The following is a 57671-nucleotide window of genomic DNA, read 5'->3' on the forward strand; positions in this document are numbered from 1 at the left end:
GGGCAAGGATCGGTACGCAGGGTTACCAATACTATATTGGGCCAGATGCAAACTACCAGCACGTGCCCTACCTGTAACGGCGAAGGCTCAACCATTACCTCGAAATGTAACGTATGCCACGGTGACGGTGTTGTTCGCGGTGAAGAAACCATAACTATCAATGTTCCTGCCGGTGTAAGTGAAGGCATGCAGCTTAGCATGAGCGGTAAAGGTAATGCGGCCCCACGCGGAGGCGTTCCCGGGGATTTGATCATCCTGATTGAAGAGATTCCTCACGAAACCTTAAAACGCGACGGCAACAATGTAATTTACGATTTGCATGTAAACTTTGTTGATGCCGCGTTGGGTACCAGCGTTGAAGTTCCTACCATTGATGGCAAGGCCAAAATCAAGATCGAGCCTGGCACACAGGGGGGTAAAATACTTCGCCTGAAAGGCAAAGGCGTACCGGAGGTAAATTCATACCACCGCGGCGACCAGCTTATTCACGTAAACATCTGGACACCAAAAGCCCTGAGCCGTGAAGAGCGCGAGATATTAGAGAAACTGCAAAGCTCTCCAAACTTTAAACCTAACCCCGGCAAAAACGAAAAAAGCTTTTTCGAACGGATGAAGGAGTATTTCGAGTAGTCTTGAGCTGAAAGCAGAAAGACTAAAGCTGAAAGCTAAACAACAAAGCCCTGGATTTTATAATCTGGGGCTTTGTTGTTTACTTCTTGATAGATCCTGTAACAAATAAACCGCTGCACCATCTAAACACCACAAAACCAACCTAACATGCTAAGTATTCGCAATATTGTGAAACAGTACGCCGGGCACAAGGCGTTGAGCGATGTAAGTTTAGAAGTTGAGCGCGGACAGGTTTATGGCCTGCTTGGGCCTAATGGTGCCGGCAAAACTTCCCTTATCCGCATTATCAATCAAATTACAGCACCCGATAGCGGCGAAGTTTACTTTGACGGGCAAAAGCTAAACCAAAGCCACATCGAACGTATTGGCTACCTGCCCGAAGAGCGCGGCCTTTACAAGAAAATGGAAATAGGCGAGCAAATGATTTACCTGGCCCGGCTTAAAGGCCTTAGCCGCGCAGATGCTACAGCCCGCCTCAAACACTGGTTTGCCAAACTTGAAATGGAAACCTGGTGGAAAAAAAAGATTGAGGAACTATCAAAAGGCATGCAGCAAAAGGCACAATTTGTGGCTACGGTGTTGCACGAGCCCGACCTGATCATTTTAGATGAGCCCTTTAGCGGTTTCGATCCGGTTAATGCGGAGATCATTAAGAACGAAATTCTAGAGCTAAATGAAAAAGGTGCCACCATCCTGTTCTCCACCCACCGCATGGAATCGGTTGAGGAATTGTGTGATGCTATTGCACTCATCAACAAATCCCATAAAATATTAGATGGTAAGGTTAAGGCTATTCGCCATTCATATACAAGTGAAACCTACCTGGTTGAATACACAGGCGCCAAGATCCACTTTTCAGATACCGCACCATTCAGCGTTTTAAGTGAAACCGAGGGCGACGACAACAGCCACAATATCAAACTTAAACTTCATCAGGGCAACTCGGCTAATGATGTTCTGCACTACCTGCTGCCGCAAACACGCATCAACATGTTGCAGGAAGTTATACCAAGCATGCACGAAATTTTCATTCAAAAAGTAAAGCAAACCGGCCATGAATAAAGTATTACTTATTATACAGCGCGAATACATTACCCGTGTACGCAAAAAGGCTTTCATCGTAATGATATTTGTAGTGCCTTTGCTGATATTGGGCATGGGAGCCGTTATAAAAATGGTAGCCAGCAATGCCGAGGAACCCGATAGCGCATCTGTTATTAAGGTAAAGGATGAAAGTGGCCTGTTTGCCGGTAAGCTTCATAACGGTAAAAAGATTCAGTTTTTGCCCACAACCCAATCATTGCCAGAGATAAAGAAAGAACTCATCAACGACGAGAATCTGCTGGCGCTTGTCATTCCTAAAAACTTCAATAGCAAAGATTCGATACAGATACTATCGAAGAAAAAGCCAGGTTTTGCCCTTACGGCCGGTATAGAAAAGCAAATGAATGCCATAGTTGTAAACGACGGTATGATTAAAAACCACATTGATACCGCAGTTCTCCACAGTATAAAAAGCGACATTTCGCTTAACGCAATTGAGGTAACCGAAAAGGGCGACAACAAATCTAACATCGGCGCCAACATTGCGGTTAGTATCGCATGCGCTATACTTATTTATCTTTCGCTGTTTATATATGGCGCCCAGGTAATGCGTGGCGTTATCGAAGAAAAAACAAGCCGCATTATAGAGGTCATCATTTCATCTGTGAAACCGTTTCAACTGATGCTTGGCAAAATCATTGGCGTAGGTTTAGTAGGCTTAACCCAGTTTGGTGCCTGGATAATCCTGTCAATCATATCCACCAAAATAGCCGGGCAAACCGTTGGCTCAACGCCTGGCGGTATGATGAACGCTCTTGCCGTTTTACAAACCATCCATTTCGGTAAGATACTGGTTTGCTTCCTGTTTTACTTCCTGACGGGCTACCTGCTTTACAGCGCCATATTTGCAGCCGTAGGCTCGGCGGTTGATAGCGAGACAGAAACCCAACAATTTATGTTTCCAATAACACTGCCACTGCTATTTACCTACATATTGTCGGTATCGGTGCTTTTCCAGGCGCCAAACAGCGCTTTAGCAGTATGGCTATCTATTATTCCCTTTACTGCACCGGTAGCCATGATGGTGCGTTTGCCATTTGATCCGCCTGTGTGGCAACTGGCGCTTTCTATGGTTTTAATGGTTGCCGGCTTTTTGTTCACCACTTATGTGGCAGCACGAATTTATCGTGTTGGCGTACTGATGTATGGCAAAAAGGCAAGCTTTAAAGAGCTGAGCAAATGGTTTTTCTATAAAGAGTAAGTTTAATAAAGTGTGTTGAAAATCCCTGCAAGCGTAAAGTTTACAGGGATTTTTTATTTTTACGGCAGATGCCTGATATACAAACAACGCAAACCGGCGGCCGCGTGGCCGTAATGGATCTTGGTACAAACACCTTCCACCTGCTTATTGCAGAGAACATTGCCGATACTTTTAACGAAATATTTAAACTAACTGAACCTGTTAAGCTTGGCGAGGGCGGTATTAACAAAGGCATGATACAGCCTGCCCCGTTTGGCCGTGGTATGGCGGCTATGCAAAAGTTTGAAGCGCTGATTGATGAATATGGAGTAACGAACGTAAAAGCAATAGCCACTTCGGCCATACGCAGCGCAAAGAACGGGCAGGACTTTATAGCCCGCGTAAAGCAGGCAACCGGTATCGAAATAACCACTATAAACGGCGCACAGGAAGCAACTTACATTTACCACGGCATAGCGGCAAGCGGCTGCCTAAGTGGCACCAACGCTTTGATTATGGATATTGGGGGCGGCAGTGTGGAGTTCATCATATGTAACGATGATGAGATACTCTGGAAGCAAAGCTTCGAAATGGGTGCGGCAAGGTTGATGGATAGGTTTCACCAGACCGACCCAATCCCTTTAGCTTCCATAAAAGCAATGACGGCGTACCTGAACGGGAAACTGGCCGATCTCTTTAAAGCTGCAATAAAGCATCGCCCGAAAGTATTAATTGGTTCATCGGGTGCATTTGAGAGTTTTGCTGAGGTGATTGAGTTAAGTAAAGGCCGAAATTTTGACCTGAAAACAACCAAATCATACGAGTTTGACACAGACGAATTGCTCGATCTGATTGAGATGCTTGCCAAATCAACTCATACCAAAAGGGAAGCCACAAAGGGCATAATACCGGTACGTGTTGATATGATTGTTACAGCCAGTTTGCTTACCATTTACATAATGCAAAAACTCGGCATAGCCGATGTGCTGATGTCAACCTATTCGTTAAAGGAAGGTGTGATGGCCGAAATGCTGGGTATATAAATATCCTGCTTAAGGGTGTGCAAGCAACTGGATGTTGATTATCGCAATCGCCTTTGCTCCAACTCGGCCCGGTAAACTTCATTAAGTTTAGGCGATGGGTTTACCAAAAGATATATCCTTACGCCACGTTCGCGCGCAAGCGGCGTAGTAATTTCGCCGACTTGTTTGTAGCTTTCTACTATCTTACTTAATCTGCGCTCAACGTTATCATCATCGTCTACATAAATAATGTAACGGCCGTTTAGGTCTGACGGTGCCCACAGGGCAAAGCTGCTGTTTAAAGAAATAATCTCGGGCAGGTTATACTTTCTGCGGAAATGGTTAACAGCCCCTGCTTCGCCATAGCTGTCTGTAAAAATTTGGGTTTGCTTCTTTTGCTCGGGTGTTAATTGGTGGTAAGCCGCGGCTACCTTCTGTGCCATTTCTTCCCATCCCAGCATGTCGGCATAATCTTGCGTAAGCGGGTGTTGCTTTTGGTCTTCCCAGCGTGTTAAAAAACTGATGAAAGGCATCCGGGTTTCCGCATTTTTTATAAACGTTACGGTGCGTTGTAAAGGCAGTATCGGCAGTACCAGGGGAAGCAGCAGTATGTTGGGCAGTACCAACAGTACAATTACAGCTACCCTTAATGCATACACCTTACGCTTAAAAAACTGCTCAAAAGCAAAACCACCGGCGGCAAACAGCATTGGGTATGCGCCAAAAAGGTAATAGCTTTTGCCACTCATTTTAAGAAGAAATAAAAAGATGAGGATATAGGCAATGGCAATAAACCTAAACCTTCGCAATTTGAAAGATATAAACAGGAATATAAAGCCGGTAAGCCAGATAACCAGCGCTGTACCGTTCACCATAATTTGCTGCATCACAAAATCGGCAGGCGATAAGTTATCGAGCTGCTGCTCCCGCAGTTCCTTCATATGGGTTAGCACAGGCAGGTGGTGCGCAAACTGCCATATAAGGTTCGGCAAGAATATAACGAAAGCCAGCAGAGCCGAGAACAAAATATGCTTATTAAACAATAACTTACGTTCGCGGCTTATCAATATGCCGATGATGAGCGAGCCGGTAAAAAACGCCATCGTATATTTGGTAAGCATCCCCAACCCTACTGCAGCACCCAGCCAGTACAGATATTTTACGTTTGCCGTATTTAAATATCTGCAAAACAACCAAACGGTAACTACCCACCACAATTGATCGAACACAACGGGTTGAAACAGGTATCCAGATGCTGCAAATGCCGGCGAAAATATCAGCGCCAGGCAGGCCAATGTGATGGCAAAGCGCTTGCCACCAAGCTCCACCACAATTTGGCCGGTAAGCCAAATAATAATACCGCTTGCAAGGGTAGTAAAAATACGGGAAGCAAATACCGAGTCGCCGAATACCGACAAGGAGATCTTAGCTAATAAAGATATAAAGGGTGGTACTTCCTTATACCCCCAATCCAGGTGATCGGCAAGTACAAGATGCAAAAACTCATCACGATGGAAACCAAAGTTACCTATGGCAAATAAGTTGATCAGGATTTTTAATGCAACAAATATCAATACAAAGGTTGAGTAGATTGACCTCCGGTTTTTATAAGACATCAGTTGTATTTATTGATTACAAGGTTTTTGAGCAGACAGCTTGGGTATAAAGCTATAAAAAAAAGCGAAAAGCCGAAAGTTTACACTCCCGGCTTTTCATAATGATAATCAAGCTGTTATTAAACGCGGGTAATATCTGCACCCAAAGCCTTAAGGCGGGCATCGATATTTTGGTAACCACGTTCAATTTGCTCGATGTTGTAAATAGTTGATTTGCCCTGTGCCGACAATGCAGCAATAAGCAGGGACACACCTGCGCGTATATCCGGCGATGTCATAGAGATACCACGTAGCTGCACTTGTTTGTCCAGACCGATAACAGTAGCGCGGTGCGGGTCGCACAGAATAATGTTTGCGCCCATATCCAAAAGCTTGTCAACAAAGAATAAGCGGCTCTCAAACATTTTTTGATGTATCAGCACAGATCCTTTTGCCTGTGTGGCAACAACCAGCACAATGCTCAGCAAATCCGGCGTAAAGCCAGGCCAAGGCGAATCGGCAACGGTAAGTAACGAGCCATCGATGAAGGTATCAATCTCGTAATGGTCTTGCGAAGGGATATAAATATCATCTCCCCTCAATTCGAGCTTTATACCCAAACGTTTAAATACGTCGGGTATCATACCAAGCTCCTTGTACTGCACATCCTTAATGGTGATTTCGGAACCGGTCATGGCAGCAAGGCCAATAAATGATCCTATCTCGATCATATCCGGCAACATGCGGTGCTCCGTACCATGCAGTTCATCAACCCCTTCGATAGTTAACAGGTTAGATGCAATACCGCTTATTTTAGCACCCATACGATTCAGCATTTTGCAAAGCTGCTGCAAATAAGGTTCGCAGGCTGCGTTGTAAATGGTAGTAGTACCTTTGGCTAATACCGCCGCCATTACAATATTTGCTGTACCGGTTACCGATGCTTCATCTAACAAGATGTAGGTACCCTGCAGGTTTGATGCATCCACATTGTAAAAACCGTTATCGGGATTGTAATCAAAGCGTGCGCCCAACTTTTCAAAACCCAGGAAGTGAGTATCCAAACGGCGGCGGCCAATTTTGTCGCCACCCGGTTTTGGGATAGATGCCTTGCCAAAGCGGGCCAACAATGGGCCCAATATCATAATAGAGCCGCGTAAACCGCCGCCCTTGGTTTTAAAAGCTTCAGAGTTAAAGAAATCCTGGTCGATATCTTTTGCCTCAAATGTGCAGGTATCACGCGATATACGGTTCACCTCAACACCCATATCGCCCAAAAGCTCAATCAGCTTATTAACATCCTGTATATCAGGAATGTTATTGATGGTCATTTTTTCGCCGGTAAGCAACACGGCTGATATAATTTGCAGAGCCTCATTTTTTGCCCCTTGCGGAATAATCTCGCCTTTAAGCTTTTTACCGCCCTGTATCTCGAATGCGTTTTTCATTGGTTAGTGTTTTTGTAATCCTTACACAATGGTCCATTGTCTATGGTTTTCCAAAAGTATAAATTCTCCTGTTAATTCAGCTTCAACTATTGCCTGTGGGCTGCCAGCTTAATACTTTTTAGCCCCGCCGTTGTTGCGGTTACGGTTATTTTGGTTGTTGTTATTACGGGCGTTGTTATTGTTGTTTTGCCTGCCACCGCCGCCGCCACGGTTGTTTTGATTGTTTTGCCTGCCGCGGTTATTGTTGTTATTATTTGGCGCAGGGCGAAACTCAACCCGGTTTAAATTGATGTTTTCCTCAAGCTTTAATTCGCCGCCCGACAGGTGTTGAAGGTCCGACAGGATGATCTCGTCGGCAACCGAATCTTTGTTCCATTGCACGTAAGCCATTTTCATGAAGTTCGCAATGGCCTGCACCATGTGGCGCTTGCGCTCGGGCTCTTCTATACTTTTCGCCTTTTGAATCATCATTTCGATGGTTTTACCATAATGCTTGTATCGAATGCGCTGGTTGGGGTACTTTAAAGGCTCCGGTTTAATGTGTATAGCGTCTTCTGAAGGTTTCGGGTAAGGCGAGTCGACATCAAGTTGGAAACCCGAGATGATGTGCAAGTGATCCCAAAGTTTATGCTTAAAGTCGGCTACATCACGCAGGTGTGGGTTCAGAAAACCCATCAGGTCTATCACTACCTGTGCATAGCGGTTACGCTCTTCTTTGGTTGGCAGTGCAACAATGTATTTAACCATGTTTTGCACATTGCGGCCATATTCTGTAAGTAAAAGTTTGCTCCTGGTAGAGTTATAATCGAAACCACCAGGCAAGTTGGTTAATGCCATGTATATTTTGGATAATAAAATTTGAAAAAAGTTATCCGGCACATGATCAGTCAGCTGGGCGCTAACCGGAGTGCTAGATTGAATGTTGCAGAACTACAAATATAATGTAAATGTATTATTGTACAAATGGTTAACCCATCGTTATTTTATTTGTTTTATTTTAGGCAAAGCTCATTTTATGAAAAACAAACCTATATTGATTACTTCTGTAGATATCTATCGCTTTAGCATCCCCATGGAGCCTTTTACAATTGCAACCGGCACCCTGGACCATGCACAGAATGTTTTTATAAGGGTACATACCAATGCGGGGCTTTACGGTGTGGGCGAATGCTCTGCCTTTCCGATGATTGTGGGCGAAACGCAGGATACCTGCCTGGCAATGGCCCGCGAGTTTGCCCGGTTGTGGAAAGGACAGAATGCCCTTGATATCCCGGCCCGGATGCAGCAACTACACAGTTTTACCGCAGGCAACACCACTATTAAAAGCGCCTTTGATATGGCTTTATATGACATTGCTGCGAAACATGCAGACCAGCCACTGTACAAATTTTTAGGAGGTGAACCACGCGAAGTTGAAAGTGATATCACCATTGGTATTGGCAAGCCCGCAGATATGGCCGCCAAGGCAGTTGAATTTAAAAATAATGGCGCCAATATCCTTAAAGTAAAGCTGGGTAAAGATGCACCCGAAGATGTGGAGCGAATTAAACAAATACGCGACGCCGTTGGGCCTGGCTTGAAAATACGTGTTGATGCTAACCAGGGCTGGACTTTTGACGATGCTGTTTTTGCATTGCAAGCTATTGGCCAATATGATATTGAATTTTGCGAGCAACCTATGCGCACTTGGTATGATGATAAACTGCCGGAACTAATGACACTATCTCCCGTTAAAATAATGGCCGACGAAAGCGTTTATAATCATCACGATGCTCGAAAGCAAATCGTGAGCAAATCGTGCCATTACATCAATATTAAAATGGCCAAATCCGGTGGTATATTAGAGGCAAAGCAAATTCATGATACGGCTGCCGCATATGACATACCTTGCATGATGGGTGGTATGCTGGAAAGCCGAATTGCGCTGAGTGCTAAACTACATTTTGTTTACGCCAGCCCGAACGTTAAGTTTTATGATATGGATACCTGCATGCTGGGCCACCTTGCCGACCCATGCATTGGCGGAGTAACTTATGACGGCTACAAATTAAACATCAGTGATAAAATCGGTATAGGTGCCGACGCAGATGAAGAATTTTTGGCAGGGTGTGAAAGGTGGGTGGTGTAGCCACTAACGTAAAAAGCGTCATTGCGAGGAAGCAATCTTCGACAAGCATTTAGCAAACTGTTCTATCGAAGATTGCTTCGCTGTTGCTCGCAATGACGCGTGGAGAGTAATATTTATTTACTTACTCAGCTCAGCAAAATACTTATGAAACAACGGTATAGTCTCGATGCCTTTGTAATAATTAAAGATATCGTATTTCTCGTTTGGCGAGTGCAGCGCATCGCTGTCAAGCCCAAAGCCCATCAATACGGTTTTAAGGCCAAGTTCAGCTTCAAAAAGGGCCACAATAGGGATACTACCTCCTCCGCGAGTTGGGATAGGATCTTTACCGAAAGCTTCGGCAATGGCCTTTTGTGCTGCTCTATAGGCAACACTGTCTGTTGGTGTCACCGCTGGCTCGCCGCCGTGGTGTGGGGTCACTTTTACCTTTACAGATGCCGGCGCAATTTTTAGAAAATGATCGGTAAACAATTTCGTAATTTCTTCTGATGTTTGGTTCGGCACCAAACGCATCGAAATTTTTGCATTGGCCTTTGACGGCAGTACTGTTTTTGCACCTTCGCCGATGTAACCTCCCCATATACCGTTAACCTCAAGCGTTGGGCGGGTGCCGGTACGCTCAAAAGTGCTGTATCCTTTTTCGCCCCAAAGCTCGGCTATGTCAAGGTCCTGCTTGTATTGGGTTTCATCATAAGGGGCAGAGTTTAAAGCGTCCTTTTCAGCTTGCGTCAACTCTACAACATCATCATAAAAGCCGGGAATAGTGATATGATTATTTTCATCATGCAGGGAAGCAATCATTTTTGCCAATATGGTAGCAGGGTTAGCTACTGCGCCACCATATACACCCGAGTGCAAATCACGGTTAGGGCCTGTAACCTCAACCTCCAGGTATGACAAGCCACGCAAACCCGTTTCTAACGACGGGTGCTCCATGCTGATCATCGATGTATCAGATATCAGTATCACATCGGCCTTCAGGCGTTCCTTATTTTCTTTTACGAAGGTGGCCAGGTTGGCAGAGCCTACTTCCTCCTCACCCTCAATCATAAACTTAATGTTGCATGGCAGGATATCGGTCTGCATCATCAGTTCAAAGGCCTTTACGTGCATGTAAAACTGGCCTTTATCGTCGCAAGCACCGCGGGCATATATCTTGCCATCACGTACTGTTGGCTCAAACGGCGGGGTTTTCCAAAGTTCCAATGGATCCGGTGGTTGCACATCATAGTGGCCGTATACAAGCACGGTAGGCTTGGAAGGGTCAATTATCTTTTCGCCGTAAACAATGGGGTAACCTGCTGTTTTGCAAACTTCAACGTTATCGGCTCCTGCTTCTGTTAACTTGCCGGCTACATAATCGGCCGTTTTTAAAACATCAGGGGCATATTTAGGGTCGGCACTTACTGATGGAAAGCGCAGCAGTTCAAATAACTCGTCGAGCAGGCGCTGCTTATTATCTTCTATATATTGCTTAATAAATTGCATAGGTTAAATAGTTTTAAGGCAAATATAAGGTTGTTGAAATGAAGCGTGCATTATTCAGCGTTTTTCTCGACTATTACCGCAGTGCCATAAGCTAAAACCTCGGTAATGCCCTGCATAATCTCGTTGGCATCGTAACGCATATTGATAATAGCATTGGCGCCCATAACGCGTGCATGTTGCACCAACAGCTGATAAGCTTCTTCGCGGGCGTTTTCGCATAGCTCAACATAAACAGAAAGCCTGCCGCCAAAAAGCGACTGGAAGCCACCTGCCATATTACCCAAAACACTGCGGCTGCGCACGGTAATACCCCGTACCACGCCAAGGTATTTAGTAACTTTGTAACCTTCTAAAGTATTGCTTGTAGTAATTAATGAAGTATCCATAGTGATGTGTTCTTATTGGTTTTGTTATAAAAGTAGGGTTTTATTTAATTTAGCCCCGTTAAGATTTTACAAATATGCGTATCACACTCATCGGATCGGGCAATGTGGCAACACATCTTGGGGCGGCTTTAAAAAACGCAGGCCACCGCATTGCACAGGTTTACAGCCCAACCATGCAAAATGCCGCCTTACTGGCTTACCATTTGGGTGCAGATGCTATAGATAATTTGCAGCAGATTGATACGGATACAGATATTTTCATCATTTCTGTTAAAGATGATGCCATCGCCAATGTGGCCGAGCAACTCGCAAAACACGATATATTGATGGCCCACACATCGGGCGCGGCAGTTTTACAACAGCTCACCGCTTTTACCGACAAGGCCGGCGTATTTTACCCGCTGCAAACTTTCAGCAAAACCAAAGAGGTAAACTTTTGGGATGTGCCTATGTGTATTGAAGGCGCAGACGAGTCCATTACCCAAAGCCTTGAGGCCCTTGCACGCGATGTTAGCAATAACATATACCGCGTAAGCTCGACTCAGCGCAAGGTGTTGCACCTGGCCGCTGTATTTGCCTGTAACTTTCCCAACTATCTATACGGAATAGCGCAACACCTATTGGCAGGTAGTGATATGAGTTTTGATATGCTGCGACCGCTTATAATTGAAACTGCCGATAAGATTAAAACAAACTTACCCGGCTCCGTACAAACCGGGCCGGCTGTGCGAAATGACGAGCAAACCATGGCTGCACATTTACAGATGCTTAGCGGGCAAAATAATTTGCAGGAGATATATGAGCTGCTAAGTCAGGGCATTATCAAAAACAAGGCAGCAGGTAACGCGGGATAAGTAATTTTGTTACTTTTGCCAAAATGAATATTTTTAATTTAAAGATCAACTTTGAAGAGGCCGACCATGAATCTGTGGTGCTGCCTATTGCCGAGGGAGAATCTGTGTTGGATGTTTGCCTTGAAAACGGCATTGAGTTGCAGCATAACTGCGGCGGCGTTTGCGGTTGCAGCACCTGCCACATTTATGTGAACAAGGGGATGGATAACATCCAGGAAATATCTGATAAGGAAGAAGACTTTATTGACAGGGCCATAAACCCGCGCATCACGTCACGCCTGGGTTGCCAGTGTGTAGTTATTGATGGCGACATTGAAGTTACCCTGCCGGATCAGTCGTCCTTTATGGGCCACTAATTTTTATTTGCACGTATTTTACGCTATCATATAACATGACAGACAACAAATTTGCTCTTCCGATACATTGGAACGATTACGAAGATATAGCTATGGAACTTTATGAAAAGTTTGGCGACGACTTCGACGAATCAAAAATATACCGCATACGCTTTACCGATTTATTGGAATGGGTGCTTACCCTGCCAAACTTTGCCGGCACCCGTGAGGAATCAAACGAAGGCCACCTGGAGCAAATACAATCGGCCTGGGTTTACGAATGGCGCGATAATCAATAGTTTTTGTTGTGCAAATTTCAAATGTGCGGATGTGCAGATGATTTACAGCCACTAATGACTAATTAACCGATCAAACCAATCAAATGGAAAGCTTCTTCAGCAAGTTAAAAGATATAACCACGTTTATTTTTGATGTTGACGGCGTACTTACCGATGGGTCGGTATTTGTTACCGAAGCCGGTGTGCAAAGCCGCGCCTTTAACATTAAAGATGGCTATGCTTTGCAGCTTGCGGTTAAAAGCGGTTACAATGTTGCAGCTATATCCGGCAGCCGCTCAAAAAGCGCTTTATTCCGCTTAAATAGCTTGGGCATTTACGACGTTTACCTGGGTACCAATACCAAGGTTGACAGACTTAAGCTATTTATGGAGGAGAAAAGCATCCATCCGTCAACTATACTCTACATGGCCGATGACATCCCTGATCTGGCTGCCATGCAAATGATTGGCCTGCCGGTTTGCCCCGCAGATGCCGCCGAAGAAATTAAAGCTATTTGCACTTATGTATCGCCAATACCCGGCGGTAGAGGTTGCGCGAGAGAGATCATTGAAAAAGTGATGAAGGTGCAGGGCACATGGCTTAACGAACAGGCTTACAGCTGGTAGCTCTTTAAGTTAAAAGTAGAAAGCCAAAAGTCAAAAATTGCAGAGCTGTTTATAGTTTTCGACAATGATCTATGAACCATCAACTATATACGATGAGTAATTTCCCAAAGATTATACTTGCATCCAAATCGCCGCGCAGGCAGGAACTTTTAAAGCTGATGGATATTGATTTCCGTGTGGTTTTAAAAGAGGTGGACGAATCGTACCCCGAGGGCTTAACTCCTGCGGAGATAGCAGTACATATCGCAGCAAAAAAAGCAGAAGCTTTCGACGAGGATGTTACAGATGAAGTTGTTTTAACGGCCGACACCATTGTAGCCGTTGACGGCTTAATATTAGGCAAGCCGGAATCTGCCGAACATGCTGTCGAAATGCTTAAGCGTCTTTCCGGCAAGGTTCATGAGGTTTACACCGGTGTTTGCCTGCTTTATAAAGGCAATTACAATAAATTTTATGACCGCTCCGAGGTTTTTTTCCGCCAGTTGACTGACGAAGAAATAACAAGATACGTTGAAGAGTATAAGCCATTTGATAAAGCGGGCTCATACGGCATACAGCAGCGCATTGGCCTTATCGGCATCGAGCGTATTAATGGCTCATACACCAATGTGGTAGGCCTGCCGACGGAGAAGGTATATCAGCAATTAAAGGCTTTAAAAGCATAGTCTCTTAAAGAATTTTTATAACAAAAAGAGGCGCGATAAATCGCGCCTCTTTTTGTTTAGTTTATATTTCAAACTTACGCAGATATCGCATTGATAATGTCATACTGGGTAATAATTTCTATCTGCCCACGCTCATCTTCAACAAGTACGGCTATATTGTCTTTGTTGATCATGGTCGAGATCTTGTCGATAGATGTATTCAAATCAACAAACGGGAATGGGGCTGTCGAAATACTTTTAACCGGCTGCGATTTAATGCCGGGATTTTCCATCAGCGAATTCAGGATATCGCTCTCCGTGATTTTACCGATAACCATGCCGTGCTGCGTAACCGGTATCTGTGATATGTTAAGCGATTTGATAGTGTTAATAGCCTCCAAAACAGTTTTCTCGCAATCGATAGTAATAATCTCCTGGTTCTCCTTTTTGCTGATGATATGACGTGCTGTAAGCTTCTCCTCTTTCAGGAAACCGCGATCGCGCAACCAGTCATCATTATACATTTTACCAAGGTAACGTGTACCGTGGTCAGGGAAAATAATAACCACTACATCACCCTCTTTAAACTTATCCTTCAACTGTAGAGTACCAGCCACGGCAGATCCTGTTGAGTTACCTGCAAATATGCCTTCCTTACGCGCAATCTCGCGAGTCATCAGGGCAGCGTCTTTGTCAGTTACTTTCTCAAAATGATCTATCAGGTCAAAGTTTACGTTTTGTGGTAAAAAGTCTTCGCCAATACCCTCAGTTATATATGGGTAAATCTCGTTCTTGTCAAACTCGCCGGTCTCTTTGTATTTTTTAAATACCGAACCATAAGTATCAATGCCTAATACCTGTATGTTTGGGTTTTTCTCTTTTAAATACTTTGCAGTACCCGATATGGTACCACCGGTACCCACCCCTACTACCAGGTGTGTTATTTTGCCTTCGGTCTGCTCCCAAATTTCCGGACCGGTTTGCTCATAATGTGCCTGCGAGTTGCTCAGGTTATCATACTGGTTGGGTTTCCATGAATTTGGCACTTCAGCCTCTAACCTTGATGATACTGAATAGTAAGAGCGCGGATCTTCCGGCTCCACGTTAGTCGGGCAAACTATAACCTCGGCACCAAAGGCACGCAGCGCATCAAATTTTTCTTTTGATTGCTTATCGGTGCTGGTAAAAATACATTTGTAACCTTTTATAACGGCTGCAATAGCAAGCCCCATGCCTGTGTTACCAGATGTACCCTCAATGATGGTACCACCTGGCTTAAGTTTGCCGCTCTTTTCGGCATCCTCAATCATCTTAAGGGCCATGCGGTCCTTAATAGAGTTACCGGGGTTAGTGGTCTCTATTTTAGCCAGCACGGTTGCCGGGATATCTTTTACAACTTTGTTAAGCTTTACCAATGGTGTATGGCCAATGGTTTCCAATATGTTATTATGCCACATAATCTAATTGTCTACTAAGCCTGTATACAAACAGGGATGAGGCAAAATTACTAAATATTTCGGCAGCAGCCTGCATGGGCTGTTAAAGATTTGCAAGAGCTATCTCATAATAAGCCTTTGCAATAATCGCATCGGTAAAAACAGCGTGCGAGAGGACAATAAAGCAATGGAATAACATCCTGCCATTTTTTTGAACCAAACGCAGGGACGAGAAAGCATAGAAATTTTGTTGGCGTCAAAGAAAGAAATCTTTGACAACCAATCTCTAAGTATAATTTTAAAACTTAAGGTGCTTAACGGTTAAGCTGCCGTTTATGAGTTGCTTTAACGAGTCGATACCTACCCGCAGATGGGTTTCAACAAACTTTTCGGTAACTGATGAGTCGCTCTCTGCCGTTTTAACACCTTCCGGAATCATTGGCTGATCAGATACCAGCAACAATGCACCTGTAGGAATTTTATTGGCAAAGCCTGTTGTAAAAATGGTTGCCGTCTCCATGTCAACAGCCATTGCACGCAGGCTTTTCAGGTATTTTTTAAATTCCTTATCGTGCTCCCAAACGCGGCGGTTGGTTGTGTAGCATGTGCCTGTCCAATAATCGCGGGAGTTGTCGCGGATAGTTGTCGAGATGGCCTTCTGAAGAGCAAACGAAGGCAGTGCGGGCACTTCTGGTGGCAGGTAATCATTTGATGTACCTTCACCGCGAATAGCCGCTATGGGCAGGATAAGGTCGCCTACGTTGTTCTTTTTTTTAAGGCCACCGCACTTACCTAAAAATATAACTGCTTTAGGGTGTATGGCAGTAAGCAGATCCATTACGGTTGCAGCAACCGAGCTACCCATACCGAAGTTAATAATGGTAATGCCATTTGCGGTTACACTTTGCATAGGTTTTTCAAGACCCATAATAGGTGCATTATCGTTCCACTCCGAAAATAGCTGCAGGTATTTCGAAAAGTTGGTTAAGATAATATAATCACCAAACTGATCGAGCGGGCGGCCCGTGTAACGTGGCAGCCAATTGGCAACAATTGCCTCTTTTGTTTTTAAACCCGATTTTATTGGCGATTGAACTTCTCTTGGTTTTTTTCCGGTTGTCTCCGGGGCGTCTTTCTTTATATCTAATTCTTCGTTCATACTAATTTATGTTTTGGCCCGGGCGGGCACTGGTTTACAAAACCTTTTTATACAGCAAACCCCGGCGTTGCACCAGGGTTAGTGTTTTGTTATTGAGAATGTTACAAAGATAGCAAAAAGCTATGTCTTTGTCATTAAGCTACCTTTAATTTTTTAAGGTCGGATTTTTCAAACTTCTCCATAGCATAATCAAGCGTAACATTTAAGCGCTTAACATCCTTTTTTGATGGAAACTCAAACATGGCATCAATCATGATTGCCTCGCAAATTGAGCGTAAGCCACGCGCGCCAAGTTTAAACTCTACAGCTTTATCTACAATAAAATCTAACACATCGGTATCAAATTCTAACTTTACCCCTTCGTACTCAAACAGTTTTTTGTACTGCTTCAATAATGAGTTTTTTGGCTCAGTTAAAATATTGTGAAGGGCCTCCCTATCCAACGGGTTTAAATACGTTAATATAGGCAAACGGCCAATCAGTTCAGGAATTAAACCAAATGATTTAAGATCCTGCGGTGTGATGTATTTATAAAGGTTTTTCAGATCAATATCATCTGCATCGCCTTTCATTTTATAACCTACAGTTTGCGTACGCAGCCTGCCCGCAATTTTACGGTCGATACCATCAAAGGCGCCGCCGCATATAAACAGGATATTGCTGGTGTTAACCGTAATCATTTTTTGATCCGGGTGTTTACGGCCACCCTGAGGCGGTACGTTTACCATAGTACCCTCTAAAATCTTCAGTAGGGCTTGTTGTACACCTTCACCGCTAACATCGCGGGTAATGGATGCATTGTCGCTTTTACGGGCAATCTTATCAACCTCATCAATATATACAATGCCACGCTCGGCAGTGTTCACATCGTAGTCTGCAGATTGCAGCAAGCGGGTAAGTATGCTTTCAACATCCTCGCCTACATAACCTGCCTCAGTTAGTACTGTAGCATCGCAAATGCAGAAAGGCACATTTAATACCTTGGCAAGTGTTTTTGCAAGCAGTGTTTTACCGGTACCTGTTTCGCCCACCATAATGATGTTTGATTTTTCAATCTCAACCTCATCTTTATCAACACGCTGATTAAGGCGTTTGTAATGGTTGTAAACAGAAACTGCCAATACTTTTTTTGCATCATCCTGACCAATAATATATTGATCGAGATGTGCTTTTATTTCTGAAGGTTTAAGCACGGCCGGTGTTGCCGGAGATGCCTTCACCTTACGCACTTTCAACTCCTCGGCCAGTATCTCGTTTGCCTGGTTTACACATTTATCACAAATGTGCGCATCAAGACCGGCTATAAGCATCAGGGAATCCTGCTTACCTGCACCGCAAAACGAGCATCTGATCTCCTTGCTGTTCTTGTTCATCCTACCTATTGGTTAAAAGTGTAATTTAATTATTTGCTAATATAAAAACAATGCGCTGCAACTGTTTTACGTTACAACGCATTGCTATAACAAAATAATTGCTTATTGTTTGTTGCCTCTTAAAATTTCGTCAACCATACCAAACTCTTTTGCTTCTTCAGCAATCATCCAGTGGTCACGGTCTGATGCATCCCAAACCTTCTGGAAATCGGCACCGCTATGGTCTGCAATGATCTGGTATAACTCTTTTTTAAGTTTTGTGATCTCGTGATAAGTGATCTCGATATCAGATTGCTGGCCCTGAGCACCGCCTGATGGCTGGTGTATCATTACCCTTGAGTGTGGCAAAGCGGCACGTTTACCTGCTGTACCTGCGCAAAGCAATACAGCACCCATTGATGCAGCCATACCTGTACAAATAGTTGCCACATCATTTGATATAAACTGCATGGTATCATAAATACCTAAGCCGGCATATACCGAGCCACCCGGAGAGTTGATGTAGATCTGGATATCACGCTTCGCATCGGCCGATTGCAAAAACAGCAACTGAGCCTGTATAATGTTTGCGTTTTGATCATAGATGGCATCGCCAAGGAAAATAATACGGTCCATCATTAAACGTGAAAATACGTCCATGGCCTGTACATTTAACTGGCGCTCTTCAAGTATGTACGGTGTCATAGCCGTTGGCATTTTAACCCTATCTACACCGGCAATAAATTTATCTACATATAAGCTGTTGATGCGGTGATGCTTTACAGCGTATTTACGGAATTCATTTTTATCAATATTACTACTCATGATATTTGTTTGTTTTGAATCTTTTGTTTTTAGGTAATTGCGATAAATATAGTTTTAAGTTTGAATAAACATTAAAACTATAAAGTTTTTAAAAAGTAAAATAATGACCCTCAAATAGTCATTTTAAGTTGCCCTTTCTTTTAAATAATAAATAACAATTATTGGCATAAAACACAAAAGCACCTGCCTTTTGGGCAAATGCTTTTGGTAAAAGTGTATTAAGAAATACGGTATTAGTCTTGCAGTTTGTTAAAGTCTGTAAACAATATCTCTTTCTTATCAAGTGTGATAACGCTTTTGATGTAGTCAAACACCTTAACGGCTTTAACTTCTTCAAATATTTTGTTCGCGTTTTCTTTGTCTTGCAGGTATTGTACTGTATACTGGCCCAATTGCTCGTCAGATAATGACTGCTGGCTGTATAACCTGAATTGCTGATCTAAACTCATTTTTGCGTAAGCAAAAACCTCGTCGTATTTAATTTCGATTTTGTTATCAGTAATTATTTTGTTAGCAATCAGCGTCCATTTCAGGTTTTTCGCAAAATCAGCATAACCGCCTTCTAATTCTTCGTCGCTAAGTTTTTCGTTTGTAACTTTCAACCAGCGCTTCAAGAACTCGTCAGGCAATTCAAAGTTCACTTTTTCAAGGCTGTAGTTATAGATGTCGCTTTGCAGTTTACGCTCGCTATCCTGCTTCATCATACCTTCCAGCTCTTCGGTGATCTTCTCGCGGAAACCTTCTTCAGTAGTAACCACACCTTCGCCAAATATTTTATCAAAGAACTCCTGGTTCAAGTCCGACTCATCTAAACGGTTAACGTTCTTTACAGTCAGTTTGAAGTTTGATTGCAAATCGGCAGCTGCATCTTCTTCGATTTTTAATAAACCGGCAATTTTAGCAGCATCATTACCGTATGCTTTTTGCAAATCAATTGTTAACTCATCGCCCTTTTTTAAACCAATCAAAGATGCTTTGATAGCCTCGTCCTGGATCAGGTCTAAACGTACAGACGCTGTGTTGGTAATGCCACCCTCAAAAACAGAACCATCAGGAGAAAGCTGCACTAATTCTGACCAAAGTACATCCCCATCTGCCGATACGTCAGGATTTGTCATTTTGCCATAGCTGCGACGGATATTTTTGATACGTGATGCAAGCGTTTCGTCATCAACTTTTATTTCGTATTGGGTAAGTTTATCTTTTGAATCGAAATCGATTGTAAACTCAGGAGCCAAACCAATTTCGTAAGCAAATTCAAAATTGTCGTTAAAATCCCAGTTATAATCTTTCTCATCTTCGCCACGTTTTGGAAGCGGCTGGCCTAAAACTTCTAATTTCTCGTCTTCAAGATATTTACCTAAAGTATCGTTAAGCAGGTTATTGATCTCATCAACCAAAATGCTTTTACCGTACATTTTTTTAATGTGCGATGCAGGTACCATACCCTTACGGAAACCGGGAATGTTGGCCTTTTTAGCCTGGTCTTTAATGGCTTTTTCAACCCTTGGCTGGTAATCAGCCGGATCAATATTAATTTTTACAACCGCGTTCAGGTTGTCAATTTTTTCCTGTGCTATATTCATTTCTTTAACGGATATTTAAAAATCACTTGCAGCCATAAGTTACCCTATCGCAGCTTTTTAGAGGCGCAAAAGTACGAATAATTTTGAATATACACACTTGCAACTCGCTGAAATTTTAGCCGATAAAGCTTGCCTTTAGCTCATACCCTAACCCCAATAATAAAGGCCGGTAAACCGGCCTTTATAGAAGTACTTGCTTGCAGCCAGCACTTAATCAATTTTCTTAATTGTTGATGCACCTGTTTTTTTAGTGCTAACGTCTGATGGGGTGCCACGGTATTCAATTTCTGACGCACCGGTAGTGTTAACCGCAAGGCTGCTAAGTACATTAATACGGCAGTTGCTTGCACCTGTTGTTTCTATCTGGTACTTGCCTACAACAAAATCTAATGCTTCCAACTTGCCGCTACCGGTAAGGTCAACATCGTGGCTTGCGGCCTGCCCTTTAAGCATAATTTCTGTAGCGCCGCTGCCTTTTGTGAAAACGTTAGTTGCTTTTAATTCAAGGTCAACCTTTGATGCGCCGGATAAATCAATTTTCAGATCGCCAAAGTTAAGCACACCGTTATTTGTAAACTCAACTGCGCCTGCACCTTTCAAATCTTGCAGTTTACGGAAGTGTACAATAACCTCGATACCACTTTTGCTGCAAAGGTTTTTACTGTTGTGGATACGCAGGCGGCTACCGCTTACACCTGTTTGTATGTATTGCATCAGGTTATCATCTGCGTGTACAGTAACAGTGTTGGTGCTATCCTGCACCAGCGTTACCTTATAGCCGCCGTCAACCTCAAGGCGGTCAAATTCTTCAACCTTGCGGTTGTTATCTACCATGTTACCCGATCCTTTTTTACAGCGGGATTTGCATGATGTTAAGGTTACGGCAAATATGGCTGCCGACAATATGGTTAGTTTTAAGGCTAAGTTTTTCATGATATTTATTGTGTTTAAGTTTTGACTACCGTAAAGCGGCTGAAGTTACAGCTTAATAATTAAAAAAGCCATCGAAACCATCCGACAGCTTTTTAAGTGATGCAGCGGCCTTGCTGCTATTTGTTACAAACCGGCCAACTGGTTGCCTTTTGAAATTACTGAAGGTGACCCAATTTTAGTTGTGGTTGAATTTAAAGCTACAAAACCTTTGTGGTTGATGTTTGCAGCATCGGCGTACTTAATTGTGCAATCGTCGGCTGTGCCTGTAATAGTAGCTTTAGCGGCATCGTTAACGCTGATGTTTGCTGTGTAGGCATCAAGTTTAAGATTAGCAGTGGCGTTGTTGTACAATTGAACATCCAACTGGATTTTTGACAGGTTGCCAAATGATTTTACTTCGGCATTATCATAAGCGGTGATGGCGCGTAAATCATTTGCGGTTACCCAAACTACCAGTTTTTCGTTTTTGTATGAGGCAATGCGCAACACGCCGTCTTTACCTTGTATCAAAGCGTTTTCTGCATAATATTTATTGTAAACTTTTACCTGGTCGGCGTTGCCGTCTGATACGAAAAGCTCCACATTGCCATGCACCTCAATCTTGTTGATAGTGCTGATGTTTGTTAGCACGGTGCTTACTTCGCCTTCGGCTTTTACGGTGTTTGCGTTAGCGTTATTTTTAGTGGCTGCCATTGCCATAATCATTATAGCTGCGATGGTTAATACTTTAGTTTTCATGATATTAATATTTTGATTTTCAGTGAATTGATTTATGAACTTTAATTACACTTATAAGACGAACCACTGAAAGAAACGTTACAGCAATATGCCGCCTATTACGTGTATGGCGGGGTTATCACGGTAAGCGACGTGTATCTGTCGGTGAATTGGCAGTGGGCAGTGGGCAGTGGGCAGTGGGCAGTGGGCAGTGGGGAATAGCTTTCGTTTGTTTTAAATTAAAAATAATACTGTCGCGAGTTTACAACTCGTGACTAAAATAGCGTTAGCATTAGGCTGAAGGAAAGTTAAGCCGAGGCAACTCTTGCTAAGCTCGCATCAGTCAAAACATGAGATCACAAAAACAAAAACAGCCGCCCGTAAAGGCGGCTGTTTTAAATATATGTTGAACTTTTGCAAAAGTAGTGTTTACAAAGTAACCAGTTCCTGTTGTTGGCCGGCTTTGGCAAACTTGTTTATTTTGCTTGTGGTGTTTTCTGCCACAAGGTTGGTTTGGTTAACGGTTGATGACTGGTCTTGATCTATAGTGTAGTTTGTTACGCTACCGGTTAAATTTGCTGTCGCGCGGTTTTTTAAAGTAATGTTTGCCTGGTGAGCATCCAGATCCAACTTGGCGGATGCGCTGTTGTTAAGTGTAACATCTAACTGAATGGCAGACAAACTTCCGAATGATTTTACTTCGGCATTATCGTTTGCAGTGATTGCCCGTAAATCAGCAGCGGTTACCCAAACAACCAGTTTTTTGTTGGCGTATGATGAAATGCGTAACACACCGTCTTTACTTTGCACCAATGCATTTTCTGCATAGTATTTATTGTAAACTTTTACCTGGTCGGCAGTACCGTCAGACACGAACAGTTCTACGTTACCGTAAACCTCAATTTTGTTGATCTTGCTTACGTTGTTAAGAATGGTGCTGGCGTCGTCATTATTAGTTGGCGCAGTTGCTGCAAAAGATGAAGTAACGGTACCTATAGCTAAAGTGAAGATAGTGGCGATGGTTAAGAATGAAGTTTTCATGGTATTAATATTTTGATTGTGAGTTATTTAATTATTTCTTGTTTTTAAATACACCCATATGACGCCTCCATTTTTAAAACGTTACAACAACTTTTGGCCAAATAGATGTACGGGGCAATTGTGTCGGCGAACGCCGGATTTTAGGCGGTAAAAACGGAAAGTTTTTTTTGGGGAAGTAGGCGGCAGCATGGTCTATAACCCTACTCTAGTCATTCTGAGGGACGAAGAATCTTTAACGCTCCGTCAATTGCCGATTAAATGCTTCACTACGTTCGGCAAGACAGAAAATTGCTGTCGCACTGTGCAGTATGAGTTAATTTGAAAGTCAACTACAAATAATACCGTTCGCCATCGGTTTTAATCTTCCCGGCATCTAGCAGCATACGTATGGTGGCAATTTTCTCTTTTTCGTTGCCAAGCTTTATGCGGGTTACTAAATCATCCAAAGTACAGGCATCTTCACTCAGGTGCTTTACTATTTCGTTAGTAATATTGTCGAAAATCTCGGCAGCGTTTTGTTTGCGGCGCTCTTCGAGGCAAACATCGCAAACGCCGCACTTGGGCGCGTTATCTTCATCAAAATAAGCCAGCAGCATCTGGCTGCGGCATTTGTGGTGCTCGGCGTAAGCAAACACCGCCTCCATTTTGGCACGATAAGTTGCCTTGCGTTGTTCTATAAAGGCGCTATTGATGTACAGGTTTTGTGTGTGCTGTCGTGGCTTTAGCCAGGTAACCTGCGGCATATCTGTTTGTTGCAAATAGCTCAGCAAACCAAATTCATCCAGTTGCTTTAACCCTTCTATTACCTGCTGTGTGCTCATGCCGTTACGGCGCGCAACGTCAAATTCCTTAACCCTTACATAGTTTTCAAATGCTCCACCGTATGATCGCAGGAGCGTTTTAACAAATGGATCCCAACCCGGGTTCTGGATCTGGAAGTTATAAAGCTCCTCGTTCAGCACTTCAAACCTGTAGCGTGATGGCAGGTACACACTTTCGTTAAAGCTCAGATACTCGTCCTGTTCCAAAAACTTAAGGGCGTTGAGGGTTTTAATGGCATCCAGCTTAAAGCGGCTGCAAAACTCGCCAATGTCAAGATCAAAACTCACACCCTCGCCGGTTTCATAAGCTACCTGGCAGTAATTGGCCAATTGATGATAAACCTGCTTTATTTCCTCGACAGATGGAAAATTCAGGCTAAACATTTTCTCCTGTCGTAAGCGGTCGGCATAGTTATAAAGCAAAACACCATAGGCCTTTTGCTCATCCCTGCCACCCCGGCCCGCTTCTTGGTAATAAGCTTCAAGGCTTTCGGGTGCATCCTTGTGTATAACAAACCTAACGTCGGGCTTGTCAATCCCCATCCCAAACGCATTAGTTGCTACAATGATACGCGTGCGGTTATTTTTCCAGGCTTCTTGCTTCTCTGCCCGATCATCGGCTGAAAGGCCTGCATGGTAGTAATCGGCCCTGATGCCGTTCTCATTATAAAATTTAGCAATCTCGGCCGTCTCGCGGCGGCTGCGTACGTACACTATACCGCTGCCTTTTATGCCGTTGGCCACATCCAGTAGCTTACGGGCCTTGTTTTCGGTATGCTGTACTACGTAGCTCAGGTTTTTACGCTCAAAGCTTTTTTGATAAACACGTGCTTTTGTAAATGAAAGTTTTTGTTGGATATCCTCACGCACCTGCGCCGTGGCCGTGGCCGTTAACGCCAATACAGGCACTTCAGGATGCAGTTCGCGTAAATCAGCAATATGAAGGTATTGCGGACGAAAATCATACCCCCATTGCGATATGCAATGCGCTTCATCAACCGCAATCAGGTTGACATCCATATACCTGATGCGTTCGCAAACCAGCTCGGATAAGAGGCGCTCGGGCGATAGGTAAAGGAATTTGACAGGCCCGTAAATACAATTATCTAAAGCAATATCCACCTCACGCTTGCCCATTCCGGATACGATAGCGATAGCGCTGATGCCTTTTTCTTTCAGATTCTCCACCTGATCCTTCATCAAGGCAATGAGCGGCGATACTACGATGCAAATACCTTTTTTAACAAGCGCCGGTATCTGAAAACAAACAGACTTACCTCCGCCTGTTGGTAACAGCGCCAACGTATCATGGCCTTCCAACACCGACGTAATGATCTCCTCCTGCATCGGCCGGAAGGCATCATGCCCCCAATATTGTTTAAGTATTTCGCGTGGTGTCATTAAGTTCGTTCACGAACAAAGCCCGTCAGTTTTGGCGGGCTTTGTAAATATGATTTCCGGAAAACCGGCGATTTGAATATTATCTTGAAGCGATATCAGTGTAATCCCTGTCAACTGCGCCAACATAAATCTGGCGAGGACGGCCGATAGGCTCCTTGTTGGTTTTCATCTCCTTCCATTGCGCAATCCATCCCGGTAAACGGCCCAGTGCAAACAGCACTGTAAACATTTCGGTAGGGAAACCTAAAGCCGTATAGATGATACCTGAGTAAAAGTCAACGTTAGGGTAAAGCTTACGCTCAACAAAGTATGGATCGTTCAGGGCAACTTCTTCCAATTTCTTGGCAATCTCTAAAGTTTCGTCTTGTACGCCTAATTTTTCAAGTATATCGTCGCATGCTTTTTTGATGATCTTAGCACGCGGATCAAAGTTTTTGTAAACACGGTGGCCAAAACCCATCAGTCGGAACGAATCGTTCTTGTCTTTTGCTTTAGCAACCCACTTATCAACATCACCGCCGTCTTCTTTAATTTTTTGAAGCATCTCTACCACCGCCTGGTTGGCTCCACCGTGAAGCGGACCCCAAAGTGCCGAAATACCTGCCGATATAGAAGCATATAAGTTAGCATCAGACGAACCCACAATACGCACGGTAGATGTTGAGCAGTTTTGCTCATGATCGGCATGCAATATCAGTAACTTGTTCATGGCACTAACCACAACAGGGTCTATCTCTACGTCTTCAGTACGTTGCCCAAAAGTCATATGCATGAAATTGGTTACGTAATCAAACTTATTTTTAGGATAGATAAACGGATGGCCAAGTGATTTTTTGTAAATCCATGAAACGATGGTGCTCATCTTGGCAATCAATTTAATGATCTCCATGTTGATCTCTTCGGCGCTTGAACCCTGCTTAAGCGAAGCCGGGTTAAAAGCTGCCAGTGCACCAATCAAGGCCGATAGCTGCCCCATTGGGTGCGAGCCTGATGGGAAACCATCAAAAAACTTCTTCATATCCTCGTGCACAAGGGTATGCAGGCTTATTTCGCGCTCAAAGTTTTTAAGCTGATCGGCGGTTGGCAGTTCGCCGTATATTAAAAGGTAAGCAACCTCAATAAAAGTTGATTGCTCTGCAAGTTGTTCAATAGGGTAACCACGATATTTTAACACCCCTACCTCACCATCTAAAAAAGTTATAGCACTTTTTGTGGCGCCTGTATTTTTGTAGCCAATATCAAGTGTAACGTAGCCGGTTTGGTCGCGAAGTTTTGAAATATCAAGTGCCTTCTCGCCCTCAGTGCCCTCAATTACAGGAAGTTCGAATGTTTTATCTCCAATTTTTAATTGTGCGGTTTCAGACATAGAAAAAATAGATTTGCAACAAATGTAATTAAATCTGCGTATTAATAGCCTTTAAGATATATTTACTGTTTGTAATATTATTATTAACAAGAATATCGCTTTTAAGCCCTTATTGTTTGATCAAACTTTTAAAATTCTTCGTGGTATATGTCATTTAAGGATAGGGCGCTGTTGTTGCTTGATAACGACAATACCATATACAGGCTACTATTAACCGGCCTTCTGGTTGCTGCGCCATCGTTACATTATCTTTGCTTTGATAATTCATACGACCCATGGTGGCTACGTAGCATACAAGCCTTCTGCTGCGCAATAAGCCTGGCACTGTCCTTTAGCAACCGCAAAACACTATACAAAGCCGCTACCTATGTAACCATTGTTGTTTACATCGATATAAATAATTGCCTGCTACTGGGGGTTAACGGCTTTAAGCATGTTTACCTTTTTAGTGCCATCACCATATTTATTGCGCTAACACTTTTTTGTAAAAAAGGCTGGGAGTTTGTTACCATTACAGCTGTTAATACGGCATCTGTGTTTACGGCGTGCCTTATTGCGCCCCGCCTGTTCATATCTACGCCTGCATTAGTTATACTTTTTATAGTTTTCACGCTGATAGCCTATGTATCATTCATGGTAACGCGCAGTTACCAGCTTCAGTTTAAGAAGGCCATTAATAAGGTACTTTACCTTAACGAGTCGTTTCGCGAAAGCCAGCAACGTATGCATGCGCTCATCAGCTCGGCTAATGACACTATACTTGAGTTTGATGAAAAACATATCTGCATAAACGTTTGGCTCGCTCCCCAAACGCCCGAGTACCTAAAAGCCGAAATTTTCTTAAACAAAACGCTTTTAGAGGCTATCGGACCCGAGCGCTCAAAGCCCTTGCTTGAGGCTTATAACTACGTTTTAGACCACAAGCAAACCCATAGTGTAGAGTTCGAGTCAAAGTATGGCCAACCAGGCTGGTATGTGGCAAAGGCTTCCCCCATCATTGATGTGAACGGAACATACAGTAACCGAATAGCGATATCGGTGGCAGATATAACCGCCCAAAAAAAGCAGCAGCAAGCACTTACACAAAGCGAAAGTTTGCTGCAGCAAGCCCAGGCAATTGCCAAAACCGGTAACTGGTGGTATAATAGTGAAACAGGCGAAAATTATTGGTCGGACAACTTATACAAGACGCTTGAAATTGACAGCATATCGGCCGGGCTTAAAAAGTTTGAATACTATACAAGCCTTGTGCATCCTGATGACAAAGACAGGGTTGTAGCCTGGTTTGCAGACATCAATGCCGATACCAAAACGAGTATCGACCATAAACTGGTGACGCCAAAGGGCAACGTTAAATATATACGTATACTAAGGGGAGATATTTTTAAAAATGCCGATGGCAGTTTAAAACATGTGGTTGGCATTATACAGGATATCACCGAAACTAAACTAAGCGAAAAGGCTGTAAAGCTAAGCCAAAAGGAATTGATGGAAGCCCAAGCCATTGCCAAAATTGGCAACTGGAAGTGGGACACTAAAGCGATGGTTTTATCATGGAGCGATGAGATCAATTCGATATTCGAGATTAAAACGCAGCCGCTGCCATCATCATTACTTGGCAGAGTACTACTTAAATACGTACATCCGGATGATAAATATATAGTGTCATACATGTTCAGCTCGCCTGATAATGATGGCATATCGTACGAATTCAGGATCATCACGCCCAAAGGCAACCTCAAGTACATCAGTGTAATTGCGGGTAAGCTCATGTACCGCGAAGATGGTAGCTTGCGCAAAGTAATTGGTACATTACAGGATATAACGCAACGCAAACAAGCGGAGATTGACTATCGCCGTACCGAGAACAAATACCGCCTGGTGCTCGAAACTATTAAACTTGCTGCCGTATCGCTTGATGCTAAAGGCAATATTATATTTTGCAATAAATATTTAGCCAATCTGCTTGGCTACACACCTACCGAACTGCTTGGCATGAACTGGATGAATAATTTCGTGCCTAAAGATTTAAGCGAAGTTATTAACGGCTGGTTTAAAAACAATATCATTAAGGCGCACTACGTAAACCCTGTTATTTGTAAAAATGGCGAGGAACGCATTATTAGCTGGCAAAACACCGTAAGCTTTGACGAGTATGGCAACGTCAAAGAAACTACCAGCATTGGCGAGGATATAACACTTGAGCAAAAAGCACGGCAGGAATTGATATCAGCCAAGGAACAGGCCGAGCGTTCTTCGCACTTTAAATCGGAGTTCCTCTCTATTATGAGTCATGAGATCCGCACGCCAATGAATGCGGTTATTGGCACTACCAACCTGCTACTATCCGAGAACCCTAAACCAGAGCAGCTTGAGTACCTCAACACGCTTAAGTTTAGCGGCGAGAACTTGCTTAATATCATCAACGACATACTTGACTACAACAAGATGGAGGCCGGCAAGCTGCAGTTGAGTCATGCGCCGTTTAATCTGCATCAGCTCGCGCAAAATATTAAGCAATCGTTTTATGCGAAGGCTGTGGAGAAAAACCTTGAACTTGAGCTGATAGGTGATGATGCTATGCCCGATATGCTGATGGGCGACAGCCTGCGACTGGGGCAAATACTTATAAATCTGGTTAACAATGCGATCAAGTTTACCGAGGCGGGCAAGGTTACTATTGCCATGAAGTGTAAGCAACTAAACAGTGAAGAAGTACAAATTGCCTTTAAAGTTGCTGATACAGGCATTGGTATATCGGCGGAGAGCCTTGAAATAATTTTTGACCCCTTTATACAGGAAGACCAGGTAATTAACCACAACTACGGCGGTACGGGGCTGGGGCTGGCCATTACCAAGCGCTTGGTTGAGCTTTATCATAGCACCATAGATGTAACAAGCGAGTTGGGCAAGGGTACCGAATTTACCTTTGCTATAGTATTTAAGGTGGCTGCGTCTGCTACGCCAATAAACAACACGATTGTAGCAGATATTCTGCCGCCAAACCTATCAGGCATGAATATTTTGGTGGTTGATGATAACAAAATGAACCTGATGATCGCCTCAAAATTTCTACGTAAGTGGGATGCACAGGTTGATGAAGCCATTAACGGGCAAATTGCCGTTGACATGGCGTTGGCAAATAATTACGACATGATTATTATGGATTTGCAGATGCCTGTAATGGATGGCTTTGAGGCAACCACAATTATAAAACAGCGCTATCCTGCCCTGCCCATAATTGCTTTTACTGCTGATGCCATGCCCGAAACCCACGCCAAAGCCTACGAAGCTGGCATGTGCGATTACCTTACCAAGCCATTTGTGCCCGATACGCTGTTTGGAAAGATATCCAAACACCGCCTCAATACGGAAGCACCAACGGCTCAATAAAACAACTAATTTGTGCGGATAGCTTCTACCGGGTCAAGCTTGGAGGCGAAGTAGGCAGGTATAATACCTGATATGATTCCAATTATTACAGATATGCTCATACCGTTTATCACGTTTTTGGCAAACAGTTCTATCTGTACCCCGGCGGCGGCTTGCACTGCAAATGTGCCTAAGTAAACCATAAGCAAGCCGATAAGCCCGCCCATAATGCAAAGCGCTACAGATTCGAGCAAAAATTGAAGCAATATAAAGTAGTTTTTGGCACCAAGAGATTTTTGTATACCTATGATGTTTGTACGTTCTTTAACAGACACGAACATAATGTTAGCAATACCGAAACCACCTACCAATACCGAAAATATACCAATAATACCCCCTGCCACGTTTACAACGCCGAATAACTTATCGAGCTGGTTAGTTATTACGCTGGACTTGTTTAGTGAAAAGTCCTCTTCGGCACCAGGGCGAATGCTGTGGATTGACCTCATCAGTCCTTTTATCTCACTCTCAACCTCATCGTCGCTTAAATTATCATAACCACGCACCACTATTGACGGACCATACTTTTCGTTCTGAATGTCAATAACGTTTTTAGCAAAGTTTAACGGCAAAAGAATTTGCTTATCTGTCGAGATCCCCAGCATGTCTTCACCCTGTTTGTCAAACACGCCTATAACAGTTAGCTTACGCCCCATAATTTTGATTTGCCTGCCTATTGCATCGCCGCCTGGAAACAAGTTCTCGGCAATATCAAAACCGATAATGGTTACAGGAGCCCCCGTGCGCGACTCAATATCGGTAAAGTACCTCCCATCGGCAAAGTCAAAATTTCGTACCTTATCATGCTCGTGAGATACGGCATCAATCTGGGCGCCATCAACCGTGTTACTGCCGTATTTAACGGTGCGGTTGTCAATACTGATTTCATAGGCAATTGCCTTGGCTGTCTGGCTTCGGCGACGCAACTGTTCATAGTCGCGTAGTTTGGGCACCGGGCGCTGCATGTATTTCCACCACGGAAAATCGCCCTCGCTTACCCAGGGCCACTTCTCAACATAAATACTATTATTACCCAGTTTATTAACGCTTTTTTGCAAGTTGTTGCGCAAGGTATCAACAGCCGAATACACGGCAATAATAGTAAAGATACCTATGCTTACGCCCAGCAGGGATAGCATGGTGCGGAGTTTATTTTGCCTTAATGCATCGTAAGCAAACAGGAAACTTTCTCTGATAAGTTTTAATACGATCATATAACGGCTTTATTTTTAAAGTGCTTTATAAGTGCAAACAACATCGGTTAGACTGCGTTAAAGCATTTAAGTTACAGCCAAATATATGTTTTGGTACAACACTTAAAATCAGCCATTTCTAATAAGGTGGCAAAAAATAATAAAATAAACGTACATTTGCGCCCTTAAAATTCGTTATTTAAACATGAAATTATCTCAATTTAAATTCAACTTACCTGAATCTTTAATTGCCCATTCGCCATCTGATAAACGTGACGAGTCCCGCCTAATGGTTTTACACCGCGACTCGGGCAAAATTGAGCATAAGATATTTAAAGACGTGCTGGATTATTTTGACGACCAGGACGTTATGATACTTAACAACACCAAAGTATTCCCGGCACGTATGTACGGTAACAAAGAAAAAACCGGTGCTACCATCGAGGTTTTTTTGTTGCGCGAATTGAACAAAGAGTTACGCCTTTGGGATGTTTTGGTTGATCCGGCTCGTAAAATACGTGTAGGTAACAAATTATACTTTGGTGATGACGATTTGCTTATTGCCGAGGTTGTAGATAACACTACATCACGTGGACGTACTATACGTTTCTTGTTTGACGGCACCGACGAGGAGTTTCGCCGTAATGTGGAGATCCTTGGTGAAACACCGCTGCCAAAATACATTAAACGTAAAGCTACCGCAGACGATAAAGAGCGTTACCAAACCATTTTTGCTAAACACGAAGGTGCCGTGGCCGCCCCTACTGCAGGCTTACATTTCAGCCGTGAGCTGATGAAGCGCCTTGAATTAAAAGGTGTTGAGTTTGCAGAAGTTACATTGCATGTTGGTTTAGGTACCTTCCGCCCGGTTGAGGTGGAGGATTTAACCAAGCACAAAATGGACTCTGAGCAGTTTATTATTGAGCAGAAACAAGCAGACATTGTTAACCGTGGTATTGAGCGCAAAAAACGTGTTTGTGCTGTTGGCACCACATCAATGCGCACTATTGAGTCGGCCGTATCTGCAAATAAAACTTTGAAAGCAGCTAACGACTGGACCAGCAAGTTCATTTTCCCGCCGTATGAGTTTAGCATCGCCAACTCAATGATAACCAACTTCCATACACCAGAGTCTACGTTATTAATGATGATTTCTGCATTTGGCGGTTACGAGCACGTAATGAATGCTTACGAAGTGGCCGTTAAAGAAAAATATCGTTTCTATAGCTACGGCGACGCCATGCTTATCATCTAAGCATTAGCTTAGGCATGTGATATAAAATTTGAGATATGGGCTAACACTCATATCTCATTTTTTTTGCAGTTTATTGTGGTCGCGCTCCTTTATAACGAGTGCCTACCACCCTTGCATCTGCGACGCAACTATGCTATATATTAAAACCAGCGCTCGTTGGTAACGAGTGCTTAATATGGTCTTTCGTCTGCGACGCAACGATGCGATATAATCGCAACGCCGAAAACGCACTCGTTATAAGCGAGCGCATTACGCCACAAAATACTTTTACTACTTTTGAGTGCCGAATATGACAAATCTTGAATCTCATACCTCAAATCTTAAATATAAGGAAGCATACGCTGTGATAGTTGCAGGCGGATCTGGCAGCCGCATGCAATCGGCCGTACCAAAGCAATTTTTGGAGATATGTGGCAAACCAGTGTTAATGCACACCATCAATGCATTTTACAAAAGCACTTTTGAGCCAAAAATAATACTGGTACTTAACGCAACTTATCATGATTATTGGTGGGAGCTTTGCGAAAAGCACCAATTCGATATTGAGCACCAATTGATAGCCGGCGGAGAAACCCGCTTCCATTCCGTTAAAAACGCCGTTGATATTATAGAGAATGAAGACGCTTTGATTGCCGTGCACGACGCCGTGAGACCACTTACTGATATTGAAGTGATAAACAATGCCTACCAAACCGCACAAAGCAATGGCAGTGCTATCACAGCCGTTAAAAGCCGCGACTCGATAAGGCAGATGACAGGCATTACATCGGTAGCCTTGCGCCGTGAGGATATTTATTTGGTACAAACGCCGCAGACCTTTAAAGCTGGCTTGTTGAAACAAGCTTATGAGCAGCCCTATAGCGATTACTTTACCGACGATGCATCTGTTGTGGAGCAAGCCGGCCATACCGTTCACCTGATTGAGGGTAACTATACCAACATTAAGATTACCTTCCCGGAGGATATTGCCATTGCCGAATTGCTGTTAAACAAAAAAGGCCCGCAGTTATAAACTGCGAACCTTTTTGATTTGGGTTATATTATATCAAGCCCTGCGAATGATACCCAGCAGTAATGCTATAATTGCGATTACAAGCAATATATGGATCAAACCGCCTGCATGGTTAACAAAAAATCCGAATATCCAGCCAATTACAAGTATAACTGCGATAATGTACAATAAACCTCTCATGATAGTGTTTTTTTAAGTTGATGTTTAAATTTTCCTAAATCGGAAATTGTCATACTAAAATCATTCCAAAAGCGTTTATCAGCAAAAAAGCCCCATTTAAGGGGCTTTTTGTATGTATGAGAATTAAAATGTTCAGCTTTTAGGCCGATGGTGTACACCAAAATGGGGTTAAGCCCTTCTTATAACGCCCAACAATAAAGCGATGATGGCAATAACCAATAGGGCATGTATAATACCGGTAGATCCTGCATAGAAAAATCCGAAGGCCCAGCCAATTATCAGGATCACTGCAATGATGTAAAGTAAATTTCTCATGGTGTGTTTTTTAGTGTGACTGTTTAAATAAGTAAATTTTAAACTTTAAAGCTAAAATCACGCCACAACAACTTTAGAACATAAAAAAGCCCTCATAAAAAGGGCTTTTGATATTTGTAAAGATTAGTATTCGTCTTCGTTAAAAAAGAAGTCGTCTTTGGTAGGATAATCCGGCCAAATCTCCTCTATATTTTCATAAGGCTCGCCATCATCTTCAAGGGCCTGTAAGTTTTCTATAACTTCAACCGGTGCGCCCGAACGTATAGCGTAATCAATTAATTCATCTTTAGTTGCCGGCCATGGGGCATCTTCTAAATGTGATGCAAGTTCAAGTGTCCAATACATGTTTTTATATTAGTTGGTAAATTTCCGTTTTCGCAAAAGTATAATATTTTTTTATTGATTATTACTATTTTTTTGCAATTTTTTTAACCTCTCGGTACCCATTGATTTTCAGGTACTTTATCATCAAACGCAACCATACGTGCCAGGGTAAACAAGTAATCGCTCAGCCGGTTTAGATAAATAATTACCCTTTCGTCCACCTTACTTTCATCTGCCAGGTGTACACACAAACGCTCTGCCCTGCGGCAAACGCATCGAGCCACGTGGCAGTATGATATGGTGTTATTACCGCCGGGCAATATAAAATGTTTAAGCTGTGGCAAAATATCGTCCATACGGTCAATCTCTGTCTCAAGCAGCTCAATGTCCGCATTGTCCAAATGAGGTATTTGCATGGTCGATTTTTCAGGGTCGGCGGCCAGCAAAGCACCAATAGTAAATAGTCTATCCTGAATTTTTAACAAAGTATTTTTATGGCTGTTGTTCAATGGCTGATCGCGTATTAGCCCAATGTAGCTATTCAATTCATCCACTGTGCCGTAACTTTCTATGCGGATATGGTGCTTGGGTACGCGGGTACCGCCAATTAATGATGTGTAGCCTTTATCGCCTGTCTTGGTATAAATTTTCATGCTTTGTATTAAAAAGCCGGGCTTATAAAATAAACTGCAAATTTGCGTTAATGAAACTTAAACATGCCCTGTATGTTTTGTTCCAAATATATGCCATTACATATTATGAAAACTATTATATCAACAGCAAAGCTTGCGGTAATCAGCGTGAGCGCCTTGGCGCTTTTAAGTTTTAGCTGTGGCAACGCTGGCAATAGTAAAAATGTAGCTGCTCAAAAAAAGCAGGAAGCGCCGGTAGCTGCCCCATCATTTAGTAAATTCATCAGCGAACAACAGTTTAATACGCTCTTCCCCGAGCGCGATAAATTTTATACCTACCAGGCGTTTATTAAAGCCGTTGATGAACTTGCACTTATTAAGCTGCGCGTTGCGCGCCGTGCCGAATCTGTTTACCAGTTTACCCGTACCGACAAAAGTACAGGTAAAGCCACCATTGTACGGCAGGACGGCGACTGGAACGAAGCCTGGGCCAAAGTTAAACCTGATAGTGTTTACATGATAGATTATGGAAACTTTTGTACCGCCGGCGATGCCCAAACCAACAAACGTGAGCTGGCTGCATTTTTTGCGCAAATAGCACATGAAACACGCCATGGCCGTAACGAAAGCTATACCGACGGTTTAATGCTGCTGCATGAGGATAACACCTCTCTTAATTATATTAGCGATAGCGACGAGTATCCGCCGGTTAAAGGTCAGAAATATTATGGCCGTGGGCCAATGCAAATAAGCTATAATGGCAACTACGGCTACGCGTCCGACTGTATATTTGGTAACAAGCACATACTGCTGGATAAGCCCAGCCTTATTGAAACCGACCCGGTAGTTTCATTTAAAACAGCAATTTATTTTTGGATGACACCAGAAACGCATAAACCATCGGCACATGATGTGATGATTGGCAAATGGCAGCCCAAAGAGAGTGATAAGGCTAAAGGCCGTACTCCCGGCTTTGGCATGACGATCAACATTATCAACGGCGAACTGGAGTGTAATAAGGGCGAAGATAATTACAGCATGAAAGACCGTATTGGCTTCTACCAGTTTTTCCTGAGCAAACTCGGCGTAAGCGACCCTAACTGTGCCTGCAGCTGCGGAAAGATGGAACCTTATAAATATTAACCCAACCAGTTCATGCTGAACTTATTTCAGCATCTCATCGTTCATCGTCAGCAATGACTTTCTGTGGGATGCCGACATAAATTCGGCATGACCATTTTTTATACAGCAATGGACTTAAACGGGTATGCTATCTTCCTAAACATCGAATGGCATTTACCCAAATTCAGAATATTACTTAACTTAGCGTAACAATACCAAACGCCCCCCTGATGAGTAATTTTCTGTTTGACACCGACGGACTTGAAACCGCCCATGTTGAAAGCTTTGACGCTACCTGCAAAGCATTAAAAGACCAACACCGTGTAGAAATACCGGGACACATCAATTTCCAGTTAGAGCAATTTGATTTGCTGCGGGGCTACAGCGACGTAAATACTCGCGATGTATTTGCGCTGAAAAACGGCGGCAGCGATAGTTACATGCTTTTTTTAGAGCTTGGCACAAACTCGGTAAATAAAGGGCAATTCAAACATCACAGCCAATACCAGCCCTGGGCACTAGCCTACCTCAAGCAGAACTTCGGCCGTGTTATAATCCGTACCGAAACTTTTTTCGACAAATTAAAGGAACTTGTGCTACCTATTGAACTTGACTTTAAAGACGACAAGCCGTTTAGTAACCGCTTTTATGTGTTAACGGATGATCGCCATAAGGCCGAGAAAGCGATAACACAGCAATTCAGGAATGCTGTCATGGAAATTGAGGAGAAGGATTTTATTATTGAGATTGTTGAGCATACCCTTATTATAGGCAACCGCAAACCCATACTGCCCGAGCACGCCTGCTACCTGGCAGACTTTGTTACTAAGCTTGCCGCGATAGCATAAATCCATGGCTGGTTAGCCAGGCCGTTAAACCGTCGGGATCATTGGTGCCTATAACTATTACGCTGTCATCATCAAGGGTTAATTGTAAGCCCATATTACCACGAGCGTTATAGTAAGTTATGCCTGTACTAATGTCATACCTTATACCATAGCCAACAAAGCCGTAAGCAATTACCTCCATATCTTTTACATCGGCAAAGCTTATTTCCTTTTTCAATAACGGGAACATGGTAATGTTGATGCTTTGTGTATCTATCATGGTTATGAGGCGCATATTGTAGGCGCCGAAAGTCATCCCTACTGTAATGGCCCAGATAGATATAAGCAACGTGTTTGATGCAGGGTGGTTGCCAATCTGTATCTTCAGCAACACTTGTATTACTACAAATACCGAAAAAACCAGACTTATAAATGCTGCCGGCAAGGTTAAAAGGCTACTGAATTTTTGGCTTTCCCGGTACATACTTAACCTTCGCTCAATTATAAATTGTTAGTTTAATTGAAGTTACGAAATTAATAGGAAAGCACTATAATAACGGGCAATCTATTTTTGCAGGTTGATGCCTGAGGTAGGAATGCGGTTGCTAACGGTTTGTATATTATCGTTGATATAATCGTTCTCCACCAAACCGTCACGCATACGCACAATTCGATGGGCATGCAAAGCAATATCTTCCTCGTGCGTTACCAGTATAATAGTATTGCCTTTGGCATGAATATCCTCCATCAGCCCCATAATTTCTATTGAGGTTTTTGTATCCAGGTTACCTGTAGGCTCATCGGCCAAAATAATAGAAGGGTTGTTGATGAGCGCCCTGGCAACGGCTACACGCTGGCGTTGACCGCCCGAAAGCTCATTCGGTCTGTGGTCGGTTCTGTTGCCTAAACCCACATTTTCCAATGCCTGGCGCGCGCGCTGGTTACGCTTTTCCTTACTTACCCCAGCATAAATCAATGGCAGGGCTACGTTATCAAGCGCACTATTGCGGGGCAGCAGGTTGAAAGTCTGGAAAACGAAGCCTATCTCGCTGTTACGCACGTCGGCCAGTTCATTATCCGTCATGTGGCTTACGTTGATACCGTTCAGGATATATTCGCCTTTGCTGGGAGTATCAAGGCAGCCAAGAATATTCATCAGGGTTGACTTACCAGAACCGGATGGCCCCATCAGCGCCACAAACTCACCTTTATTTATGGTTAACGATACCGATTTAATGGCATGGATAACCTCGGCCCCGATAACATATTTACGGCCGATATCATTGATAATTATAAGAGGCTCCTGTTTGGCAAATGATAGCATAAAATGCGGGTAATTTGCTGCTTTGACAATGAGGCCGGCATAAATGTTACAGATTTTTTCAGAATCAGGAAATCAGATTCAGGAATCAAGACACTTTGGCTTCTTCTTATCCTGAATCTTGATTCTAAAAACTACTTATTAATAACCTTCGCTACTAAAAAGTGGCTGCCGTCATGCTCGGGTGCGTTTTCAAGTGCCTCGGCAGTGGTAATAACCTGTTTTACCACATCTTCGCGAAGTATGTTTTCATCGTCGGTCATGTAAACAAGTGGTTCAACGCCTGTGGTATCAACCTCGTTAAGCTTATCCATAAAGCCCAAAATCTTGTTCATGTCCTTTATAATCTCGGGCTTTTCGGCTGCCGAAAGTTCGAGGCGTGCAAGGTGGGCTACTTTGTCTACTGTTTGTTCGTCGATGATCATGCTTGTGCTAATTTATCATTGATGATGTTGTACACCTGGTCGCGCAAGGCGTCGGCATCATCAATAGTTAAATGCGCCGTTTCAATAGGCTTATGTACAAATATACGGCAAACTCCGGGTTTCGAGCCATATTTAAGGCCATCATCCCACAAAACTTTCCAGGTATCTAATGATGTTACGGGTATAATAGGCACCTTCAATTCTATAGCCATCCTGAAGGGGCCATTCTTAAATTGGTGCAGCGTGGGCGGGTAATCGTCGGGTATAGCTGCCTCGGGGAATATAATGGTGGTTATGCCGCTTTGCACCCGCTCCATAGCTTTTTTAAAGGCGCGAAAAGAAGCGATCTTACTGCTGCGGTCAACAGGGATATCAACGGTTCTGAAAAACAGCGACGTTACAAAAAAATCAGCAAGCTCCTGTTTGCCCATAAAGCAGTAGTCGCTCTTAATCAGCGCACTAACGGAAGTGATATCCAGGTTGGATGTATGGTTAGGGCAAACAATGTAAGTTTTACTCCAGTCTATCGCCTGCTCATACGCTATTTTATAACGGATGCCAACACAAAACGAACTTACTAAGCCCCACATTCTCCTAAGTGCTGTCATTTTAGGGTAGCGGCTCGGCTTACGCGAAAAGTAGTAGAAAAATGGGTATAAAAAGAAGTATGAAACAGCCACACTTGCACCGTAAAGGTAAACGTGCGCTTTTCTGAATATCATTTTCATCAACCTCAAAAATATAAAAATTCCTTACTTTCGGCCTTTATATGGAAACTGTTGTTAGCGGCATTCGATCTACCGGAAACCTGCATTTAGGAAACTATTACGGAGCTATTCAAAACTTCGTAAAGATGCAGCATGAGTATAATTGCTATTTTTTTATTGCCGACCTGCACTCGCTTACTACCCACCCTACCCCTGCTGATTTACACGGCAATGTAAAACAGGTGCTGGTAGAATACCTGGCGGCAGGTATCGACCCGGAAAAAGCTACCATATACATACAAAGCGATGTTCCTGAAGTGGCCGAACTTTATTTGTACCTGAATATGAACGCCTACCTTGGCGAGCTGGAACGCGCCACATCATTTAAAGATAAAGTGCGCGCCAACCCTGATAATGTTAACGCGGGTTTGCTAACCTACCCCGTTTTAATGGCTGCTGACATCATCATCCATAAAGCTACTAAGGTACCTGTTGGTAAGGACCAGGAACAGCACCTTGAAATGGCCCGTACATTTGGCAACCGTTTCAATCGCTTGTACAAAAACGACTATTTCCCGGAGCCCTATGCATTTACATTTGGTGAAAACCTGGTAAAAATACCGGGGCTTGACGGTAAGGGTAAAATGGGCAAAAGCGAAGGCGCAGGCAATGCCGTTTATTTATCAGATACGCCCGAGGCTATCCGCAAAAAAGTGATGCGTGCAGTTACCGATGGTGGACCAACCACAGAAAACCAGACTAAACCGCAGGAGATACAAAATCTGTTCGACCTGATGAACGTGGTATCGACACCGGATACTTACGCACATTTTGAGAACCTGTACAATACAATGGCCATACGTTACGGCGACTTTAAAAAGCAGTTAGCCGAAGACATGATCATCGCTACAGCACCCATCCGCGACAGGATCAATGACATCGCAAATGATGCCGACTATCTACGCAAGGTAGCCCAGTTGGGTGCTGATAAGGCTCGTGAAAGCGCGCGCAAAACCATTAAAGAAGTAAGAGAAATAATAGGGTTTAAGAGCTTTTAAGAATAGCACTTAGTTGATGGTTCATGGTTCATAGCTTATATTAGCAAAGTAGTTGGTGTTGTAAGCATATATTTTCCATGAACTATAATCTGTTAACCAACAAACGCAAAATAAACACATGCACATAGCTATTGTAGGAAATATTGGCGCCGGTAAAACCACGTTAACCGAAATGCTGGCCAAAAATTACGGCTGGGACCCTTTGTTCGAGGCGGTTGATAACAACCCTTACCTGGAGGATTTTTACAGCGACATGAAACGCTGGAGCTTTAATCTGCAAATATATTTCCTAAACAGCCGTTATCGCCAGATTGTAGAGATCCAAAAAAGCGGCCGCAATATTTTGCAGGACCGTACCATATACGAGGATGCTTACATTTTTGCAGAAAACCTGTATGATATGGGCCTCATGACCAGCCGTGATTATGAGAACTACGAAAGCATGTTTGACAACATTACTGAGTTTATAAAACCGCCCGATTTGCTGGTTTACCTGAAAGCTTCGGTACCTACGTTGGTGAATAACATTCAACGCCGCGGCCGTGAGTATGAGATTGGTATCAGGATAGATTACCTGTCGAAACTTAACGAGAAGTACGATAAGTGGATAAGCAATTACAACCTTGGTAAGCTGCTAATTTTAGACAAAGACAACCTGGACTTCGCCAACAATACCGAAGATATGGCCTTTATTGTAAATGCCATTGAGCGTGAAATAAATGGGTTGTTTTAATATAAAGCATTTTTTACTTGCAGCCATTGGCTGCATTTTTTTTATATCGGGATGCTTATGGCTTAGTCCAACCAAAGAGTTGGATTTAAAATCATTTACTATCACCGTTCCTAAAAACTGGTCATACAAGCCCACTGAGGGAATTGATTCATTTGTTGGAGAAATTATTGGGCCTTTTGTAAATTTAAACTTCGACTTTAGTGAGATGGGTTATGCAAATTCGCTCATACAAACGGAACAAGACTTTATTAAAGCCGAGCGCTATTCAAGATCTTGCAATTTCTGCAAGCCAGGGATCACATATATCAGTGAAAAAGATGCCACAAAAGCTATTACTGATGAAATGAGAAGAACCGGGATCAAAAATCGGAAACATATAAAAATAGCGCCAAATCCCGTTTACGAAACCAAAGAAACAATACGGAGTCCGTTGACAAAAGAAAAAGCGAAATTTCATAACCCGGACTTCATAGCTGATTTAACATATCAAGATAGTACCATTTCAGTGCCTGTCAATATACCAGAAGACATTAAGTCACATAACTTTCGGTTTGACACCACGTCAAAATTTATCATCAAGACAGTCTGGCCAAAATTCACCGGCAAAGGCATGACAGGTATTTATATCAAAAGCAAAACTTCCGCTTTAAACTTTAAGATGAGTGCTTATAACCTTCCAAAACAACAGCAGGACGAAGTACTGAAAGCTTTTAAAACCATCCAGATTAAAGGAGAACTCGTCAGTCCCTAATTACTACCTCTAAACCCTGCCGGGGTTAAACCCGTTTTGTTTTTAAACAACCTGTTAAAATACTGCGGGTATTCAAAACCAAGCTTGTAGGCCGTTTCGTTTATGGTAAGTTGAGTGGTAAGCAACAGTTCTTTCGCTTTTTCTATCAGGTGTTTATGAATATGCTGCTGTGCGCTTTGGCCGGTTACATTGCGCAGCATATCGCTCAGGTAATGGGCAGATACATTCAGTTCGGCAGCCACATCATTTACATTGGGCAACTGTTCTATTACATCCTGCTCAAAGTAGGTGCGCAGGTACTGGTTAAATTTTATGAGCAAATCTTCCTCGGCATTACGGCGGGTAATAAACTGGCGGTTGTAAAAGCGGTTGCAGTAGTTTAGTAACAGGTCCAGGTGCGATACAATCACGTCTTGGCTAAAAGCATCTATGGATTGCTCATATTCGTTACGAATATCCTGCATTATCTTTTCTATCATCCGCTCCTCATCTTCAGATAAATGCAGAGCCTCGTTGGCGCTGTACGAGAAAAAATTATAATCGTTTATCTTTTTACCCAATCCATATTTACGAATCAAATCAGGATGAAACATCAAGAACCAGCCCGAAATGGCGGGTGTGTTCTGATCCATATCAATAGTAAAAACCTGCTTCGGTTCCGAGAAGCCCATTATCCCCTCGCTAAAATCATAATACTGCTGGCCATACCGCATTGGGAACTTAATATTACGCTTTATAAATACGCTGTAAAAATTGTAAATCATTTTTAAGGGCATATCGGTACGCATTGGCACACAAGCTATCTCAACAACCATCAATAATGGATTTTTTGGTTTCGGATATCCCAACAGGTCGCAAAAATCCGTTATGGAATTAAGCATTATGGGTTGCGTAGTTTTTTTCATAGCTTGATTTAATGCGCATGGCAGACTAGTAAAATGTAGCTGCCATGCACCATAAATATATAATGATTTTACAAGTTTACGCCATTCATCAGCGAATCGTTGTAACGGTTGCCTGCAGTAGCGCCCACCGGCACTATCGACTCAAGGCGAGCCAATTCATCGGCACTTAGCTGTATTGCAGTTGCTGCCGCGTTTTCTTCCAAATACTTTGTACGCTTGGTGCCAGGTATGGCCACAACACCCTTAGCAAGCACCCAGGCCAGCGCTAATTGCGATGGGGTAACGTTCTTTTCGCCAGCCAGTTCTTGTATCTCGGCCAACAGGTCCATATTTTTATAAAAATTTTCACCTTGAAAGCGCGGTATCTGCCTTCTGAAATCGTCGTCAGCAAAATCGTCGGGGTTTTTGATATCGCCGGATATAAATCCCCTGCCCAGCGGCGAATAAGCCACAAAACCAATTCCTAAATCATTCAGGCTATCAAGCACGCCATTTGCTTCAGGCTCACGCTCAAATAATGAATATTCACTTTGTACGGCGGTTATTGGGTGTACGGCGTGTGCTTTTCTGATGGTAGCGGCTGATGCTTCCGACAAGCCTATGTACCTAACCTTACCCTGCTGTACCAGTTGTGCCATTGCGCCAACAGTATCTTCAATTGGCGTGTTTGGGTCTACGCGGTGCAGGTAATACAGATCAATATGATCAGTGCCCAGGTTTCTTAAAGACCTTTCAATTGACTTGTGTACATATTCCGGGCGGCCGTTAATTGCCCAGGTAAGCTGCTCGTTATCGTCAATTTCCCAGCCGAATTTTGTGGCAATGGTATAGGCATTGCGGTTCCCTTTTATGGCTTTGGCCACGAGGCGCTCGTTCAGCATTGGGCCATAAAGGTCGGCCGTGTCCAAAAAGTTTATACCTATTTCGAGCGCTCGGTGTATGGTGGCTATAGATTGCGCATCATCGGCTTTACCGTATATATCGGCACCGGCAAGTGTGGACATACCCATGCAGCCTAAACCCTGTACCGGCACTACCAATCCCTGGCTACCTAATTTTGTTGTTTTAATCGTTTCCATTGTTTGTTTAAATAAATGTTGATACAAAGGTTGGTATTGCCACTGGCCAAAAATTATACAAACCCGACCACTTTGTATACAAACCGTATAAAGCGCTGGCGGAGTACGGAAATACGTTGCGTGGCAAAACTTTAAATGGCGGCTTTAGGTTTCATAAACTAAAAAGGATACAATGCTCAAACACATATATAAGCCTGTAATATTTGCTGCCATTTGCGTCATGCTTGCCGCTTGTAGTAAAAGCAAGGGGCCGTTGGCTATCTTTAATAAGTTGTCACCGCATGATGCTTATGCGCAGCGCTTAAAGGACAATGGATTTGACCGTACGGCTATGGGTAGCGCATGGTTGTTGCAGGCCCAGCAGGTGATTGCCAAACCGCTAAACATTACCATCCCCTATAAGGAAGCGGGTTACTTTGCTGATGACAAAACGGGCGGCACCGCACTACGCTTTAACGCCAAGCGCGGGCAAAAGCTACGCATAGCCATCAGTAAGAAGCCGGTAAGTAATTTTGATATTTATGCCGATTTGTTTGAGGAGCAAAATCAGCAGCCATTAAAACTCCTTGCCTCGGCAGATACTGTTGGCGCGTTACTGGAGCATGAGGTTAAGCAAACAGGCAATTACATTTTGCGCTTGCAACCCGAGCTTTTGCGCGCCGGCGAATACACGCTTACCATTACAGCCGGGCCGTCGCTCAGCTTCCCGGTATCGGCAGTGGGTAAGCCACGCATTGGCAGCTTTTGGGGCGACGGGCGCGACGAAGGCGGCCGCAAGCACGAAGGGATAGACATTTTTGCACCTAAGCGCACCCCGGCAATAGCAGCCGCAAATGGCACTGTAACCGGCGTAACCGTAAACAACCTTGGCGGCAACGTAGTTTTTATGCGCCCGGACAATCAGGACTACTCGCTCTACTATGCCCACCTGGATTTGCAGAGTGTACAACAGGGCCAAACCGTTACAATTGGAGACACCATTGGCCTGGTTGGTAATACTGGCAACGCACGCACTACGCCACCGCATTTGCATTTCGGTATTTACACAAGCAGTGGCGCAATTGATCCACTGGCTTTTGTTGACCGGGAGGTTAAAGAGCCGGCTCCGATATCTGCCCCGCTTAAGTATTTAAACGCAACGGTGCGCACATCCGTGCGGAACGGAAAATTGTATAACCTGCCCTCAGATAAAGGCTACGCCATGCAAACGCTGGAGTTAAATACGCCTTTAACCGTTAGTGCAGCTGCCGATGGCTGGTATAAGGTTAACCTTCCCGACGGGCTTACAGGCTACATTAACAGCCGCAATATTACAGAGGCAGGCAAAATCCGCAATATCAGCCTGAAAAAGCAACAATCCCTGCTCAATGCCCCCGACAGCATTAACGCCGCCCGTAAAAAACTTATAGTCCCTGGGGAAAAGGTTACTTTACTTGGCACTTATCAAAATTATCAGTTAGTTAAGCATGATAATGAAACTGGTTGGATAGCCGCCAATTGATTATTGATTTGGCAAATAATCAACCTAAACATTTACAAACAGTTACTACCAACAACTAATGGCTTTTCCACAAAAGCATTTTGGGTAGCCCAAATCCCGCAAATTTTCCTACTTTTGCATCCCGTACACAAACATTTGGCAACGGCCTTTTTTCGGTGCCGAAGATTTCAAAAAGATCATGACTAAATACATTTTTGTTACGGGTGGCGTTACCTCGTCGTTAGGGAAAGGCATTATTTCAGCCTCATTAGCTAAACTTCTTCAGGCCCGCGGGTACCGCGTAACTATCCAAAAATTCGATCCTTACATTAATATCGATCCGGGTACACTTAATCCTTATGAGCATGGCGAATGCTATGTTACCGAGGATGGTGCCGAAACCGATCTTGACCTTGGCCATTACGAGCGCTTTTTAAACAGGCCAACAACGCAGGCCAACAATATTACTACCGGCCGCATTTATCAAAATGTAATTAACCGCGAGCGCGAGGGTGCATTTTTGGGTAAAACCGTACAGGTAGTACCACACATAACAGATGAGATTAAACGTAACTTCCGCATATTGGGCGAAAGCGGCGATTATGATATTGTGATAACCGAAATTGGCGGTACAGTGGGCGATATCGAATCGCTTCCATTTGTGGAGGCCGTACGCCAGTTTAAATGGGAAGCCGGCCCAAGCAATGCCCTTGTTATTCACTTAACGCTTATCCCCTTCCTGGCTGCGGCAGGCGAGCTGAAAACCAAGCCTACCCAGCACTCGGTAAAAATGTTATTGGAGTATGGTATACAGCCGGATATTTTGGTTTGCCGCACCGAGCACCACCTTACTGCCGATATCCGGAAAAAAATTGCACTTTTTTGTAACGTAAACATCAATGCGGTAATCGAATCGATGGATGCATCTACCATTTATGATGTGCCATTGCTGATGTTGAAAGAACAATTAGATAAAACGGTACTTACAAAGCTTAAGCTGCCAAATAAAAATGAACCCGACCTGGAGAGCTGGAAAGACTTTTTGGGCCGCTTAAAAAACCCAACTTCTGAAGTTAAGATTGGCCTGGTGGGTAAATATGTTGAGCTGCCCGATGCTTATAAATCCATCATCGAATCATTTATACATGCGGGTGCTAAAAACGAATGTAAAGTACGTGTACAATATATTCCGTCAGAATCATTAACGGTTGAAAACGCTGTTGAAAAACTCCAAGGCCTGCATGGTGTGCTTGTTGCACCCGGTTTTGGCGAACGTGGTTTTGAGGGCAAAATCGAGGCGATCCGCTATGTGCGCGAAAACAACATTCCTTTCTTCGGTATTTGCCTGGGCATGCAATGCTCTGTTGTGGAGTTTGGCCGTAACGTGCTCAATCTTGAAGGTGCAAGCAGTACCGAAATGAATAAGGATACGGCGCATCCGGTTATCCACATGATGGAAGAGCAGCGCAACGTGGTAAACAAAGGCGGTACCATGCGCCTTGGAGCCTACAACTGCGAACTTAAAAAAGGCAGTAAAGCGGCAGTAGCTTACGGTAAAACCAGCATAAGCGAGCGCCACCGCCACCGTTACGAGTTTAATAACGACTACCTCAAAGATTATGAAGCAGCCGGTTTAACTCCATCGGGCATTAACCCGGAAAATGGTTTGGTTGAGATAGTTGAACTTAAAAACCACCCGTTTTTTGTGGGTGCACAGTTTCACCCCGAATTAAAATCAACGGTTGCTAATCCGCACCCACTTTTTATTAACTTTGTCGCCGCTTCACTGGCTTATGCCCGCAAGAAGTAGTTTGCACGATAAAATACATAATGGATAAGAATACGTTTACAGGATTATTCCTGATCATGGTAATCATGGTGGCCGGCATATGGATTATGCAGCCGTCTGATGCCGACATTAAAAAGGAGCAAATACGCGTTCATCAGGACTCGGTTAAAAAAGGCCTTATTAAAACTAAAGGCAATGCACCGCAGGTTGCAGCAAACACACCTGCCGATACTGCTAAAACAGCCACCGTTGACTCTGCAATTTTAAAAGCTCCTTTTGGCGCTGCCACAGTTGGTACCGAGCAATTTGTTACTGTTGAGAACAAAGACCTTCGTCTAAAAATATCAACCAAAGGCGGCCGTGTTTACAGTGCCGAACTTAAAGGCTTTAAAACCTTTGATAAAAAGCCACTTGTTTTATTTGATGGCCCGGAAAATAATTTTGGTTTCAATTTTAGCGCTGCCGGTAAAAATATCAATACTGATGAACTTTACTTTAAGCCAAGCGCAACCGGCCTTACAGTTAACGGCCAGGACTCGTCCTCAATATCGTTACGCTTAAGCTACAGCCCAACCCAATATATCGATTATATATACAGCCTAAAAGGTGAGGGTTACAAAGTAGGGTTAACAGTTAAACCCGTAGGGCTTGACCAGGTTATTGCTAACAGCGGTATGCTTAACCTTAAATGGGATGCCAATGTGCGCAAGCAGGAGAAAGACATGAACCTGGAGCGCCAGTACAGCACCGTTTACTATAAAAATACCGAAAACGATGTTGACTACCTGAGCACCAGCAAAAACGAGCAAAAGGAAATTGGCGATAAAAAACTGCAATGGATCTCATTCAAACAGCACTTTTTCTCGACCGTATTGCTAACCAAAGATGGTTTCAAGAAATCTACAGTCGAGGTAAATACCGATCCGTTGGATACTGTACACATCAAGCAAATGAAAGCAGGCCTAACGCTGGAGCGCCAGGCTGATGGTACCTATCCGCTGAGTTTTTATTATTTGCCAAATCGCTTCCATACGCTTAAAGACCAGGGATATGACATCGAAAAACAGATTGACCTTGGTTGGGGCCCGCTTAAATACATTAACCGTTTTGCGGTATTGCCGGTATTTCAGTTATTACAAAACTTTAACTGGAACTACGGTCTAATCATCCTTGCGCTTACGGTTATATTGAAGTTGGTGTTGTCGCCGCTTACGTATAAATCATATTTGTCAATGGCTAAAATGCGCGTGCTAAAGCCCGAGATGGATGAGATTAAAGCAAAAGTTGGCGAAGACAATCCTACCCTTTTACAACAGGAATATTTAAAGCTTTACAAAAAGGCCGGTGTAAACCCATTGGGTGGTTGTTTGCCATTATTGCTACAAATGCCAATTGTAATCGCATTCTTCCGCTTCTTCCCAAGCTTATTTGAGCTTAGGGGCGAAAGCTTTTTATGGATGCATGACCTTTCAACTTACGATTCGCTGATAACTTTTGCGCCACTGCCTATCATCGGGTGGACACACATCAGTTTAATGTGTTTGTTGATGACCATATCTACATTAATATACACCTACTTTAACAATCAGATATCGGGCGCCACTGGTCAAATGAAATACATAGGTTACATTACGCCTATCATTTTCTTTGGTGCACTTAATGGTTACCCATCGGGTTTGAACTATTACTACTTCCTTGCAAACATGTTTACGTTTGTACAGCAGTACCTGATCAAATTTATGGTTGATGATAAAAAGATACACGCACAAATTCAGGACAACAAAAACAAACCTGAAGATCCTAAAAAGAAAAAATCGGGCTTTGCCGCAAAAATGGAAGAAATGATGCGCCAGCAACAACAGATCCAGGCGAAAAAAGGGAAGTAGAGATTAGAGATTGGTTGATTAGAGATTAGTTGCCATCGATACACAAAGACCCGTAGTTAACGCTACGGGTCTTTTTATTTATAAAGCTACTGAACGTTTTAAAAGTTAAAACCATCCCAACTAAAAATATTAGCAAAATATTTTATATTTGTAAACGTATTTAAACTATGTATGCAATTGTAGATATCGAAACCACCGGGGGGCATGCCAGCGCAAACGGCATTACCGAGATAGCGATATGCATACATGACGGTAAAAAAATAACCCGCCGTTTTCAAACGCTTGTTAACCCGCATCGTGATATTCCGGTTTACATACGCGCATTAACAGGCATTACTAACGAAATGGTGCAGGATGCGCCGCCTTTTGAGGATGTTGCGCACGAGATTTTCCACCTGTTAAAGGGACAGATATTTGTTGCCCACAACGTAAATTTCGACTATTCTTTCCTGCGCTATCACTTGGGTACCGTAGGGTACGATTTGCAATGCAATAAGCTTTGCACCGTGCGCCTTGGCCGCAAAATTATGCCGGGGTTGATGTCATACAGTCTGGGAAAGATCTGCAATCACTTAGGCATTACCAATAATAGCCGCCACCGCGCTATGGGTGATGCCGAAGCTACCGCCGAACTATTTTCCATGTATCTTAAAAACGATACGGAAAACCACATTGGCAAGGCGCTTAAGCAAAATTCTAAAGAGCAGGTATTGCCCGCAAATCTTCCTAAGCAGGATATTGATGCCCTGCCAACCTCGCCGGGGATATATTACTTTCATGACAACAAAGGCAAGGTTGTTTATGTAGGCAAAGCAAAAAACATACGTAAGCGCGTTTGCAGCCATTTCACAGGCAATAATCCAAACTATCAACGCCAGGAGTTTTTAAAAACTATACATCACATTAGCCACCAGGTATGCGGCACCGAGTTAATTGCTTTTGTATTGGAGGCGGTAGAAATAAAGCGCCTTTGGCCTAAGTATAACAGGTCATTAAAAAAGTTTGAAAATACCTTTGGCATTTACATGTATGAGGACCAGCGCGGTTATATGCGTTTGGCGGTAGATAAGCATCGTAAGCACATGCCGGCTGTATATGCCTGCAACTCGTTACTTGACGGTCGCAACCTGCTGCTCAACCTCATAGATACATTTGGCCTGTGCCCTAAGTTGTGCTTTATCCAAAAGAATGACCAGCCATGCAGCGGCAGTAGTGTAGGCAGCTGCGCATGCGAAGGTCATCAGTCGGCTGGTGAGTACAACGAAAAGGTTAATGCTGCCTTAGATGAGCTTAAAAAGGCCTTGCCTACGTTTGCTATCCGCGATGAAGGCCGTAATAATGAAGAACACAGCTGTATCTTGATTGAGGAGGGGCGTTTTTACGGCATGGGTTACATTTCGCATTATTACAATGCCGACAACATACAGCAGCTTAAAAGCTATTTAACCCCCTACCCCGGTAACGATTACATCCGTAACATAGTAACCGGCTACGCCGACCGTTTCCCACAGCGGAAAGTTGTGTTTGCGTAGTACCTTTTAATATTGTTATCATTAAAGGGCAACGTCTTATCGAGGCTTTTTTAAAACAAATAAATTTCCCAAAAGTTAATATACTATCAAAACTAATAAAACTGAAAATGGATAGTATTAATCAACAACAACCCGAAGATAATTTTAAGAACCTTGAAGGTAACGAAGCCTGGAAAAAATTGAAGGAATTAGCCGAGGAAGCATCAAGCTGCTTTTTTTGCAGCAACATCAAAACAGGTTTGCCCTTCTCTACCCGCCCAATGTCGCCGCAAAAAATTGACGATAACGGCGACCTGTGGTTCTTAAGTGCAAATGATAGCCATAAAAACGAAGAGTTACAAGCCGACCCGATGGTTCAGTTATTGTTCCAGGGTTCAAAATATTCTGATTTTTTAACCATCTATGGTATCGCAGAAATAAGCGAGGATAAAGACAAAATTGATGAGCTATGGGATCCGACGCTTAAAACCTGGTTTACCGAAGGTAAAAGCGACCCACGTATCTCAATCATTAAAGTGTCGCCAACACAAGGCTACTACTGGGATAACAAACACGGCAATGCTATAGCCTTTGTTAAACAACTGGTAGGTGCCGCTTTGGGTAAAACTTTAGACGATTCTATTGAAGGTAAACTGGAGGTATAAGCCTTAATTTACCTATAAACAAAAAAAGCTTGTGTAATTGCTATTACACAAGCTTTTTGCTTTTGACAAACCTTAGATGGTAATAACCTCTATATGATACCGGCCTTCTCCAGTTCGGCCTGCATTTGTTGCTGTAACTTAAGTGCTTCGGCACGGGCAGCCTCGGCAAAATCTTCCCCGTTTGAGGCATAAATTATACCCCGGGACGAGTTGACCAATAAGCCGCAATCTTTGGTCATGCCGTATTTGCAAACATCTTCAAGGCTGCCACCCTGTGCGCCCACGCCAGGCACCAGTAAAAAATTATTAGGAGCGTATTTACGGATATTGGTAAATTCGGTGCTTTTTGTAGCCCCTACAACAAACATCAATCGTTCGGCATCTGCCCAAGTGTTTGCAGTTTGTATCACGCGTTCATAAAGTGTATGTTCGCCAATCTGTAAGTATTGAAAGTCCTTGCTACCTACAGATGATGTTAACGCAAGTAATATAACCCATTTGCCATCGTATTTTAAAAACGGCGTTACACTATCATTACCCATGTATGGCGCAACGGTAATGGCATCGAAACTCATGCCCGACATATCCTCATTAAAAAACGCTTTTGCGTAATTATCAGATGTGTTGCCAATATCGCCACGCTTGGCGTCGATAATGCTCAGACAATTTTTGGGGATGTAGTTCCAGGTGGCAATAAGGCTTTGCAAACCTTTAACACCGCGGCTTTCGTAAAAAGCGGCATTAGGTTTGTAGGATACGCAAAGGTCCTGAGTGGCATCAATAATGCGTTTATTGAACTCAAAAACTGGATCAGGATACTGCTTTAAAAAAGCGGGGATTTTATCGATATCAGTATCAAGGCCGATACATAGAAAAGATTTTTTGGATTTGATCTGCCCAATAAGTTCGCTGCGTGATATCATTGATAAGAATTATTTTGAAGTTCAAAAAAACTAAAAATATGCTAATAGTAACAATTATTTAATAAATTTGCATTTTATAATATTTTCCATCATATTGCAGCGTTTTCCCTTGCATTATCTTGCACAACGAAACAATTTTGATCATCACGGTACAATTTAAGCTTAAAAAACTTGCCTGCACTATATAATATTGTTTGGTGCAAACCACATATTTCTTTTTATTCACAACAATCCCCCCATTGAATTACATTTCAAAACATGTCTGATACAATCGAATTGAACGACAAACTCGTTTCAGAGTTACGCGATATTGCGAAAAGTTTAGGTATTGACAAGGCTGATGAACTTAGAAAAGCACAGCTTATAACGGCAATAGTTAACCAACAAAATCTTATAAAGGCTGCCCGCAATCAACAAGAGGCTGACGAAAGCAACTACGCCGAAAAAAGCGCCGAGCCGGTTGCTGAGGCCGAGCCGGTTGCTGAGGCCGAGCCTGTTGCTGAAGCAGGCGACAAAGCCCGCAAAAGAACCCGCACTATAAAATCTAAAACACCGGCTACCAGAACTGAAGTGCCGTTAAACGATACCAACCTGTTTGATCAGCAAGACGAGCAACAGCCCGAAGCTGAAACGAACAATGAAGTGGCTGCTCCGGCTCCTGCCTTTGAGGCAGAACCAGCACCAAGAAAAGAGGTAGCCGCACCATCCGAAACCCGCCCGTCAAAATTTGAGCGTCGCCCTAATCAGCAGCCGCCACAGGCGAAAACACAGGAGCCCGCCATTAATATGGATTTTGATAACGTAATTGTTAACGAGGGTGTGTTGGAAATTATGCCCGATGGTTATGGTTTTCTTCGCTCGTCAGATTATAACTATCTAACATCTCCGGATGATATCTATGTATCGCAGTCGCAGATAAAATTATTTGGGTTAAAAACCGGAGACACTGTTCGTGGCAGCATCCGCCCGCCAAAAGAAGGCGAAAAATATTTTCCGCTGGTACGTGTAGAAGCTATAAACGGCCGCATACCTGCTGAAGTGCGCGACCGTGTACCATTTGACCACCTTACCCCCCTTTTCCCATCGGAGAAATTAAATTTATTTACAGATCCGGGTAACTATTCAACCCGTATCATGGATTTATTTTCGCCCATTGGTAAAGGGCAGCGTGGCCTTATTGTAGCACAGCCAAAAACTGGTAAAACCATGTTGTTAAAGGATGTGGCTAATGCCATAGCCAAAAACCACCCGGAGGTGTACCTTATCATATTATTGATTGATGAACGCCCGGAGGAGGTTACCGATATGGCCCGTAGCGTACGTGCTGAGGTAGTTTCATCAACATTTGATGAACCAGCCGAGCGCCACGTTAAAATCGCCAACATTGTTTTGGAGAAAGCAAAACGTATGGTTGAGTGCGGCCATGATGTGGTTATACTGTTAGATTCGATCACTCGTTTGGCTCGCGCCTATAATACAGTTGCACCAGCATCTGGTAAAATTTTATCAGGTGGTGTTGATGCCAATGCTTTACACAAGCCAAAACGTTTCTTCGGAGCAGCCCGTAACATCGAAGATGGCGGCTCATTAACCATTATTGCAACTGCATTAACAGAAACTGGCTCGAAAATGGATGAAGTTATCTTTGAAGAGTTCAAAGGTACCGGTAACATGGAGCTGCAGTTGGATCGTAAGCTTTCAAACAAGCGTATATTCCCTGCTATTGATATTACCGCATCAAGCACACGTCGCGATGACTTACTGCTTGACCGCGAAACCCTGCAACGTATATGGATATTGCGCAATCACCTGGCCGACATGAACTCGCAAGAGAGCATGGAATTTTTACAGGGCCAGATAAGGGGTACAAAAACCAACGAGGAGTTTTTGATATCGATGAACTCATAATAACTTTCGATGTATGGAGTTATATTTTATGATAACATAACGTATAACTTCATATATTTTGACAAAATTATGATACCTTCATACCGTGATGAGAGGACAAATTAGACATTTACCAAACGCTATTACCTGCGCTAACCTGTTTAGCGGGTGTATTGGCATTGTGTTTACATTTCAAGACAATCTTGTATTTGCCTCTTACGCAATATTTTTAGCAGCAATCTTTGATTTTTTTGACGGTTTTGCGTCGCGTGTACTTAAGGCACACTCATGCATCGGAAAAGATCTTGATTCGCTGGCAGATATGGTGAGCTTTGGCGTGTTACCATCGGCAATTATGTACGAGTTGCTGTTGCAGGGGCCTCAAATTAATCACGTTAGCGAGTATCTTAATTATATTGCCTTTTTAATACCAGTATTTTCGGCATTGAGGCTGGCCAAATTTAATACTGATACACGCCAGGCCGAAAGCTTTATAGGCTTACCAACCCCGGCAAATGCTATCCTAATCGCATCAATACCGCTTATATTGGTTCAGTATGATGAAATTGCAAAGTATGTACTTAACCCGTACGGTTTATCGATTTTTATCATCGTGATGTGTACCTTGCTTGTTGCAGAAATTCCTTTAATGTCGCTTAAGTTCAAGAACAAGGATTTCAATAAAAACTTTTATCGTTATTTATTACTGCTGTTTTCGGCAATACTCATTCTATTTTTTAAATTTGCGGCAGTTCCGGTAGTTATAGTGATGTACATTACGCTATCGATAATACAATTAAAATTTGCCAATGATAACTTTATGAGCAGTTCGCACAAAAACGGCTAACTGCAAGGTTACAACAGCGCGTTTAAAACACAAATTGATGAAAAAATTCCTGGCCGAAATTGACGTAATGCCAAAAAAAGAAATTCTTGACCCACAAGGTAAAGCCGTAACCGGCAGCATGAAAAACCTGGGTTTATCTGAAATACAAAATGTGCGTATTGGCAAACACATCTCTTTGGAGATTGAGGCTGAAAGTACAGAGGCTGCAAATGCCAAAGTTGACCAGGCTTGCAAAAGCTTGCTTGCCAACTTGATTATGGAAAGCTACACCTTTAAACTGGAAGAGCTAAACTAAAAGCAAAAGACTAAAGTTTATAAGCTGAAAATAAGTTAAAAGAGAAAGGCAACCATTTGGTTGCCTTTCTCTTTTTTTATCATTCCTATATCTATTTTATAGCTTTAAGCTTAAAGCTATAAGCCCGCTTCTTTCTCGGCTTTGATCTTTTGCAGCTCAACTAAATTGGTCGATAATGTGCTGTTAACTTCGCTAAATTTTTCTTTGATGGCAGATACATCAGTAGCACCGGTTTTACACATAATCTCTACTTCCTGGATGTTTGCCTGGCTTATAGGCATACCAAAAAAACCAAGATTTGGTTTAAGTTTATGCGAAGAAGCTGCTGCTGTTGCCCAGTCGCCGGCGTTAATGGCATTATCAATAGCTGAAAGCAGCTGTGGCGTTTGATCTAAAAACATGGTAATAGAATCGACGATAAATTCGTCACTACCATCTGCAATTTCATACAAAAATGATAGGTCAAGGTCTTGCGTCATATCTGACATGGTGTGCGTTTAAAGTTCAAATGTATAATTTTTTCACAATCAAGTTATCTTCCAACTCGCTTTTGAGTTGCAAAATACTTTTATTTAATAAAGGATGAAACAGATTGGGAGCCAACTCTCCTAATGGCTCTAAAGTAAATCGCCGGTTATGCAACTGCGGATGTGGAATTACCAAATCTGGCTGATTAATTATTTCAGTCCCGTAAAATAATATGTCAATATCTATAACCCTCGAGCCCCACTTCACAAAACGTTTGCGCCCTATTGCCAATTCCATAGCCAATATTTTTTCAAGCACGTCTCGGGCGGGCAACGCTGTCTCTAACTCAATAACCTGGTTAAGATAGTCGGGTTCATCGGTTTTACCCCATGATTGCGTTTCGTAAATGGATGATAGCCGGGTAACCGGGGCTATATCCTGCCCTACGTGCTTAACCGCTTGCTTCAAATAATCGAGCCTGTTGCCCAGGTTGCTGCCCAACAATACAAAAACATTAACCATGTTGTAACAAATATTAATACCCAGGCTCTTAACGTTATCCCGTGCGTAATTACTAAGTTTGCATATATAAACGATTTATAACACTTAATGAAACAATTCTTCAAATTTGTGCTGGCCAGCATGGTGGGCGTTGTACTTGCCACCGTGGTTATAGCCGCTATAACTGTTGCCATGATTGCCGGCGTTATTGCTGCGGCAGCCGGTGGCGATAAGGCAGTTACGGTAGATGCAAACTCCATTTTACATGTAAAGTTCGACTATCCGATAAACGAGCGTACGCCAAACAATCCATTAGCCAACTTTAATTTTTTAGGCCTTGAGGGTGAAAAATCTGTTGGATTGAATGATATATTGGCCTCTATTAGGAAGGCAAAATCAGATAAAAACATTAAGGGTATATTCCTGGATGAAGGCTACATGATGAGCGGCCAGGCAACCACCGAAGAGGTTCGTAACGCTTTGATCGACTTTAAAAAATCGGGCAAGTTTATTGTTGCATATTCTGAGGTTTACACACAAGGCTTTTATTACCTGGCATCTGTTGCCGATAAAATATACATCAACCCTAAAGGTATATTCGAATTTAATGGCTTTAGCTCCGAGATCACTTTTTTTAAAGGGGCTTTAGACAAATTGGGTATCGAAGCACAGATCATAAAAGTAGGTACTTATAAAAGTGCTGTTGAACCGTACTTTTTAACAAAAATGAGTGATGCAAACCGCTTGCAGGTTACCTCATATTTAGGCTCGTTGTATGACCATTTCCTTACCGGCATCAGCAAAAACAGGGGTGTAAACAAGGATACGCTTTTTAATATTGCTAACAGTGGGCGCATACAAGAGGCCGAAGATGCGCTAAAATATAAACTGGTTGATGGTTTGAAGTACAAAGACGAGATACTGCTCGACCTTAAACAGCGCACCGGCATAGCCGCAAAAAAAGACCTGAACAGTGTTGACCTGGACGAATACGTAAAAGTAAACTTAGACGACAAGGATACCAATCTGGATAAGGCCAGCTCGGGCGATAGGATTGCCGTTGTTTATGCATCGGGCGAAATATCGGGCGGCGAAGGTGATGACAACAGCATCGGCTCAGAAAAAATATCGAAAGCCATACGCCAGGTAAGGTTGGACGATAAGGTCAAAGCCGTAGTGCTGCGTGTAAACTCGCCGGGTGGCAGCTCACTGGCATCTGATGTGATATGGCGCGAGGTAATGCTCACCAAAAAGGTAAAACCTATCATAGTATCCATGGGCGATGTGGCAGCGTCTGGTGGTTATTACATTTCCTGCGCAGCCGACTCGATATTTGCCGAGCCCAATACCATTACAGGTTCAATAGGTATTTTTGCCGTGTTGCCAAACATGCAAAAGCTGTTTAATGATAAATTAGGTGTCACGTTTGATGGCGTTAAAACCGGGAAGTTTGCCGACCTGGGCGATATCAGCCGCCCGCTAACGCCCGAAGAAAGGCTTATTTTACAAACCAGCGTAAACCGTGGTTATGATGACTTTACAAAGGCAGTGGCACAGGGTCGAGGCAAAACGCAGGCGTATATAAACAGCATTGGCCAGGGTCGCGTTTGGACCGGTAGCCAGGCGCTGAAAATAGGTTTGGTTGATCGTCTTGGCAACATCAATGACGCTGTTGCCAGTGCTGCCAAAAAAGCTAACCTGAAAGATTATAAGTTGGTTACTTATCCCGAGCAGAAAAGCATATTTAATAAATTTGGCAGCGGCCTGAGCGCCGAAGTAAAAAGCCGTTTTGT

At 43.2% G+C, this 57671-nt stretch carries 56 protein-coding genes (2 of these 56 only partly in view); 27 read left to right on the forward strand and 29 right to left on the reverse strand.

The features are described from left to right. The 4 genes from dnaJ to FPZ43_RS12330 form a co-directional block, all read left to right on the forward strand. Positions 1 to 630: the 3' portion of a molecular chaperone DnaJ gene (gene dnaJ / locus FPZ43_RS12315; protein ID WP_146382220.1), read on the forward strand. 534 nt of this gene lie to the left of the window's left edge; only the last 630 of its 1164 coding nucleotides appear in the window; its start codon lies beyond the left edge, outside the window; its stop codon occupies positions 628 to 630. Between the two features lie 147 nt (positions 631 to 777). After that, a complete protein-coding gene (locus tag FPZ43_RS12320; protein WP_146382221.1) occupies positions 778 to 1692 on the forward strand; it encodes an ABC transporter ATP-binding protein in 915 nt (304 codons plus the stop codon). Beyond that, complete coding sequence (locus FPZ43_RS12325) at positions 1685 to 2935, forward strand: ABC transporter permease (protein WP_146382222.1); 1251 nt, start codon at positions 1685 to 1687, stop codon at positions 2933 to 2935. Before FPZ43_RS12320 ends, FPZ43_RS12325 begins: the two co-directional genes overlap by 8 nt. A gap of 68 nt (positions 2936 to 3003) precedes the next feature. Next, positions 3004 to 3957 (forward strand): Ppx/GppA phosphatase family protein, encoded by a 954-nt coding sequence (locus FPZ43_RS12330; RefSeq protein ID WP_146382223.1) that lies wholly within the window; start codon positions 3004 to 3006, stop codon positions 3955 to 3957. Positions 3958 to 3995: 38 nt separating this feature from the next. On the opposite strand, the gene FPZ43_RS12335 is transcribed toward FPZ43_RS12330, so the two are convergent. The 3 genes from FPZ43_RS12335 to FPZ43_RS12345 all read right to left on the reverse strand — a co-directional run bounded on the left by FPZ43_RS12335 (position 3996) and on the right by FPZ43_RS12345 (position 7816). Then, on the reverse strand, positions 3996 to 5552 hold the full coding sequence (locus tag FPZ43_RS12335; protein WP_146382224.1) for an ArnT family glycosyltransferase: 1557 nt from the start codon (positions 5550 to 5552) through the stop codon (positions 3996 to 3998). Between the two features lie 119 nt (positions 5553 to 5671). Continuing rightward, entirely contained in the window at positions 5672 to 6979 is a 1308-nt protein-coding gene (murA, locus tag FPZ43_RS12340) for a UDP-N-acetylglucosamine 1-carboxyvinyltransferase (protein WP_146382225.1), read from the reverse strand. 108 nt (positions 6980 to 7087) lie between these two features. Beyond that, complete coding sequence (locus FPZ43_RS12345; RefSeq protein ID WP_146382226.1) at positions 7088 to 7816, reverse strand: DUF4290 domain-containing protein; 729 nt, start codon at positions 7814 to 7816, stop codon at positions 7088 to 7090. A 178-nt stretch (positions 7817 to 7994) separates the two neighbouring features. On the opposite strand from FPZ43_RS12345, the gene FPZ43_RS12350 reads away from it, so the two are divergent. Further along, the gene (locus FPZ43_RS12350) at positions 7995 to 9107 is read left to right on the forward strand and encodes a mandelate racemase/muconate lactonizing enzyme family protein (RefSeq protein WP_391563977.1); all 1113 of its coding nucleotides are present in this window, start codon (positions 7995 to 7997) and stop codon (positions 9105 to 9107) included. A 117-nt stretch (positions 9108 to 9224) separates the two neighbouring features. Here the strand turns inward: FPZ43_RS12350 and FPZ43_RS12355 are convergent, their stop codons facing one another. Beyond that, entirely contained in the window at positions 9225 to 10595 is a 1371-nt protein-coding gene (locus FPZ43_RS12355; protein WP_146382227.1) for a dipeptidase, read from the reverse strand. A 50-nt stretch (positions 10596 to 10645) separates the two neighbouring features. Next, on the reverse strand, positions 10646 to 10981 hold the full coding sequence (locus FPZ43_RS12360; protein ID WP_146382228.1) for a YbjQ family protein: 336 nt from the start codon (positions 10979 to 10981) through the stop codon (positions 10646 to 10648). A gap of 74 nt (positions 10982 to 11055) precedes the next feature. On the opposite strand from FPZ43_RS12360, the gene FPZ43_RS12365 reads away from it, so the two are divergent. The 5 genes from FPZ43_RS12365 to FPZ43_RS12385 all read left to right on the forward strand — a co-directional run bounded on the left by FPZ43_RS12365 (position 11056) and on the right by FPZ43_RS12385 (position 13739). After that, positions 11056 to 11835: a Rossmann-like and DUF2520 domain-containing protein gene (locus FPZ43_RS12365; RefSeq protein WP_146382229.1), complete on the forward strand. Its 780-nt coding sequence runs from the start codon at positions 11056 to 11058 to the stop codon at positions 11833 to 11835. Positions 11836 to 11858: 23 nt separating this feature from the next. Then, positions 11859 to 12191 carry a 2Fe-2S iron-sulfur cluster-binding protein gene (locus FPZ43_RS12370; RefSeq protein WP_146382230.1) on the forward strand — a complete coding sequence of 111 codons (333 nt, stop codon included), beginning with the start codon at positions 11859 to 11861 and terminating at the stop codon, positions 12189 to 12191. A 35-nt stretch (positions 12192 to 12226) separates the two neighbouring features. Further along, complete coding sequence (iscX, locus tag FPZ43_RS12375) at positions 12227 to 12469, forward strand: Fe-S cluster assembly protein IscX (protein ID WP_146382231.1); 243 nt, start codon at positions 12227 to 12229, stop codon at positions 12467 to 12469. An 83-nt stretch (positions 12470 to 12552) separates the two neighbouring features. Further along, a complete protein-coding gene (locus FPZ43_RS12380) occupies positions 12553 to 13074 on the forward strand; it encodes a KdsC family phosphatase (RefSeq protein ID WP_146382232.1) in 522 nt (173 codons plus the stop codon). 92 nt (positions 13075 to 13166) lie between these two features. Beyond that, positions 13167 to 13739: a Maf family protein gene (locus FPZ43_RS12385; protein WP_146382233.1), complete on the forward strand. Its 573-nt coding sequence runs from the start codon at positions 13167 to 13169 to the stop codon at positions 13737 to 13739. A 74-nt stretch (positions 13740 to 13813) separates the two neighbouring features. On the opposite strand, the gene FPZ43_RS12390 is transcribed toward FPZ43_RS12385, so the two are convergent. The 10 genes from FPZ43_RS12390 to FPZ43_RS12435 form a co-directional block, all read right to left on the reverse strand. Then, positions 13814 to 15175, reverse strand: a complete 1362-nt coding sequence (locus FPZ43_RS12390) for a pyridoxal-phosphate dependent enzyme (RefSeq protein WP_146382234.1) — start codon at positions 15173 to 15175, stop codon at positions 13814 to 13816. A gap of 277 nt (positions 15176 to 15452) precedes the next feature. Then, the gene (locus FPZ43_RS12395) at positions 15453 to 16313 is read right to left on the reverse strand and encodes an AMP nucleosidase (RefSeq protein WP_146382235.1); all 861 of its coding nucleotides are present in this window, start codon (positions 16311 to 16313) and stop codon (positions 15453 to 15455) included. 134 nt (positions 16314 to 16447) lie between these two features. Beyond that, positions 16448 to 17686: an ATP-dependent Clp protease ATP-binding subunit ClpX gene (gene clpX, locus FPZ43_RS12400; RefSeq protein ID WP_146382236.1), complete on the reverse strand. Its 1239-nt coding sequence runs from the start codon at positions 17684 to 17686 to the stop codon at positions 16448 to 16450. A gap of 102 nt (positions 17687 to 17788) precedes the next feature. Continuing rightward, positions 17789 to 18490: an ATP-dependent Clp protease proteolytic subunit gene (locus FPZ43_RS12405; RefSeq protein WP_146382237.1), complete on the reverse strand. Its 702-nt coding sequence runs from the start codon at positions 18488 to 18490 to the stop codon at positions 17789 to 17791. A gap of 233 nt (positions 18491 to 18723) precedes the next feature. Continuing rightward, complete coding sequence (gene tig / locus FPZ43_RS12410; protein WP_146382238.1) at positions 18724 to 20076, reverse strand: trigger factor; 1353 nt, start codon at positions 20074 to 20076, stop codon at positions 18724 to 18726. A gap of 210 nt (positions 20077 to 20286) precedes the next feature. Beyond that, entirely contained in the window at positions 20287 to 21009 is a 723-nt protein-coding gene (locus FPZ43_RS12415; RefSeq protein WP_146382239.1) for a head GIN domain-containing protein, read from the reverse strand. 123 nt (positions 21010 to 21132) lie between these two features. Further along, on the reverse strand, positions 21133 to 21747 hold the full coding sequence (locus FPZ43_RS12420) for a GIN domain-containing protein (protein WP_146382240.1): 615 nt from the start codon (positions 21745 to 21747) through the stop codon (positions 21133 to 21135). Between the two features lie 408 nt (positions 21748 to 22155). Next, positions 22156 to 22767: a GIN domain-containing protein gene (locus FPZ43_RS12425; RefSeq protein WP_146382241.1), complete on the reverse strand. Its 612-nt coding sequence runs from the start codon at positions 22765 to 22767 to the stop codon at positions 22156 to 22158. A 329-nt stretch (positions 22768 to 23096) separates the two neighbouring features. Then, positions 23097 to 24989 (reverse strand): RecQ family ATP-dependent DNA helicase, encoded by a 1893-nt coding sequence (locus FPZ43_RS12430; protein ID WP_146382242.1) that lies wholly within the window; start codon positions 24987 to 24989, stop codon positions 23097 to 23099. A 79-nt stretch (positions 24990 to 25068) separates the two neighbouring features. Further along, positions 25069 to 26355 carry a citrate synthase gene (locus FPZ43_RS12435; RefSeq protein ID WP_146382243.1) on the reverse strand — a complete coding sequence of 429 codons (1287 nt, stop codon included), beginning with the start codon at positions 26353 to 26355 and terminating at the stop codon, positions 25069 to 25071. A gap of 147 nt (positions 26356 to 26502) precedes the next feature. Between FPZ43_RS12435 and FPZ43_RS12440 the strand changes: the two genes are divergently transcribed. Further along, positions 26503 to 29748 carry a PAS domain-containing hybrid sensor histidine kinase/response regulator gene (locus FPZ43_RS12440; RefSeq protein ID WP_146382244.1) on the forward strand — a complete coding sequence of 1082 codons (3246 nt, stop codon included), beginning with the start codon at positions 26503 to 26505 and terminating at the stop codon, positions 29746 to 29748. A gap of 5 nt (positions 29749 to 29753) precedes the next feature. On the opposite strand, the gene FPZ43_RS12445 is transcribed toward FPZ43_RS12440, so the two are convergent. Continuing rightward, positions 29754 to 31001, reverse strand: a complete 1248-nt coding sequence (locus FPZ43_RS12445) for an ABC transporter permease (RefSeq protein WP_146382245.1) — start codon at positions 30999 to 31001, stop codon at positions 29754 to 29756. A 184-nt stretch (positions 31002 to 31185) separates the two neighbouring features. On the opposite strand from FPZ43_RS12445, the gene queA reads away from it, so the two are divergent. Together queA and FPZ43_RS12455 are read left to right on the forward strand one after the other, a co-directional pair. After that, positions 31186 to 32235, forward strand: coding sequence for a tRNA preQ1(34) S-adenosylmethionine ribosyltransferase-isomerase QueA (gene queA, locus FPZ43_RS12450; RefSeq protein ID WP_146382246.1), 1050 nt, complete (start codon positions 31186 to 31188; stop codon positions 32233 to 32235). Between the two features lie 289 nt (positions 32236 to 32524). Beyond that, positions 32525 to 33247 (forward strand): 2-C-methyl-D-erythritol 4-phosphate cytidylyltransferase, encoded by a 723-nt coding sequence (locus FPZ43_RS12455; RefSeq protein ID WP_146382247.1) that lies wholly within the window; start codon positions 32525 to 32527, stop codon positions 33245 to 33247. Between the two features lie 33 nt (positions 33248 to 33280). On the opposite strand, the gene FPZ43_RS12460 is transcribed toward FPZ43_RS12455, so the two are convergent. The 4 genes from FPZ43_RS12460 to FPZ43_RS12475 form a co-directional block, all read right to left on the reverse strand. Beyond that, a complete protein-coding gene (locus FPZ43_RS12460; RefSeq protein WP_146382248.1) occupies positions 33281 to 33427 on the reverse strand; it encodes a lmo0937 family membrane protein in 147 nt (48 codons plus the stop codon). Positions 33428 to 33595: 168 nt separating this feature from the next. After that, positions 33596 to 33742: a lmo0937 family membrane protein gene (locus FPZ43_RS12465; RefSeq protein WP_146382249.1), complete on the reverse strand. Its 147-nt coding sequence runs from the start codon at positions 33740 to 33742 to the stop codon at positions 33596 to 33598. A gap of 123 nt (positions 33743 to 33865) precedes the next feature. Further along, positions 33866 to 34087 (reverse strand): DUF2795 domain-containing protein, encoded by a 222-nt coding sequence (locus FPZ43_RS12470; RefSeq protein WP_002996718.1) that lies wholly within the window; start codon positions 34085 to 34087, stop codon positions 33866 to 33868. Between the two features lie 83 nt (positions 34088 to 34170). Beyond that, positions 34171 to 34719 carry a cob(I)yrinic acid a,c-diamide adenosyltransferase gene (locus FPZ43_RS12475; RefSeq protein WP_146382250.1) on the reverse strand — a complete coding sequence of 183 codons (549 nt, stop codon included), beginning with the start codon at positions 34717 to 34719 and terminating at the stop codon, positions 34171 to 34173. Positions 34720 to 34824: 105 nt separating this feature from the next. On the opposite strand from FPZ43_RS12475, the gene FPZ43_RS12480 reads away from it, so the two are divergent. Both FPZ43_RS12480 and FPZ43_RS12485 read left to right on the forward strand, forming a co-directional pair. After that, positions 34825 to 35841 carry a chitinase gene (locus tag FPZ43_RS12480; protein WP_186461830.1) on the forward strand — a complete coding sequence of 339 codons (1017 nt, stop codon included), beginning with the start codon at positions 34825 to 34827 and terminating at the stop codon, positions 35839 to 35841. Between the two features lie 209 nt (positions 35842 to 36050). Further along, the gene (locus tag FPZ43_RS12485) at positions 36051 to 36668 is read left to right on the forward strand and encodes a hypothetical protein (protein ID WP_146382252.1); all 618 of its coding nucleotides are present in this window, start codon (positions 36051 to 36053) and stop codon (positions 36666 to 36668) included. Here FPZ43_RS12485 and FPZ43_RS12490 read toward each other — a convergent pair. From FPZ43_RS12490 to FPZ43_RS12505, 4 genes are all read right to left on the reverse strand, one after another. Next, positions 36646 to 37131 (reverse strand): hypothetical protein, encoded by a 486-nt coding sequence (locus FPZ43_RS12490; RefSeq protein WP_186461831.1) that lies wholly within the window; start codon positions 37129 to 37131, stop codon positions 36646 to 36648. The genes FPZ43_RS12485 and FPZ43_RS12490 overlap by 23 nt on opposite strands. 81 nt (positions 37132 to 37212) lie before the next feature. Next, positions 37213 to 37971, reverse strand: coding sequence for an ABC transporter ATP-binding protein (locus FPZ43_RS12495; RefSeq protein WP_146382254.1), 759 nt, complete (start codon positions 37969 to 37971; stop codon positions 37213 to 37215). A gap of 131 nt (positions 37972 to 38102) precedes the next feature. Beyond that, positions 38103 to 38393: an Asp-tRNA(Asn)/Glu-tRNA(Gln) amidotransferase subunit GatC gene (gene gatC / locus FPZ43_RS12500; RefSeq protein WP_146382255.1), complete on the reverse strand. Its 291-nt coding sequence runs from the start codon at positions 38391 to 38393 to the stop codon at positions 38103 to 38105. Next, positions 38390 to 39121: a lysophospholipid acyltransferase family protein gene (locus FPZ43_RS12505; RefSeq protein ID WP_146382256.1), complete on the reverse strand. Its 732-nt coding sequence runs from the start codon at positions 39119 to 39121 to the stop codon at positions 38390 to 38392. The genes gatC and FPZ43_RS12505 overlap by 4 nt, the downstream gene beginning before the upstream one ends. A gap of 41 nt (positions 39122 to 39162) precedes the next feature. Between FPZ43_RS12505 and trpS the strand changes: the two genes are divergently transcribed. The 3 genes from trpS (at position 39163) to FPZ43_RS12520 (ending at position 41642) form a co-directional block, all read left to right on the forward strand. After that, positions 39163 to 40158: a tryptophan--tRNA ligase gene (gene trpS, locus FPZ43_RS12510; protein WP_146382257.1), complete on the forward strand. Its 996-nt coding sequence runs from the start codon at positions 39163 to 39165 to the stop codon at positions 40156 to 40158. A 118-nt stretch (positions 40159 to 40276) separates the two neighbouring features. Continuing rightward, positions 40277 to 40891, forward strand: coding sequence for a deoxynucleoside kinase (locus FPZ43_RS12515; protein ID WP_146382258.1), 615 nt, complete (start codon positions 40277 to 40279; stop codon positions 40889 to 40891). Continuing rightward, positions 40878 to 41642 carry a hypothetical protein gene (locus FPZ43_RS12520; RefSeq protein ID WP_146382259.1) on the forward strand — a complete coding sequence of 255 codons (765 nt, stop codon included), beginning with the start codon at positions 40878 to 40880 and terminating at the stop codon, positions 41640 to 41642. Before FPZ43_RS12515 ends, FPZ43_RS12520 begins: the two co-directional genes overlap by 14 nt. Here the strand turns inward: FPZ43_RS12520 and FPZ43_RS12525 are convergent. Further along, positions 41639 to 42547 carry a helix-turn-helix domain-containing protein gene (locus FPZ43_RS12525; protein ID WP_146382260.1) on the reverse strand — a complete coding sequence of 303 codons (909 nt, stop codon included), beginning with the start codon at positions 42545 to 42547 and terminating at the stop codon, positions 41639 to 41641. The two genes, FPZ43_RS12520 and FPZ43_RS12525, sit on opposite strands and share 4 nt — an antisense overlap. A gap of 68 nt (positions 42548 to 42615) precedes the next feature. Further along, positions 42616 to 43626 (reverse strand): aldo/keto reductase, encoded by a 1011-nt coding sequence (locus FPZ43_RS12530; RefSeq protein ID WP_146382261.1) that lies wholly within the window; start codon positions 43624 to 43626, stop codon positions 42616 to 42618. Positions 43627 to 43798: 172 nt separating this feature from the next. On the opposite strand from FPZ43_RS12530, the gene FPZ43_RS12535 reads away from it, so the two are divergent. The 5 genes from FPZ43_RS12535 (at position 43799) to FPZ43_RS12555 (ending at position 50957) form a co-directional block, all read left to right on the forward strand. Next, on the forward strand, positions 43799 to 45127 hold the full coding sequence (locus FPZ43_RS12535) for a peptidoglycan DD-metalloendopeptidase family protein (RefSeq protein ID WP_146382262.1): 1329 nt from the start codon (positions 43799 to 43801) through the stop codon (positions 45125 to 45127). A gap of 178 nt (positions 45128 to 45305) precedes the next feature. After that, positions 45306 to 46916, forward strand: coding sequence for a CTP synthase (locus tag FPZ43_RS12540; RefSeq protein WP_146382263.1), 1611 nt, complete (start codon positions 45306 to 45308; stop codon positions 46914 to 46916). Between the two features lie 20 nt (positions 46917 to 46936). Further along, entirely contained in the window at positions 46937 to 48781 is a 1845-nt protein-coding gene (gene yidC, locus FPZ43_RS12545; RefSeq protein WP_146382264.1) for a membrane protein insertase YidC, read from the forward strand. A 167-nt stretch (positions 48782 to 48948) separates the two neighbouring features. After that, the gene (locus tag FPZ43_RS12550; protein WP_146382265.1) at positions 48949 to 50313 is read left to right on the forward strand and encodes an exonuclease domain-containing protein; all 1365 of its coding nucleotides are present in this window, start codon (positions 48949 to 48951) and stop codon (positions 50311 to 50313) included. 107 nt (positions 50314 to 50420) lie between these two features. Next, positions 50421 to 50957: a pyridoxamine 5'-phosphate oxidase family protein gene (locus FPZ43_RS12555; protein WP_146382266.1), complete on the forward strand. Its 537-nt coding sequence runs from the start codon at positions 50421 to 50423 to the stop codon at positions 50955 to 50957. Between the two features lie 89 nt (positions 50958 to 51046). On the opposite strand, the gene pyrF is transcribed toward FPZ43_RS12555, so the two are convergent. Further along, the gene (gene pyrF, locus FPZ43_RS12560) at positions 51047 to 51877 is read right to left on the reverse strand and encodes an orotidine-5'-phosphate decarboxylase (RefSeq protein ID WP_146382307.1); all 831 of its coding nucleotides are present in this window, start codon (positions 51875 to 51877) and stop codon (positions 51047 to 51049) included. Positions 51878 to 52138: 261 nt separating this feature from the next. On the opposite strand from pyrF, the gene rho reads away from it, so the two are divergent. The 3 genes from rho (at position 52139) to purS (ending at position 54909) form a co-directional block, all read left to right on the forward strand. Beyond that, positions 52139 to 53788: a transcription termination factor Rho gene (rho, locus tag FPZ43_RS12565; RefSeq protein WP_146382267.1), complete on the forward strand. Its 1650-nt coding sequence runs from the start codon at positions 52139 to 52141 to the stop codon at positions 53786 to 53788. 88 nt (positions 53789 to 53876) lie between these two features. Then, positions 53877 to 54614, forward strand: coding sequence for a CDP-diacylglycerol--serine O-phosphatidyltransferase (gene pssA, locus FPZ43_RS12570; protein WP_146382268.1), 738 nt, complete (start codon positions 53877 to 53879; stop codon positions 54612 to 54614). A 37-nt stretch (positions 54615 to 54651) separates the two neighbouring features. Then, the gene (gene purS, locus FPZ43_RS12575) at positions 54652 to 54909 is read left to right on the forward strand and encodes a phosphoribosylformylglycinamidine synthase subunit PurS (RefSeq protein WP_146382269.1); all 258 of its coding nucleotides are present in this window, start codon (positions 54652 to 54654) and stop codon (positions 54907 to 54909) included. 116 nt (positions 54910 to 55025) lie between these two features. On the opposite strand, the gene FPZ43_RS12580 is transcribed toward purS, so the two are convergent. Further along, on the reverse strand, positions 55026 to 55388 hold the full coding sequence (locus FPZ43_RS12580) for an Hpt domain-containing protein (RefSeq protein ID WP_186461832.1): 363 nt from the start codon (positions 55386 to 55388) through the stop codon (positions 55026 to 55028). 25 nt (positions 55389 to 55413) lie between these two features. After that, the gene (gene folK / locus FPZ43_RS12585) at positions 55414 to 55899 is read right to left on the reverse strand and encodes a 2-amino-4-hydroxy-6-hydroxymethyldihydropteridine diphosphokinase (RefSeq protein WP_146382271.1); all 486 of its coding nucleotides are present in this window, start codon (positions 55897 to 55899) and stop codon (positions 55414 to 55416) included. Positions 55900 to 55986: 87 nt separating this feature from the next. Here folK and sppA point away from each other — a divergent pair, with 87 nt between their 5' ends. Continuing rightward, positions 55987 to 57671, forward strand: the 5' portion of a protein-coding gene (gene sppA / locus FPZ43_RS12590) for a signal peptide peptidase SppA (protein ID WP_146382272.1). It continues 109 nt past the right edge of the window; the window shows 1685 of its 1794 coding nt (coding positions 1-1685); its start codon is at positions 55987 to 55989; its stop codon lies off the right edge, out of view.

Origin of the sequence: Mucilaginibacter pallidiroseus (assembly GCF_007846085.1) — a bacterium.
In the GTDB taxonomy this organism is placed as follows: Bacteria; Bacteroidota; Bacteroidia; order Sphingobacteriales; family Sphingobacteriaceae; genus Mucilaginibacter; species Mucilaginibacter pallidiroseus.

Coding starts and splice junctions, on each gene's coding strand:
- FPZ43_RS12470 (WP_002996718.1), bottom strand. CDS start 34,087: ATGTATTGGACACTTGAACTTGCATCACATTTAGAAGATGCCCCATGG.
- FPZ43_RS12405 (WP_146382237.1), bottom strand. CDS start 18,490: ATGAGTAGTAATATTGATAAAAATGAATTCCGTAAATACGCTGTAAAG.
- iscX (WP_146382231.1), top strand. CDS start 12,227: ATGACAGACAACAAATTTGCTCTTCCGATACATTGGAACGATTACGAA.
- FPZ43_RS12440 (WP_146382244.1), top strand. CDS start 26,503: ATGTCATTTAAGGATAGGGCGCTGTTGTTGCTTGATAACGACAATACC.
- FPZ43_RS12485 (WP_146382252.1), top strand. CDS start 36,051: ATGAGTAATTTTCTGTTTGACACCGACGGACTTGAAACCGCCCATGTT.
- FPZ43_RS12390 (WP_146382234.1), bottom strand. CDS start 15,175: ATGTGGCATAATAACATATTGGAAACCATTGGCCATACACCATTGGTA.
- FPZ43_RS12460 (WP_146382248.1), bottom strand. CDS start 33,427: ATGAGAGGTTTATTGTACATTATCGCAGTTATACTTGTAATTGGCTGG.
- FPZ43_RS12325 (WP_146382222.1), top strand. CDS start 1,685: ATGAATAAAGTATTACTTATTATACAGCGCGAATACATTACCCGTGTA.
- clpX (WP_146382236.1), bottom strand. CDS start 17,686: ATGAACAAGAACAGCAAGGAGATCAGATGCTCGTTTTGCGGTGCAGGT.
- FPZ43_RS12380 (WP_146382232.1), top strand. CDS start 12,553: ATGGAAAGCTTCTTCAGCAAGTTAAAAGATATAACCACGTTTATTTTT.
- FPZ43_RS12365 (WP_146382229.1), top strand. CDS start 11,056: ATGCGTATCACACTCATCGGATCGGGCAATGTGGCAACACATCTTGGG.
- gatC (WP_146382255.1), bottom strand. CDS start 38,393: ATGATCATCGACGAACAAACAGTAGACAAAGTAGCCCACCTTGCACGC.
- murA (WP_146382225.1), bottom strand. CDS start 6,979: ATGAAAAACGCATTCGAGATACAGGGCGGTAAAAAGCTTAAAGGCGAG.
- FPZ43_RS12495 (WP_146382254.1), bottom strand. CDS start 37,971: ATGCTATCATTTGCCAAACAGGAGCCTCTTATAATTATCAATGATATC.
- FPZ43_RS12395 (WP_146382235.1), bottom strand. CDS start 16,313: ATGAACGAAGAATTAGATATAAAGAAAGACGCCCCGGAGACAACCGGA.
- folK (WP_146382271.1), bottom strand. CDS start 55,899: ATGGTTAATGTTTTTGTATTGTTGGGCAGCAACCTGGGCAACAGGCTC.
- yidC (WP_146382264.1), top strand. CDS start 46,937: ATGGATAAGAATACGTTTACAGGATTATTCCTGATCATGGTAATCATG.
- queA (WP_146382246.1), top strand. CDS start 31,186: ATGAAATTATCTCAATTTAAATTCAACTTACCTGAATCTTTAATTGCC.
- FPZ43_RS12480 (WP_186461830.1), top strand. CDS start 34,825: ATGAAAACTATTATATCAACAGCAAAGCTTGCGGTAATCAGCGTGAGC.
- FPZ43_RS12350 (WP_391563977.1), top strand. CDS start 7,995: ATGAAAAACAAACCTATATTGATTACTTCTGTAGATATCTATCGCTTT.
- FPZ43_RS12355 (WP_146382227.1), bottom strand. CDS start 10,595: ATGCAATTTATTAAGCAATATATAGAAGATAATAAGCAGCGCCTGCTC.
- FPZ43_RS12550 (WP_146382265.1), top strand. CDS start 48,949: ATGTATGCAATTGTAGATATCGAAACCACCGGGGGGCATGCCAGCGCA.
- FPZ43_RS12540 (WP_146382263.1), top strand. CDS start 45,306: ATGACTAAATACATTTTTGTTACGGGTGGCGTTACCTCGTCGTTAGGG.
- FPZ43_RS12330 (WP_146382223.1), top strand. CDS start 3,004: ATGCCTGATATACAAACAACGCAAACCGGCGGCCGCGTGGCCGTAATG.
- pssA (WP_146382268.1), top strand. CDS start 53,877: ATGAGAGGACAAATTAGACATTTACCAAACGCTATTACCTGCGCTAAC.
- FPZ43_RS12520 (WP_146382259.1), top strand. CDS start 40,878: ATGGGTTGTTTTAATATAAAGCATTTTTTACTTGCAGCCATTGGCTGC.
- FPZ43_RS12435 (WP_146382243.1), bottom strand. CDS start 26,355: ATGTCTGAAACCGCACAATTAAAAATTGGAGATAAAACATTCGAACTT.
- FPZ43_RS12530 (WP_146382261.1), bottom strand. CDS start 43,626: ATGGAAACGATTAAAACAACAAAATTAGGTAGCCAGGGATTGGTAGTG.
- purS (WP_146382269.1), top strand. CDS start 54,652: ATGAAAAAATTCCTGGCCGAAATTGACGTAATGCCAAAAAAAGAAATT.
- FPZ43_RS12580 (WP_186461832.1), bottom strand. CDS start 55,388: ATGACGCAAGACCTTGACCTATCATTTTTGTATGAAATTGCAGATGGT.
- FPZ43_RS12370 (WP_146382230.1), top strand. CDS start 11,859: ATGAATATTTTTAATTTAAAGATCAACTTTGAAGAGGCCGACCATGAA.
- FPZ43_RS12555 (WP_146382266.1), top strand. CDS start 50,421: ATGGATAGTATTAATCAACAACAACCCGAAGATAATTTTAAGAACCTT.
- FPZ43_RS12445 (WP_146382245.1), bottom strand. CDS start 31,001: ATGATCGTATTAAAACTTATCAGAGAAAGTTTCCTGTTTGCTTACGAT.
- rho (WP_146382267.1), top strand. CDS start 52,139: ATGTCTGATACAATCGAATTGAACGACAAACTCGTTTCAGAGTTACGC.
- FPZ43_RS12360 (WP_146382228.1), bottom strand. CDS start 10,981: ATGGATACTTCATTAATTACTACAAGCAATACTTTAGAAGGTTACAAA.
- FPZ43_RS12320 (WP_146382221.1), top strand. CDS start 778: ATGCTAAGTATTCGCAATATTGTGAAACAGTACGCCGGGCACAAGGCG.
- FPZ43_RS12505 (WP_146382256.1), bottom strand. CDS start 39,121: ATGAAAATGATATTCAGAAAAGCGCACGTTTACCTTTACGGTGCAAGT.
- FPZ43_RS12465 (WP_146382249.1), bottom strand. CDS start 33,742: ATGAGAAATTTACTTTACATCATTGCAGTGATCCTGATAATTGGCTGG.
- FPZ43_RS12525 (WP_146382260.1), bottom strand. CDS start 42,547: ATGAAAAAAACTACGCAACCCATAATGCTTAATTCCATAACGGATTTT.
- FPZ43_RS12430 (WP_146382242.1), bottom strand. CDS start 24,989: ATGACACCACGCGAAATACTTAAACAATATTGGGGGCATGATGCCTTC.
- tig (WP_146382238.1), bottom strand. CDS start 20,076: ATGAATATAGCACAGGAAAAAATTGACAACCTGAACGCGGTTGTAAAA.
- FPZ43_RS12385 (WP_146382233.1), top strand. CDS start 13,167: ATGAGTAATTTCCCAAAGATTATACTTGCATCCAAATCGCCGCGCAGG.
- FPZ43_RS12490 (WP_186461831.1), bottom strand. CDS start 37,131: ATGTACCGGGAAAGCCAAAAATTCAGTAGCCTTTTAACCTTGCCGGCA.
- FPZ43_RS12345 (WP_146382226.1), bottom strand. CDS start 7,816: ATGGCATTAACCAACTTGCCTGGTGGTTTCGATTATAACTCTACCAGG.
- FPZ43_RS12475 (WP_146382250.1), bottom strand. CDS start 34,719: ATGAAAATTTATACCAAGACAGGCGATAAAGGCTACACATCATTAATT.
- FPZ43_RS12335 (WP_146382224.1), bottom strand. CDS start 5,552: ATGTCTTATAAAAACCGGAGGTCAATCTACTCAACCTTTGTATTGATA.
- trpS (WP_146382257.1), top strand. CDS start 39,163: ATGGAAACTGTTGTTAGCGGCATTCGATCTACCGGAAACCTGCATTTA.
- FPZ43_RS12515 (WP_146382258.1), top strand. CDS start 40,277: ATGCACATAGCTATTGTAGGAAATATTGGCGCCGGTAAAACCACGTTA.
- FPZ43_RS12535 (WP_146382262.1), top strand. CDS start 43,799: ATGCTCAAACACATATATAAGCCTGTAATATTTGCTGCCATTTGCGTC.
- FPZ43_RS12425 (WP_146382241.1), bottom strand. CDS start 22,767: ATGAAAACTTCATTCTTAACCATCGCCACTATCTTCACTTTAGCTATA.
- FPZ43_RS12415 (WP_146382239.1), bottom strand. CDS start 21,009: ATGAAAAACTTAGCCTTAAAACTAACCATATTGTCGGCAGCCATATTT.
- FPZ43_RS12420 (WP_146382240.1), bottom strand. CDS start 21,747: ATGAAAACTAAAGTATTAACCATCGCAGCTATAATGATTATGGCAATG.
- FPZ43_RS12455 (WP_146382247.1), top strand. CDS start 32,525: ATGACAAATCTTGAATCTCATACCTCAAATCTTAAATATAAGGAAGCA.